Here is a 54,987-nt window from a genome sequence, read left to right as displayed (position 1 = left end):
CCTACAACGCGGGTGGCACGAAGAAGATTTGGGCGTGTGATGCGACGACCATTCGCGATGTCACCGCACCGGCTTCGCCGACTTCGCCGCCGGCCGCCGCCGTCTCGGGCCAGACTTCCGGCTACTATTCCTATGTCAATTTCACCACGTCCGGCGGCTCGTTCGTGGTCGCAGTCAACGGAACCGACTTCCTTCAGCTCTACAGCACCAGCTTCGACTGGTCGGCCGTCAACGGCTTGCCGACATATCGGCTGAACTTCGATACCCAGACCGTCAACTATGTGACTGGCCAGACGATCACGGGCGGCACCAGCGGCGCGACCGCGACTGTCGTCAAGTCGATCGACAACGGCGCCACCGGCTCGCTCCACATCCAGAGCATCACCGGGACGTTTCAGGACAACGAGACCGTCACCGGCTCGATTGCCGGCTCTGCAAAAGCAGACATTCCGGGCGGCGTGGTGCAGATCTCCGCCGCGATTACCGGAGTGGCGACTTCCGTCCTATCTCACGTCTGGCTCTATCGAAACCGGCTGTTTTTCATCGAGAACGGCACTATGCGCGCGCGATATCTGAACGTTGACAGCGTGACCGGCGCCCTGGGCTCTCTGAACCTGTCAGGCATTTTCCAGCGCGGCGGCTCGCTGCTGTTCGGCGCAACGTGGTCCCTCGATGCTGGCGACGGCATCGACGACAAATGCGTTTTTGTCACCACCGAAGGCGAGGCCGCCATCTTCGAAGGTTCGAACCCGGCTGGCACCACGCAAGCGGAATGGAACCTTGTCGGCCGCTACGACCTGACTGACCCGATGGGCAAGCGCGGCACGATGCGAGCCGGCGGCGATCTGATCGTTGCAACGAAGGAAGGCCTCGTTCCGATCTCTGCGGCAATCAACAAGGACGCGGCTGCACTGTCGCTTGCGGCCATCTCCAGGAACATCGAACCGGACTGGAAGCGTGAGGCTGCTCGCCGGCTTTCCCTGCCGTGGGAAATCATCAAGTGGCCAGACATGAACTATGCGATTGTCGCGTTGCCGGTGACGGCGGACGGACAGGAAGCGTGGTCGTTCGTCGTCAATCTCGAAACCGGGGCTTGGTGCAAGTTCGTCGGCTGGGCCACGCGCTGCATCGAACTGCATGACAGCCGCCTCTATTTCGGCACCAATGACGGCACGGTTTTCGAGGCAGAGATTGCGGGCAACGATAATGGCCTGCCGATCTACTACACCTATGTCGGCAACCCGGATCACATGAAGTCGCTGGGCGGCTTGAAGACCGTCCACCAGGCACGCCCGACCTTTCTCAGCGCCACGCCCTACAACCCGAAAATCTCTTTCTCGGTCAACTATTCCGTCAGTCTGCCGCCAGCCCCTCCGGCAGCGGATGGCGGCACGGCGGACCTGTGGGATTCGGGCCAGTGGGATGTCGCGAAGTGGGACCAGGCGCAGCCGGTGGCATCGGTCGGCGGCGGGCAATGGATTTCGATCGGCAAGACGGGATACGTGATGCAGCCGCAACTGCAAATCACCAGTTTCCTTAACCAGCGACCAGTCACCGAGTTCGTTCAGCTCGATGTCACCTTTGAAACGGGAGGCGTCGTTGTCTGACTACGCCATCAGCATCGAGAATTTCAACGAAGCATGGCCCGAGCTGGAGCCCATGTGCCGCACTCACTATGGCGAGATGCAGGCTCGCATGGCTGCTGAAGGGATGGCGATGGGCGAATTCAAGCCGCGCCTGAACGTCTACGGCTCCGCCGGGCATCTTCTCTGCTTTGTCGTCAGGGCCGGCGATGGCGAGGCCGTCGGGTACGCCTTCATCTGGATCACCCAAGACATGCACAATTCCGAGATGATCGCCCAGGAGGACACGATTTACATGCGGCCGGACCATCGCAACGGCATCGGCCGCCGGTTCACCAAGCATATTCTGACTGAACTGAAAGCGCGCGGCTGCGTCAGGGCGCACGTCACCATCGCCACCGATCTACGCGTTGCAAAAATGTGCGAGCGCGTGGGCTTCAAGCGGTCGGCAATCGCCATGACCTATTTCCTCTAGGAGACCCTGACCATGTGTGCCCCAGACGCTCCCGCACCGCCCGATCCGAAAGAGACTTCAGCAGCGTCGACCGCAACGAACGTCGGCACCGCGATTGCGAATGCTAACCTCGGCAACGTCAATCAGGTGACGCCCGATGGCTCGCTGAACTATTCGCAGACGGGAACCTACAAGTGGAATGATCCCTACACGGGAAAGTCCTATGACATCCCGACCTACACGGCCACGCAAACGTTGTCGGGAACCGGTCAGGCGATCAAGGACCAGACCGACCAGGCAAAGCTGAACCTGGGCGAACTGGCCGCCGGCCAATCGTCGTTTCTGAAGGATTGGCTCGCCAAGCCGGTCGACCTGTCCAACGACGCAACGGAAGGCCGGTTGATGGATCTCGGCATGAAGCGCCTTCAGCCGGCGCTCGATGCTCGCCGGCAGGCGAACGAAGCGGACTTGATCAATCGCGGCATTCGTCCAGGTTCGGATAACTACGCCCAAGCGCAGAACATCCAGGACCAGGGCGAAAACGACGCCTACAATTCGTTGCTGCTGTCCGGTCGCGGGCAGGCGGTGCAGGAGGCCTTGGCCCAGAATTCGGCCCCGATCAACAACCTGACGGCGCTGCTCTCGGGTTCACAGGTCAGCCAGCCGAACTTCGTCAACGCGAACATGCCGACCATTCCGACAACGGACACGGCAGGCCTGATCAACACCAACTACAATCAGCAGCTTCAGAAGTGGCAGCAGGACGCCAGCAGCAGCAGCGATTTGATGGGCGGCCTGTTCGGTCTGGGCGCGAACCTGATCAAGTTTTCGGACCGCCGGCTGAAGAAGAACATCCGCGCAATCGGCACCTTTGCGAACGGCCTGACGAAGTACGTGTTCGAATATCTCTGGGGCGGCGGTGAACAGGTCGGCGTCATGGCTGACGAGGTTCGCGCCTATCGGCCTTATGCGGTGACGACGGTCAACGGGTTCGATGCCGTCGACTACGGGAGGGCATTCGCATGACCGCACAGCCGGCTTTCATCTTCGGCGGAGACACGGGCGTCCAGACGCCGGAAGAACTCGCACGCCTTCGCGCCATCGCAGACGCCCTTCGCGGGCCGGTAGCACCCAAGACAGTCGGGCAGGGCCTTTCTGCCATTGGCGAGGCTCTTGGCTATCGTATGGCCAACGGCAGGGCTAACAGGGCGGAAGCCGACTGGCGTAAGAGCGGTGACAGCGTGTTTTCGGCGCTGTTCGGCTCCACTGGCGCCGGACCGACGCCCGCTGCTGCTGGTGGGGCTCCCTCGGCCGACAGCGGCAATGTTACGCCGGGACTGGGTGGGGCGGCCGGTCCGGCTCCTGATCTGTCGGGCAACGATATCTATTCCGGTTTCATGGACACCGTGAAAAGCAAAGTCACCAACCCCAATGGCCTCGCCGCTGTCGCTTCGACTGCCAACGCGGAAAGCCGGTTCAATCCGAAGAATGCCTTCGGTTCGTGGTCGGACCCGAGCGAAAGCGGTCAGGCCGGCACGGCAGGCGGCATCCTGTCGTGGCGCGGTCCGCGTTTCGAGGCGATGCGACAATTCGCGGCCAAGAACGGCGGCGATCCGAGCAACCCTTCGCCGCAGATCCAAGCGCAGTTCTTTCTTCAGGAAGACCCGACGCTGATCGATCGGCTGAATGCGGCGAAGTCGCCGACCGAAGCCCAGCAGATTATGAACAATGCCTGGAAGTTCGCGGGCTATGATCGACCGGGCGGCGAGGCCGGGCGGCGCATCGCACAGGCAAACTCGTTTGTATCGCGGTTCAGCGGTTCCACTTCGGACCCGGTGCAAGTGGCAAGCCTTGACCCAGCCTCGGGCATCGCACCCGCAGGCACCGCCGTCGCCAATGCGCTCGTTGCTCCTGCCGCCTCTGGACCGCAGGAGACGCCCGCGCAGGCCCTTTCTGCGGCTCCGCAACAAGCTGGCGTCCAGTCGCCGCGTGCGGCTGATAATGGCGGCATCCCCCAGACGGGTGCTGTGCTTGCCGGCGGTCCTGGTGCGGCGCCAGGCCCGCAGGGCGTGCAGTTCGCAGGCGGCGGTCCAACCGTTCAGCAGCTCATGCAGGCGGCGACAGATCCCCGACTGTCCGAACAACAGCGCGGCGTGGTTGGCATTCTGTTGAAACAGAAGATGGCCGAAGCCGATCCGGCCACGCAAATGGAGATGGAAAAGAACCGGCTCGATATGGAGAAAACCCGTATCGAAACGGAGCGGCTGCGCAATCCGCAGATGACGCCGGCCGAAAAGGCTCGGCTCGATCTCGACGAGCGCAAGATGCAAGTCGACCAGGACAAGCTCATTGAGGTTGGCGGCTCTCTAGTAGATCCGAAAACCCATCAGGCCGTCTATACGGGCCAGCAAACCGATTGGGAAAAGCTGGACGACGGCACGCTGTACAACAAGCGCACTGGCGAAACGAAAGCTGTCGCCGCATCGCCTGGCGGCGGCCAAGGCAACATGTTCAAGGGAAATGCAGTCGACGCCCAGGCGCTCAACTGGCTGGTGAATAACAAAAAGGTCACACAGGAGCAGGCGGCCCAGATCGCGGCCGGCAAGACCATCACGGGCCCCAATGGAGAAATGATGTTCCTGACGCCTTCCGGTATCGTCGCACAGATGCCGGGACAGGCACCCCAGCCCATCACGCCGCCTACCGCTGGTCCTGCTGCACCTGCGCAAGTGCCAGCCGCGCCTGCGCCTTCGCAAGCTCCTCCGGCCGCTTCCCCGGCTCCGATTGCACCGACGAGCCCGCGCGCGGAAAACCAGTCTCCGAACCAGAACGCGGGCATTGTCCCGTTGACCGGTCCGAAGTCGAAGCCGCCGAACGAGCAGCAGCAGCGAGACGCCAAGCTGTATTCCGTGGTCGCGCCCGAGCTGAAGATTGTCGAAGACAATTTCTCCGCCTTGTCCAACCTGTCGGATCAGGCGCTTTCAGCCGTGCCGCACGGTTCGGACTACGGGGCGGACTACCTGAAATCGTCGGACTATCAGCGCGCTTCGAACTCGCTGAAGACCATCATTGCGTCCTACCTCTACAGCGTATCTGGCGCCACGGCGGCACCGGCCGAAGTGGAAAATCAGGCTTCCATCCTGACGCCCAAGCCGGGCGAGGCGAAGGAATCGGTGAACGACAAGCTGGCGCGCGTCCGTGCGATGGTCGACGCCATCAGGAGCAGTCGCGGCGGCGGTGATGCTCCGGCTGCGGAGCCGACCGGCGCCGGCACGACGAGCAACGGCTTGAAATGGAGCATTGAACCCTGATGGCAACGCTCAACATCCAGGGCCAAAAGGTCAAGGTCGACGACGCCTTTCTGTCAATGACGCCCGAGCAACAGAACGCGGCGGTTGAAGAGATTGCGAAGTCTCTGCCGGCCGCCGCGCCACTGGACAGCGGAGCTGTTGGTGATGCCAACGCACGCGCGAAGGCTGGAATTGCCAAGGCGCAGCAGATCTTGGCAGGCGGCGGCCCCAAGCCGGAGCAAGGTCACGAGGCGCCTACGTTTGTTCCGAACCCAGATATGGGCGCCACGGGAACCTATCTCACCTCGACAGGCGAGGGCGTGCCGATCGCCGGTCCCTACATCGACAAGGGTCTTACAGCCGCGTCCGCTGGCATAGGCTCGCTACTCACTGACGAACCCTATTCCAAAGTCAATGCGGAGATGACCCGCATGAACGAGGCGAGCCGCGATGCCCACCCGGTCGCGCGGACGCTTGGCAACGTGACAGGTGCGGTTGCTGGCACGTTGCCTGCAATGATGGTGGCCCCGGAGGCTTTCGGCATCGGCGCGGCCTCTGTCCCTGCCCAGGCGCTGATCAGCGGTGGCACCGGCGGAATGATCAATGCGGCAGATAGCGCCGTCCGGTCTGGCGGCGATCCGCGCGAGACATTCAAGGGCGGTTTGATGGGCCTTGGCGCTGGGTTGGCGGCTCCTGTCGTCGGTCCGCTCATCGGCAAGGGCGTGAAGGCGGTTGCCGACAACCTGCATATTGGGGCCGTAGCTCGCGCCTTGGGGCTCGACAAGCGTGCCGTGTCTGTCTTGGTGGACGCTGCCCGGCAGGATGCCGTTGAGCCGGCAAAGCTGGCCCAGCTCGGCAACAATGGCATGCTGATGGATCTTGGCCCGAACATGCGGCACACGGCCGGCGCCATTGCTGCCACGCCTGGCGAGGGCAAGGCAATCGTTCGCAACGCCATCGGAGCGCGTGACGCTGACGCCAATTGGCGTATTCGGTCTGCGTTGAACCAGACCCTTGGCGAGGCCCCCACGCCGTCACGCATCATCGATCGCGCCAATACAAATCAACAGCGCCTAGCGCCGGAGTATCGAGAGGCGTTGCGCGATGCTGGCCCGGTCGACACGTTGCCGATTGCCCGCTATCTCGAAACAGAAGCCCAGACGTTGCGCGGCGAGCCGCAGCGCCTTGTGCAGCGTGTCCGCTCGATGCTGGACTATCAGCCAACGCCGGCCGACATTGCTCGAGCTCGGGCCAATGGCCAACCGCCTCCCGGCACGTCTCTAATTTCGGACGCGGGCGAATTGCTGAACACTCGGCACGCCATCGACGACATGCTGGAGACAACCCAGGGAACGAACGCCGTCAACGCCCTGACCACGGCGCGGCAGGCTGTTGATGACGAGCTTCGGGCATCGGTTCCGGGCATCAAGGAGGTTGACGCGAAATATTCCGAGCTGGCCCGGCAGAAGGAGGCGGTCCAGCGTGGTCAATCCGTGCTTTCAAGCGGCCGGGAAGCGCCCCGCCCCGATGAACTCGCCGCCGACGTCCGGCAGGGCGCATTGCCGCAAGGCCTGCAAGTCGGGCCGTCCGCTGTGCCCGTTCGACTTCGCGAGGGCGCTCGGGCCGAGATAGAGCGGATCGTCGGAACGAACGCAAACGACCGCGTTGCGCTTCAGCGGCTCATCAAGGGCGAAGGCGACTGGAATAGGGCTCGTCTGTCGACACTGTTCGGGTCCGACAAGGCCCGCTCCATCATCGATCTGCTCGACCGGGAAAAGCTGTTTGCCGACACGTCGAACATCGTCACGCGCAATTCCGAAAGCGCCGCTCGAATCGCCGCTCAGGATGCCATCACGGGTGAGACGAGCCGGGGATTTGGCGTTCCTGAAGGCTTTATTGCCGGCGGCGTTCGTGGTGCGGCTCGCGCGGCGGGGTTGCGCTCGGCCGAAAAAGTGGTCAACGCTCTCCGCAACGGTGGCAACGACAAAGCCATTTCTCAAATGGCCACCGCCTTGGCAAGCGGCCAGCGCAGCCCGGTTCTTGCCGCCTTGATGAAGGCAGGCCAAGGATCTCGGCTGCAACAGTCACAGGTCGATCGTATCGCGCGGGCGCTTTTGCTTTCCTCCTCTGAACGTAATTGACCCTTCCATCCAGAAGGCGACGGCGAACACGCTGAAGATGACGACCGACGCTGAAGCGGCGCCATAGATGAATTGCGTGGTCATCTGGTCCAGAATCCAGCCCAGGCCCTGGTGTATACCGGCGAGCACGGCAACAGCGACTGTGGCGGCAATGAACTGGAGAACGGTGTTTCTAGACATTAGCGGAACATAACGCTGATTTGCGGTGAGCGTAAGGAGCGAACGATGGCGAAATCAGAACTTTTTCCCGTCAGCGGTCGACGCTTCGCACTCTCCCCGCATGCCTACGACCCTGTTTGTTTTGTTTTTATACTCGCAATCTTGCCAGTTGAACGGTCGATGGCGGTGTACCATGTGTCAGTGTTTTCAAGCACGATTTCATCATTGTTAGCATCTGCCAACTTGATGTCCCTCACGAAGGACCATCCGGTACCATTGTCCTGGTATATGCGAACCGCCCGCGTATCCCACGTAATATTGTATCGCAACTTGTAAGAACGTTGTGTGCCGTCGTCCCGTGATCTTGTCACGGCACATTCCAACGTCAGGTCCGCCGCATAGGCCGCTGACATTCCGGTCACTAAGGACAAGCCCACTAAAAACGCACGCAACATGATAATCCCCCCGTTAAATTCAGACTAGAAAAGGTATTTACATTGATCAATCCTTTCTAGGTAGAGTTTATTGTAAAAATTAATCGAAGGATGCAACTCGACCGCTGCCCCAACTCGGCGAGGTTTTTGGAACCGCCAAGTCAGAGGCTAGGCCGGGGAGGCCCGTGCAGGCTGATCAACCGTATGAAGCACTTGCGCTGCGAGGGAAGACATGTGGCGTGCCTCCCTTCAGTGCTTTCGAGAAGAGACGACTAGCGCCCATCTCGAAAGGTCAAACACCTTTCAAGGACCGACCTGTCCCCACACTCGGCCTTGCACCAGATCTACAAAGCAGGGGGCTCCAAATTGCTGGAAAGGCCCAGGCCCAAATCGGCCGAAGCCATTAATATAGCAAAAGGCGCCCGCGTTTGGCTGCTGCGCGGGCACTAGTTGAGGCTGCTGCCATGTTCCAGCCTGTTGTTGCCCCGAAGATGCAGACTGTCTCCACTGCCAAAATCCGTTCCCCTTTTCGTAAGCCGGATCTTCTACGCCACGTGCATTTCGTGAATATTGTACAGCGAAGCTGTGCACGCCCCAATCGCGATATTGCTCGATGTGTTTTAGTTCATGGGCCCAAATCGAAGGGTCCGCCGCTTCACTGGGGCCTCGAAAGACGACAACGTCGATTAAGGTGACGGCAGATGCAAACCCCCCTTGCTCAAGAAGATGCGCGAGATTGACGAAGCCATTGTCTCCAACTTTGTAGCGAACCCTATTCATGGAATCCTCGTCAGCATAGCCAGTCAATTGCTGCCGAATCTGGGGGGGTATCGGCCCTGCACCATTAATCGCATCGTTGCGCGACGATATAATGGCTTGCTCTAGCGCTGGCCCGCTCAGAAGGCTCGCCTGAAGCTCGTTAAGAGCATTGGCCACGTCCTGTCCGGCTTTCTGCACCGTATTCGCTGCGTCCTGTCCAGCTTTCTCTGCCTGCCGCCCCAAATTTTCCGGGCTCAGCCCTCCGTTATTAAGGTTGCATTCGACATCGAAAATACCCCCGCATGCGGAGGCATCGGGAATAGGCATTAGCCCATATACCAGTGTGATCAGTGCAATTTGCATAGAGGCAATAGTTATCGCATGCCGTGGCATAGCCGCAGCCCTCCGCGCCCAAATTGAGATGAGCCTAATATTACAGTAAAAATATAAAGCCGAAAGTCACTTCTAGAAAAACAATTTTTTGGCGGCACTCAGATGCTAGAAATCAGTTTTGCCGACCCGCATGATTGCAGGCGCAATCGCTAGCGGCGCTTCCGCCCCGGCGTCTTCTTTCAGCCGCATGTTGTCGGCGGCAATGAGCCGTTTCAACGCATGCATATCTCGCCCCCTCCAGCACTTTCCCGCTTACACGCGCTAGGCCATCAGGCGTAGTTGTTGCAACGAACGTGTACCGGTAGCATCTGGAGCCTGGACATTAGGCCCACCCTCGTGTCCAGCTATGGTCGGCACGGTCGCTCAACCCGTTTTTGGTCTGCCTGATCGTGCCGACTACTGCCCCAGGCCCCCATGAGGCTGAAGCCAACCCCGCCGCTGCTCCGGCCGGCGGCTTTTTCTTTTTTGCTCGGATTAGTTCAGCCGCGGCGCTAGGTCGGCGAACGGGCGATCGGCAACACGGGTAAGGGGCGGGGTCGCCGATCGCCCAGTCTGGGTACGCTTGGAAATGTCGGAGGTGGGCCCCGACAGATCGACGCTACGCCTGCCGCCCGTGCCCGCAATTGCCTTCATTCGCCATGGTGAAGATGCCGTTACTATCCACAGCTAAGCTTTAATGCTGGGCGCCGGCGGAATCCTCGTCGAACTCAATGTCAGCTTGTCCACGGTCTTGACAATGGCGGTGGCCAACGCGGCCGCCTCATGCATGAGTTCCGGTCCATAAAGACCGTTCACCGCTTCCTCGCTCGGAAGAACGCCAGGCGGACAATGATCCTCGATCGTTCGCCGGATCAGGGATAGCGCCGCTCTGCACTCTTCTGTGTCTATCGTCGGCATGCACTGGAACATGCAGGATGGCTAAAATGTTCCGGAACCATTTTAGCGCGCGCTAATTGAATCGCACTATGCGAGTCAGCGCATGCCTCTGAAGTTCATCAAGCCCATGGAACCCGAGCTGGTCGACACGCCACCGCAAGGCGACGAATGGCTCCATGAAATCAAATTCGACGGGTATCGGACCCAAATCATCAAGGATGAAAACGGGATCCGGCTGTTCACCAAGAACGGTTACGACTGGACCGGCCGCTATATCGAACTTGCCGGAGAGGCGGAGGCGATCGAGGCGGAAAGTTTCATCATCGATGGCGAGACAATCACGGTCAACGAAGCCGGCCTGTCCGACTTCCACGCCCTGCAATCAGCCGTTACCCGCCGTAAGCCGTCGCGCGACCTGTATTTGGTGGCATTCGATCTCCTGCACCTGAACGGGCATGATCTGCGCAACATGCCGGTGGAAGACCGCCGCGAGATCCTGCAGGCATTGATACCAGCCGTCGGCCGCATTCAGGTCAGCAAAGCCATGCCCGGCACTGGCGATGCGGTTTATCACCTGGTCGACAGGGCGGGGCTGGAGGGCATGGTCTCAAAGCGCAAGGACAGCGTCTACCGCAGCGGGCCGACGATGAACTGGCGAAAGATCAAATGCTATGCCGAAAAGGAAATGGACATCATTGGCGTGCAGCGCGAGGCTGGGAAGCCGGCAATGGTGCTCATGGCCGACAAGGGTCGCTATGCTGGCGGCGCCTTCGTTGCCTTTAAAGCCGACAAGCGTCAGCGATTATGGGATCGCGTGCAAGGGAAGGTCGGGGGACCAGTGCCGATCGGTCTAAAGAAAGAAAAGGCCGAATGGCTCAAGCCTGGTCTGGTCGGTCGCGTGCGGTTCCTGAAGGGCGAGGAGAAGCTTCGCCATGCCAAGCTGCTCGATTTCCGGGATAAGCAATAGACAGCGCTTGCCAGCCCAAAGCAGATGAGGAATATAATCCTCCCGTTGCGGCGATCACCCTCTAACGGAGCTCGCTACCCATGGCTAGGTCAAAACCGTCAAAGCAATTATCACAGGCTGAAATAGATCGCTTTCTGGTGGCAGCGGAAGCGCTGCACCTGAGCATCGTCAAGCCATTCATATCGCCGTACTGCGACCACTACCGGCAGACGCGCGTCCTGCATGAGGTGCTCTTAAAGGCGGTGCGGGACGTCACCGGGAAAGAAGTCGAGTTCATCCAGTGGCACACCACTGGGCCGGTTCGATCGCCTACGGCTGGATAGTGCCCACTTCCGTTCGACATTCCAGCAGATCGGGGTCAACGCACGTGAAGAATTTGAGCGGGAAGACGCAGCCAACGAGTTTTTGACCGTAACTACACCTTGATGCTCGGTGCCGGCGGCTTGATGAGCTTCGGCAAGACTTCGGGTCTGTCTAGGGCACCCGCGATGTCACCCAGGACATGAAGCGTGAGCTTGAGGAGTTGAGGAGGAAGGCGCCGAGAGGCCCCTAAAAGCGCAAGCAAGGGCCCACTACCGATCCGAGACGGACGCCAACTCTTATGAAAGAGGAGAGCGGCCCATTGGCAAGTTCAATTGCAGTACGTATAGGTCGTCACCGGGTGAGGCGGGCGAGTCTTCTTGGGCAAATTCTTCAAAGCGGCTGGCGGACAACTTGTCACTGCGACGTGCGCAGTGCAGGCGTTCGCGTGGCTTTTCGGGTGGTTTGATGACCTCACCAAGGCGCTCACTGAACACCGAGATTTGACAATCATAGGGATTTGTTTGTATTTCGGCCTTTACTATATCACCTACGACGCGACCCTCCGTGCCCAGAAGCGCCGTTACACTGACCGCCTGAAAGGCGCGTCGTTGCGCAAAATTCCGGTGAACCAAAGGATGGGTACGAACGTTAGGCGACCAGGCAGAGCCAGAAAGGACGTGTTGTAATGTCGGCAATCGTCATGGCTGCGATAGTGGCAACATTTTGTTACCCCCTGATTAGTTCGCTCATTCTGAAAATGACCGAGCGCACAAGGGATGAGTTTGCGGATCTAGTGCGCAAACTCTTAGTTGATCCGTCTGTCAGCGAAGACAGGAAGGTTTTCATTAGCTCGATGGTGGATGATGTCTTTGACTGGCGGTTCATGGCAATGGCGTCGGTAGTGTTTCCGCTCGTTGTGCTGACTCATAGGGTGGAAAGGGACCTTACGGGAGAAGATCGAGCCTTTTTTGAGCGTGAAGACGCCAAACGGTTGATTGTCTTGCACATGAAATCTGTCATGGCAGCCTCACCGATTTTTACCATCGTATTTCTGATCACGTCTACCCTCGCTTTGCTTCTCAAGGTATTCTCGTTGGGTATGTCTATAAGGATTCTGGCTTGGGCCGACACCGTGAAGAATGTCTCGCCTGCCGCAGGCCGCCATCATTTCATGCGTTTAGCCAGCTGAGCGCAGGATACCGCGATAGAGCTTGGCGACAGCGTCTAGGCGAAAACATCTAAAACAGGTACGCGAACATAGCGTTTGCTGCGCCAATCGAATCTCAAGCCGGCCGGGGTCGAAACCTCGAGCCGGCTTTTTTGTGCCTTCATGGCGGGCCTGCTGGCGCTTTGCCTTCCTGATCCTCTGCAAGTCCTGGGTGTGGGTCTTCACCCCGCCGCAAGCGAAATGAGCCGGGCCGCAGTTGGTGTTCACGTCCGGAGCTAGAAGGGCGAGGGGCGCTTGTGTTCGACAGTCCACCGGTCGTTGTGACGGTGCACCGGCTCGCTGCAGTTGCAGCACGGCGCGATGTTATGGCCGGTGCAATTCTCGGTGAAGATAGCTTGTCGACGCTTGGCCGACATGCGGGCGCGGGGAGTGTTGGTGGTCACGGCTTCTGCATCCTTACCCCCGCTCCGCCGCCATTCTCTGGGATTAACTCCACTCCCGCCGCCTCAAATGCGCGCTGAAGTACTTCAAGCGTGGCATTTTGCGGTGTCGATCGGCCGGCTTCGAAGTTGCGGATTGTTGCGTTGCCAATCTTCGCCGCGTCGGCCGCATCCTGCTGGGACCAGTTGAGAAGGGCGCGGGCAGCGCGGCATTGAGCGGGCGTCATCATTCTTCTCCAGTAGCGCATACTAGCGATAAACGCTAGCCCTATCGAATAACGCTTGCATTTAGGTTAATAGCGTTTATGGTTATCCATAGCGAAAATCGCTAACATCTGATGGAGAGAAGACCATGCCGAACAGCTCTGTTCGGGCAGCCGCCGAAGGCATGCCCATTTTCCAGCCCTTTGGATTTACCGGAGAGAAACCATGATGAACGGCTCGCCAGGATTTCCCCAGCTCCGCCGTCTCTTCGGGTCGCTTCAGCGCCACGACTCGGTGACCATTGCTGAGCGGGCAACACCCCCCACAATCCAAGCAGGGACATCAATCATGAACCAGCATGTCAATCGCCGCGCCATTCTCTCGTCATCAGCAATCGCTACGGCTGCAATAGCTGTCGCCGGCCAAGAGGCGAGGGCGAGGGCAGGGGACGCATCTACCCCTAGCGTGTCTCGTGAGTTGGAAGGCCTCATCGAGGCGAAGCACGCTGCCTACGCCCGCTTCATCGCCGCGATCGATGTGGCAACCGACCTGGAAGAGGCGCATCTGCCGAAGACGGCCGAACTCTTCGTTCCCTTGTCCATTGGAGGGGGGCAGTCTCGTAGCCTCCGCTACAGCGAACTGGAGAGCATCGAAGCCGATCTGAGCGATGACATCAAGCGACGGTATGCCGAGCAGCAACAGAAGCTGGCGGCACTGGCCAAGGTGGCGCCAGATCTTGGCAAGCAGTCGAGCGCCGCGCTTCGCAAGGCCGAGCAGGCCGATCTGCGGACGTTGAAGAAACTGATCAAGGAAGAGCGGGCACGGCGTAGCGATGTCGGGCTTGAACAGGCGATCAACGAACGCAACGAGGCTTCCGACGCCGAACGCTACGCGCTGAACGCTGTGTGCACCTATCGCTGCACCACCATGGAGGAACATCGCGTTAGGGCCAAGTTCTTGATGGAGTTCGCCACTGGCAAATACGGCGACCTCCAGACTGAGGACATTGACGCGCTGCTCTGGTCATTCCTTCCGGAAGAAGCATTGGATGAAGCGGTCAGGGCCTCGGAAGGCGCAGCCTGAAACACTTGGCCCGCTGCCTCACGGAGGCGGGCCTTTTATTCTTTGTGCGGAACGATGTAGTTGTTGCTGATGGCTTTATTCCCAACGCCCCGCGTGACAACAACGGTGGTGTACCCGGCGGGCAGTGAACCGGTGACAGTCTCGTCGACAGGACGGCATCGTCCGACGATTTTCCCGTTTGGCGCACCTGCGAGCCTGTCCTTCAAAGATGCCAGACACACGTCAAGGGACGCATATGTGGTCGGCGCGGCATCAATGGGCTTGCAGACGGGAGCCTGACCTTGGCTGCAAGAGAGTAAAAGCAATACTGCAGCGGTCGCCGGATCCATTCTCGAGCCTCCATTGGGATCCGAGCTTCAACGCAGACCCACAGCCTTGGTTGCGGTCTGGCACGAACGGTGGCCGCTACATGTCAACAAACTCGGCAGAATTGACGGCCCAAGAGCCGCTGCGATGTGTTTTTCCGGAACTGTCTTCGCATACGGCGGAAAGTGTTGCCGACTCCATTCCCTGATCAGCCACCGCGCGCCCGATACTTTGATAGCTCATCCACAAATGAGCAGATTGGCCGTCGCTCAACGTTGCCGGCAATGGTGTGTCGACCATTCCTGGCATGTTGAGGATTGACGTCGAGAACATGCGTTTGCCTTTAGGCATCTCCAACCAAATAGACGCAACCGTGACCGCACGATGGCCGACGTTTGTCACCTTGAAATGGGCGAAGGCTCTGCCGGACATCGGCCCAACATTGGCCATGCCCGAGCCTAGATCGACCTTGATCAGACGCTGGTCGCGCCGACCTGTCTTCCACCAGTTAACGGTTGAGAGGGCGGCTCCCCACAGAGCCAGAGCAAACAGCACAACGTCTTTCAGTTCAGGAAACCACGTTGGTAGCGTCATTGGCTCTACCCTTTTCCCCGTCGCATAGCCGGGCCGATAGTCGCAGGAATTTGGCTGAAGTCGAGGCAGAACACTCGAAGAACGAGTTGCTACGATTTTTGCAACGCAACGCTACGGTACTAGCCGGGAAAGCATAGCAGGATAGGCACCCGCAAACCACTCAACACCATGACAGAGAAGGATTTGGTAGGATTGAAAGGGAGGGGCAGGGACGCCAATGAGCGAATTTCAAGACCGGTGCCTTAAACCGCTCGGCCATTCCTCCATCGTGGTTTTTCAACCATTTGGGCAGCGCGGGGCCAACTCGTTTGGCCTGTGGTACCGGATTGGCACCGAAGGCGCTCCCGGCTGGTTCACGCCTCATTCCTGTAAAGCGGCATTGAGGGCTGCGTCAACCACCACTGTGTCGGTTCCTGCCGTCCTGGCAGGCTCTGAGTTTGTCGCAATCGAGCACCGGAACTCGCTATCCCATTGGTGCATGATGAAGAAGGAGCCCGCCGACTGGCGATGTACAGGTTTGCGCGCGAACACAAGAAGCCTGACGCTGGAGGGCTTTCGTGCAGGCCCAACCGAGGGCGCGACCTACCGACCAAGCCATCCTCGGAATTGGGCGGAGGGAATCCCTACGGGTCAGCCTCTTGGGACAGCTGCGGTATCCCGCAGATTTAACTTTCGCCAAGGGAACAGCTACTGGTGAGGAAGGCCGAAGCTGCAAATCGGCTCCGGCCTGTACGGTCCTCAGTCTTTGCAATTTTCGTCCGCCTTTGCCGCCGCGGCCTTATCACCGTGCTGCTGCGCCTCGATGTCCTGCTGCGAGGTTGCAAGGTTTTTGTCGCCGCCGCCTTCAGCGCCCGCCAACGGCATCGTGGTGCCATCCTTGGCGGCTGGCTTGTTCGCGTTGCCCATGGCCTTCGGAGTCTCTAAAGGCGCGTGGGTTCCATCTTTCGAAATACCGGCGGTCTGTCCGGCATCGGTCCCGGTGTTCGAAGCTGACTTGTCCGGACATGCGGCGATCGCAGACCCGGCAGAAAGCGACATCGCGATCGCGACCATCAATGAAGTCATTTTCATCATGCTCGTCCTTCTGTTCGAGTGCCCTGCGGATGAAACTAGCGGCGCATTTCTTTGTTCCGGCGGTCGGTCCGCTGCCCGACAAAGCCCGGTCAATTGGCAGGCACGGCGGGCAGGAGCGAAGCCAGGCTTTCTGTGGCAGAGGGCATCACATCTCTCGCGTGGAAGCACGAAAACCGTTACTTTTCAGAGAGCTCTTACGGTGGAGACGCCACAATCTTGCCCGGTTGCGGCCACAATCGATTAATACCGTGATAAGCAATTCCTGCGCACAAAGGATCCGGGTTTTAAGCGTCGTTGGTATTGTCGGGTGAGTGTTTTGGCTCCTCTGGTGGTTGAACGCGACGCCTTGAGTTGAGACTGAAGGGGACATCAGGAAAATGCAGGCTGTGACGCCACCGCGTCTTCGTCGCGCTGCTACCGTCGCGTTGTTCGCCATGTCGGCCGCCTTGCTGGCTGCCTGCGCGTCGCAGCCTGAGCCGAAAGCGATGGTCAACAAGAAGACCCGCTCCAAGGAATATTTCGCCGAATCCGAATATGGCGTGAAGGCAAGCCCGCGTGTGATCTCCCGGAACGGGCGCATCCAACGTGGCGGCGGCAGGGATCAGCTTGGCAAACCCTATCAGGTCCGCGGCAAGTGGTATTACCCGAAGGAAGACAAGCGTTACGCCAAGGTCGGCTTGGCCTCCTGGTATGGCGATGCCTTCCACGGCCGGCTTACCGCCAATGGCGAAGTCTACGACATGACCCATCTGACGGCGGCGCACCCGACCATGCCGCTGCCAAGCTATGCCCGCGTCACCAATCTCAAGACCGGCAGTTCGGTCATCGTTCGCGTCAACGATCGCGGCCCATATCACGAAGGCCGCATCATCGACGTATCGGAGCGCGCTGCCCAGATGCTTGACTATGCCAACACCGGCACCGCTCAGGTAAAGGTCGAATATGTCGGCCGCGCGCCGCTCGACGGCGATGACGACCAGTATCTGATGGCCTCCTATCATCCCGGCAACAGGGCGCCAGACCCGTCGGATGGACTGCCGACCGGCGTCATGGTCGCCATGAACGGGCCGTCGCCAAGCCTGCCTGCCGGCACTGCTGCCGTGCCGTTTCCGGGCCAGTTGACCGATTCCGGTTCTGTCCAGCCGATCATGTCGACGCAGTCGTCGGCCTATGGCGATCTGGCGCTTCCGGATTTCGGCCCGATCGTGCCGGAGCGTCCGCAGATCAATCTGCCGCCGCAATCGCCGTTTGCCGTGGCCTCGCTGTCCTATGCCGACGAGCGGGTCGAACGCACCTCAAATGCCTTCGCCGCGATGGGTGGCGACGGCATGTCGCCGGCCGATGTGCTCCAATCATGGAAACGGCAGCCGCCAACGGCCGGTCCGTCCACTGACTACGTCGCGGCTGGTTCGTTCGAGGATGCAGCGGAGGCCAAGCGTGTTGCCGCTGAGCTTGCCGCATACGGCAAGATCGAGATCCAGCGTTCGGAACTCGATGGCGAGGATTGGTATTCGGTCAATCTCTATCCCGATGGCCACCGCAATCTCGATGATTTGCTGCAGGCTGCCTGGTCGCATGGCGCGCCCGATGCGCTGGCTGTGCGCAACTGAGCGCAAGCCTGATGGGATTTCCGCTGCGCGGTTGATCCGCCGCGCAAAAAGCCTGATACTTTTCACGGGCTTGCCGGCGGTGCCGGCCAACGGGTCGAACATCATGCAATTTCGCTTGCTCCCGCCTCTCGCCGGACTTCTGGTTTTTGGCTTGCTGCTGTTTTTCCAGGCTCCGGCCGGTGCACAGCTGTTCGAGACCAAGGCCGCGCAGGCCTTCATGATCGATGCCGAGACCGGGACGGTGCTGTTTTCCAAGGAGGCCGACAAGCCGATACCGCCGGCCTCGATGGCCAAGCTGATGACCATGGAAGTGGTTTTCAACGCCATCAAATCGGGCCGCCTGAAGCTCGACGATACGTTCGTGGTCAGCGAGAACGCCTGGCGCAAGGGTGGCGCGCCTTCGGGAACATCGACGATGTTCGCCAAGCTCAAGTCGTCGATCCGGCTCGAAGACCTGATTCAGGGCGTGACCGTGCAGGCGGCCAATGACGGCTGCATCGTCATCGCCGAAGGCATGTCGGGATCCGAAGACAATTTTGCCGTGCAGATGACCGAACGCGCCCGCCAGATCGGCCTCAAGACGTCGACTTTCGTCAATTCGACCGGCCTGCCGGCGGATGGCCAGCAGACGACCGTGCGCGAACTGGCGCAGCTCGCCCTGCACCTGTGGCGCGATTATCCGGATTTCTATCGCTATTTTGCCCAAAAGGATTTCACCTGGAACAAGATCTCACAGAGGAACCGCAATCCGCTGCTGGCGATGGACATCGGCGCCGACGGCCTGGCGGTCGGGGCGAGCGAGGCAGCCGGCTTCGGCATCGTCGGTTCGCTCAGCCACAATGGTACCCGGGTGATCGCGGCGATGAGCGGGCTGGCCTCGGACAAGGAGCGCGCCGAGGAAGCGCGAAAGCTGCTCGACTGGGGTGTCCGCTCCTTCGAGAAGACTGAAATTTTCGCCAGGGACGAGGTGGTTGGAGAAGCCCAGGTTTTCGGCGGCGCCAAATCCGGGGTGACGCTGAAGGCAAAGGGACCGATCGACATCTTCCTGCCGATCACCAACCGCGACAAGCTGACGGCCAGGATCGTCTATGACGGCCCGGTTGCAGCACCGGTGGAGGAGGGGCAGCCGGTGGGTGCGCTGCGCGTCTGGATCGGCGATACGCTGAGCCAGGAGACGCCGCTTTTCGCAGCCGAATCGATCGGCGTCGGCACGCTGCCGCAGCGCGCGCTCGATGCCGTCAAGGAACTGGCGGTCGGCTGGCTGCGCTAACGCATGTCGCTCAAAACCAGCCATGGTTTTGGGGAACGGCATGCATAAGGGCAAAAAATCGACGGCATGGACGTTTGACCCAACGCGGACTATCTAGAGCGCTACAATCCCATTCAGCCATGGACAAGAAGGCCTCTCGGTTGGCACGCGGTTTTTTCATCACCTTCGAAGGCGGCGAGGGGGCAGGCAAGTCGACGCAGATCGAGCGGCTGGCCAGGAAGATGCGCGCCAAGAAATACGATGTCCTGCTTACCCGCGAACCCGGCGGCTCGCCGGGCGCCGAAGCGGTCAGGCATGTGCTGCTGTCGGGCGCAGCCGAACCGTTCGGGCCGAAGATGGAAGCGCTGCTTTTCGCCGCCGCGCGGTCCGATCATGTCGAGCAGGTGATCCGGCCGGCGGTCGAGCGTGGCTCCATCGTGCTTTGCGACCGCTTCCTCGATTCCTCACGCGTCTATCAGGGCGTCACCGGCGGCATCGATCCGGCGTTCATGGATGCGCTGGAACAGGTCGCCATCAACGGCATGATGCCGGACATGACGCTGATCTTCGACATCGACCCAGCGGAAGGCCTGAGGCGCGCAACGCTGCGGCGCGGCGCCGAGGCAGTCGCCGACCGTTTCGAAAAGGAGACGCTGGCGATCCACCAGGCCCGCCGCGAGGCGTTTCTGGCGATCGCCAAGGCCGAGCCGGAGCGCTGCATCGTCGTCGACGCAGCCGCCGAGCCCGACGCGGTTGAGAACGTCGTCACCGCGGCAGTGTTCGCGGCACTGGCGGCGAGAACGCCGGCACGCGACAGGCAGGCGACGCCGGCATGATCTTCGAGCGCATCGCACCCGAGCAGCATGACACGCTCGACGGCGTGCCGGAGCCCTCCGAAACGCCCCTTCTGGTCGGGCACGGCCAGGCTGCAGGCGTGCTCACCGCCGCCTATCGCGCCGGCAAGCTGCCGCATGCGCTGATCTTTTCCGGGCCAGTCGGCATCGGCAAGGCGACGCTCGCCTTCCACCTTGCGCATCATCTGCTGAAGCACCCGGATTTCGCGCAGGCGCCGGAAAGCCTTGCCGCTCCCGATCCGGCGTCGTCGCTGTTTCGCCAGATCGCCACCGGGGCGCATCCTTCCGTGCTGCATCTGACCCGGCCGCTGAACGACAAGACCAAGAGTTTCAAGACGGTCGTCACCGTCGATGAGATCCGCAAGGTCAGCCGCTTCCTGTCGCTGACCTCGCATGACGGCAGCTACCGGGTCGTCATCGTCGACCCCGCCGACGACATGAACACCAATGCCGCCAATGCCTTGCTGAAAAATCTTGAAGAGCCGCCGGCACGAACGCTTTTCATCCTGATCGTCCATGCTCCGGGCAGCCTGCTGCCGACGATCCGGTCGCGCTGCCAGGTGGTGCGATTGACGCCGCTCGACGCCGACGACCTGATGGCGGTGCTGGAAACGACCGAGCCGGCGCCGCCTGAGGATCCGGCGGCGCGCGCGGCACTGGTCGAGCGGGCAGGGGGCAGCGCCCGCAACGCGATCCTCTTGACGCAGTATGGCGGGCTGGAGATCGCTTCGACGCTCGACGCTCTGGTCACCGGGAGAAAGAGCGATGTCGGCGGCGCGTTCCGCCTCGCCGAAGCCGTGGCCGGCCGCGATCAGGCGATCCAGTTCGATATCTTCAACCGCCGGGCGCTAGACCTGTTGTCGGACGCGGCAAGCCAGGCAGCACTGGCTGGCGATCTCGCACGAGCCAAAACGCTGTCGGACACTTGGCATGAGGCGCTGGACGCTATATCTGAGACCGATACTTACAATCTCGATAAGAAGCAGCACGCCTTGATCATGATCGACCGCCTGAATTCTGCAATGCGAATGTGACTGGGTTTCCTGGATCGGGATGGCAAATGCTGCCTCGATACGATATCCACCGCCACGCCTTTCCATTCAGACATTCATGACGGTTCATTCATGTCACGCGACAAATTCTACATCACCACCCCGATCTTTTATCCGAACGGCAAGCCGCATATCGGCCACGCCTATACGGTCATTGCAACCGACGCCCTGGCACGCTTCCAGCGCCTGGACGGCAAGGACGTCTTCTTCCTGACCGGCACCGACGAGCATGGCCTGAAGATGCAGCAAACGGCCGAGAAGGAAGGCATAACGCCACTGGCGCTGGCCGACCGCAATTCGGCGATTTTCCGCGCAATGACCGAGGCGATGGGCGGCTCGAATGACCAATACATTCGCACGACCGAACCGCGCCACTACGAATCCTGTCAGGCGATCTGGAAAGCGATGGCCGCCAATGGCGACATCTATCTCGACCGCTATAGCGGCTGGTATTCGGTGCGCCAGGAAGCCTATTTCGACGAGAGCGAGACGACGCTCGGCGACGACGGCGTGCGCCGCGAACCGCTTGGGTCGCCGGTCGAATGGAACGAGGAAGAAAGCTATTTCTTCCGGCTTTCCGCCTATCAGGACAAATTGCTGGCGCTTTATGAGAGCCAGCCCGACTTTGTCGGTCCGACCGAGCGCCGCAACGAGGTGCTCAGCTTCGTCAAGTCGGGGCTGAAGGATCTGTCGATCTCGCGCACGACCTTCAAATGGGGCGTGCCGGTGCCAGGCGACGACAAGCATGTGATGTATGTCTGGGTCGACGCCTTGACCAACTACATCACCGCCGCCGGCTATCCCGACACAAAGGCCGAGCAATGGCACTATTGGCCGGCCACGCACATCATCGGCAAGGACATTGTCCGCTTCCATGCGGTCTATTGGCCGGCATTTCTGATGTCGGCGGGCATCGAGTTGCCAAAGCGCGTCTTCGCGCATGGCTTCCTGTTCAACCGCGGCGAGAAGATGTCGAAATCTGTTGGCAACGTCGTCGATCCATTCGCGATGGTCGAGCACTACGGTCTCGACCAGGTGCGCTACTTCTTCCTGCGCGAGGTGCCGTTCGGTAACGATGGCAGCTACAGCCATGACGCGATCGTCAACCGCACCAATGCCGATCTTGCCAACGGCCTCGGCAACCTGGCGCAGCGCTCGCTGTCGATGATCGCCAAGAACTGCGGCGGCGTGGTGCCGCAGCGCGGCGAGCTGACGGATGCAGACAGAGCGATCCTGGATCAGGCCGCCGCCGCGCTCGACATCGCGCGCAAGGCGGTCGCCGAGCAGGGCATCCATCTGGCGCTGGCAGCGATCTTCGGCGTGGTGGCGGAAGCCGATCGCTACTTCGCCGGCGAGGCACCATGGGCGCTGAAGAAGACCAACCTGGCGCGCATGGAAACGGTGCTGTGGACAACCGCCGAAGTCGTGCGCCGCGTGGCGGTGCTGTGTCAGCCCTTCACTCCGGGCTCGGCCGCGAAACTGCTCGACCTGCTGGCGGTGCCGGCGGAGAGCCGCGATTTCGTGCATGTCCACGCGGATCACGCGCTTGTGCCCGGCACTGCGTTGCCGGTGCCGGAAGGCGTGTTTCCGCGTTACGTCGAACAGCCGGACGCGAACATCTGATGCTCGTCGACAGCCACTGCCATCTGGATTTTCCAGATTTCGCCGAGGAGCGGGCGGCCATCGTCGCCCGCGCTTCAGCCGCCGGAATTGGCCGTATGGTGACGATCTCGACACGCGTGAAGCGTTTTCCGCAAGTACTTGAGATCGCTGAAACTTTCGACGAAGTCTATTGCTCTGTCGGCACTCATCCGCACAATGCGGCCGAAGAACTGGATATCACGGTCGAGGAGCTTGTGCGGCTATCCGCGCACCCGAAAGTAGTGGCCATCGGCGAGGCCGGTCTCGACTATTTTTACGACAAGGCGCCACGCGATGCACAAGCGCAAGGCTTTCGCAATCACATCGCCGCCGCCCGTGAAACGGGGCTGCCGCTGGTCATCCATTCGCGCGATGCCGATGCCGACATGGCTGATATTCTCGAGGACGAAACAGGGAAGGGCGCCTTCCCCTTCATCCTGCATTGCTTTTCTTCCGGGCGCCGGCTTGCCGAGGTGGGCGTCGCTCTCGGTGGCTACGTGTCGTTCTCGGGCATCCTGACCTTCAAGAATTCAGCTGAGTTGCGTGCCATTGCCGCCGATGTCCCGCATGCCCGATTGCTGGTCGAAACCGATGCGCCCTATCTGGCGCCCGTGCCGTTTCGCGGCAAACGCAACGAGCCCGCCTATGTCGCCCATACCGCCAAAGTGCTGGCCGAAACGATCGGGGTAAGCGAAGCTGAAATCGCCGATCTGACCACAGATAATTTCTTCCGGCTGTTCGGCAAGATGCCGCGGCCTGCAGAGCAAAGTGCCTGAACGATGACTGACCGGCTGCGCCTCACCATTCTCGGCTGCGGCTCGTCCCCAGGTACGCCGCGCATCACCGGCGATTGGGGCAATTGCGACCCCGACAACCCCAGGAACCGGCGCACCCGTGCCGCCGCGCTCGTCGAGCGGATTGCGGCGAACGGCAGCCGAACGACTGTCGTCATCGACACGGGGCCGGATTTTCGGCAGCAGATGCTGCTGGCCGGCGTCAAACGTGTCGATGCGGTCGTCTATACCCACCCGCATGCCGACCATATCCATGGCATCGACGATCTGCGCGGTTTCGTCCTCGATCAGCGCCAGCTCATCGACGTCCATGCCGACAGGGCGACGATGCTTCGGCTGCGGGAAGCGTTCGGATACTGTTTCGAGACGCCGCAAGGCAGTTCCTATCCGCCGATCGTCAGGCCGCATCTCATCGACCACACCAGGCCGGTGGTCGTCGAAGGAGAGGGGGGTACCCTCACCCTCGAGCCGCTGCCGCAGATCCACGGCGACATCGTATCGCTCGGTTTCCGCATTGGCGGTCTCGCCTATTGCCCCGACATCAGCGACTTTCCGGAACCCACCGCCGAACGGCTGGGCGACCTCGACGTGCTGATCATCGACGCGCTGCAGTACCGGACGCATCCAAGTCATCTGTCACTTGGCGAAGCGCTTGAATGGATCCAGCGGCTGGCGCCGATACATGCGGTGCTGACACATATGCACGTGCCGCTCGACTACGTCTCGGTGATGGCCGAGACACCAGCCAATGTCGAACCCGCCTATGACGGCATGGTTATAGAAATCCCTTATGAATCAGCACGATGCGAATAGAGCTTCATGAGGGCTTTCGGCTCCTTGGTGCAAATATCAGCAGCGTTCCGATCCGCTCGTAGCCCATCCGGGGATAAAGCAGCGCCCCGGCATGGGTTGCTGCCAGCACCGAGTACCTTGACCCGCGCGCGCGATCGTCGTGCAACATTTTCGATATCAAAGCCTGACCAATGCCGCGACGCCGGTGCGACGGCTCGACATACATGCTCGAACACCAGGTGGCTCCCACGGCATCCAGGCTGCGAACGCGCCCAACGATGTCGGCGCCGTCGATTGCCACATACTGGCGGAACGGCGCGGTGTCGCCGAGCAAATCGTCTGGGATCGGCTGCCTGCGGATGATCTTTCCCAACTGTGCCGCCCGTTCGGCCGTCTGCACGCGTTCGACCGAAGCAACCGATGGCGGGTTCGGAATCCGGTGCAATCGGTGGACGAAAAAGCCTTCGGTCCGCAGCAGCCGGTAGCCGAGAGCTTTGTAGGCGGTTCGTGTCGGCCCGTCCGGATCGTCGTTCGCGATCACAACGGAAATGGCAAAGCCCGGCCGCGCATGCTGCCGCACGACGGCATCGGTCTCTTGAGCGGCGACGTCATGGACGACCCATTCTTCGCCGCGGTAATCGCGAGGATTCTTGCGTTCGGCATCGCGCATCAGCCACAATGGTCCAACGCGGCTGGCCTCGTAAGGAAAGGTGCGGCTCCTATCAGCGCTGAAGCCATGCACGAACACTTCGATTGCCGCTTCGATCTCGCTGTTTGCCATCTTCATTTCAACAGCCTAGCGTTGGCGATCCGCTCAAGGCAATACGCCACAATCGGCTCAAGCCTATGAGAATCAGCGGCAATTTACAGTTCTTGGCCCATGCGTTAGTTCCATAATCTATCTTATGCGACTTTTGGATTATTGCCGCAAAATAGAAATGTCTTGATTCCGCAAAGTAGGAATGTCGCCTTGCTCGTCCATGAGCGAGGGAGACGGCGGGTTGGGACTGATCTTAATGAGCGAGCGCGAGCTGCAACGCATCGAGGTGCTGTCGAAGGTTTTGGAGCAGCGCATGACGGTCGTCTCGGCGGCGCATGTGCTGGATATGACGACCCGCCAGGTCCAGCGTCTGCTGAAGGCGTTCCGCGTCGAAGGCGCCGCAGCACTTCGGCACAAGGCTCGAGGACGACCGTCAAACCATCGATATGTCGCCGGCATCGGCGAACTGGCGGTTCAGTTGGTTCGGGAACACTATCTCGACTTCGGGCCGACCTTGGCGGCCGAGAAGTTGGCGGCGAACCACGGCCTGGTCGTGTCACGAGAGACGTTGCGCAAATGGATGGCGGAAGCTGGAATCTGGCTGTCCCGAAAGCACCGCAGGACGTTCCATCAGCCCAGATTACGTCGGGAGTCGTATGGCGAGCTGGTGCAGATCGACGGCAGCGATCACCGTTGGTTTGAGGAGCGGGGCGACCCATGCACCCTGCTCGTCTTCATCGACGACGCAACCAGCGCGCTTCAACAACTTCGCTTTGTGAAGTCGGAGAGTACGTTCAGCTACTTCGAAGCGCTGGAGCTTTATCTGAAGACGCACGGTTGTCCGGTCGCATTCTATTCCGACAAGCACACGGTGTTTCGGGTGGCGAAGGCCGAGGCTCGCGCCGGCCGCGGCATGACGCAGTTCGGGCGTGCCTTGTCTGAGTTCAACATCGAGATCCTTTGTGCCAATTCCAGCCAGGCCAAGGGCCGGGTCGAACGGGTCAATCGGACGCTGCAGGACCGGCTTGTGAAGGAACTGCGGCTTGCCGGGATATCGGACATCGAGGCGGCCAATGCGTTCCTGCCGGCGTTCATGGTCGACTTCAACGAGAGGTTCGCCAAGGTCCCTGCCCGACCGGACAATCTGCATCGCGCATTGAATGTTGCGCCAGATCGGCTGCGTGACGTGCTGTGCAAGCGGGAGCAGCGTTATGTCGGCCAGCAATTGTCGTTCTCCTACGAACGCAGGCAGATCATGCTTGAGAAGAACGAACTTTCGTGCGGACTGGTCGGCAAATACGTCGATATCCATGAGTTCGCCGACGGTCGGCTGGATGTTCGATGGAGAGCGTGTTCCTTGCCCTACACCGTCTTCGACAAGGAGCAGCGCGTCACGCACACGGCGGTCACCGAGAACAAGCGGCTCGGCGAAGTGCTGACTTGGATCAAGGCTCAGCAGGATGAGGCGCGGCCTCCGCCGAAGATCAAGACCAACAGCGAGCAGAGTGCCTACAAGAAGCGCGGAACCAAGCCGGGCCGCAGGACGGACTTCATGAACGATCCTGCAGTCATCGCGCGGCGAGAACAGGCACTGGCAAGCTTGACCGCTGCCGAGTGAGGCGGGCTCTCAAAGTTAAAGTCAGAGAGCCAAGCTGGATCGCCCCCGATCGGGCTGCGCAGCCCCGGCCAGCTGACGCCCGATCGGACGCTCACGTCGGTGCCAAGAAGCGCCTCACTGTCGCATTTCTAACTTGCTGCGCCCTGCCCTTCGAACAGGCCCTGGCGACATTTCTACTTTGCAGAGCGAGCGACATTTCTACATCGCCGCCACATTGGATACGGCGAGCGGCATGGATGCGGCGGTCCCCGACTTCACTTTCCAGTTCCCTTGGAGGCTTCAGCCTGGAAACACGTGAGGCTTGGAAACATCCGCTCGATATTGTGAGCGCGCAGCCGTCGGCAGCGCGCTCGACTCTTTGTTCGAACGATCGGGTCAATCGGAGCGACTATTCCAGAATAACGGTGGCCTCCACCTCGAAAAGCATGGGATCGATTGCAAGCTTGGGAACGGGAACCAGAGTCTGCGCCGGCAGCGCCTCGCCGAACATGTCCTTGACGTTCCTGGTCAACACCTCGAGCTTGGACATGTCGTGGTCGACCACGAAGACCGTGAGCTTCGCCACCTGATCCGGCTTGGCGCCGATGCCCTCAAGCGCAGCATGCAAATTTGCGTAGGCCTGCTTCACCTGGACGGCGAAATCCGGTGACAAGGTTCCTGTGCTGTCTTGGCCGCCCTGCCCGGAGATGTAGGCGATCCGAGCTCCGAGCGGTGCGATTACGGCGGTGCTGTAGCCATTCGGCGACGGGTCGTAGAGTGCCTGTGGATTGACAATAGTCAGCTTGAACTCGTTCGCCGGCGACGCAGTGGGGACTGCAATGGTCATGATGATTAGCCCTCCGATAAGCAGATGCTTGATTGCGCGTGACATGGTTTTTCGCTTGGCTCCGCAGCCTGCGAGCAACCTACCCTGGCGCCTGCAGATTGAACTTTAACCTAATCGCTACGTGAATCGTGCGATGTACGAGTCATCGTATGGTACGTCGTACGAGTCAATCGCTCAAGATCGACATTTGTCGCGTTGCCGGTCAAAATCGATGTTCTGAAAAAGCGAGGACGACGGATGGTAGCCAAACGCAGCGGCGCCCGGAGCAAAGGGGATCAACGGATAAGCGTGTCGCTCCAGCCCGTGCAGCAAGCGAGCACCGAGCCGCCGCTGTCTCGAGAGCGTATCGTGGCGACCGCGGTGGAACTGCTGGACGCCCAGGGCATAGACGGATTGACAATGCGTCGGCTGGCCGATCGCCTCGGCTCGGGTGTGATGAGTCTATATTGGCACGTCGACAACAAGGAGGATGTCTTTGATCTAGCAGTCGATTCGGTGCTCGAACATCGCGGATCGCCTGAAACAGGTGAGTCTCCGGACTGGCGCGGAGACGTCGTTCATATGCTCGAAGACTGGCGCGCCAGAATGTTGCGCCATCCTTGGTCGGCATCGCTGTTGCCGCGCCGGGCGCTCGGTCGGAACATTCTCGGTCGCCTGGAAATGCTGAGCAAGACCTTGTCCAGAGCCGGTGTTGCGGACGCGGATCTGAACGCCGCGATATGGTCGCTCTGGAACTATGTGATGGGCGCTACCCTCACCCGGGCAAGCTTCGACCTCTCGGAAGAAGACAGGGCAGCCGCACAGCAGCGTCTTACACATCTCAGCGAACACTACCCGACAATCGAACGCTCTCGTCTGCTGTTGGACAACGATTGGGATGGCGCCTTCCGAAGAGGCCTCGACTTCCTGCTCGACGGCCTCTCGCCAAGATAGAATTCCGGCGCTCCGCCCGGAGCAGACCGGATGGCGCTGCTTTGCGCACGCCAGTTTGACGCAAGAGCTTCCCAGTCCACATCGTCACGTTTGGCTCGCCGCCAAGGCGGCGCAGGCAGCGGGCAAGCCCCGGGTGCTCGATCCCGTCGCGGCGGTGGCTGGTGCGGCTGCATTGCAGCTGAATTGTTGCAGTTGGCGATGTCGTCGCCACGCATTGCCAACCGCTGGTCGGAATCCTCTCTGCAGTCGATCTTTTGCGCAAACCTTTTTGGCCGACATGCGTTGTTTTCTCTCCAAGCCAAGGAGACGATCATGCAGATGAAGTCGGAAATAGCCGGTGAAGCGGCCAAGCAGCGCCATATCCAACGTGGCATCGATGCCAAGGACAAATCGAAAGGCGATGGGAAGCTGCAAGGCGCCATGCAGGCTGGCGCCCGCGAATATCCCGAGCCCCCCTTCCCTGAGCAACATCAGCCCAAACCGGGACATGAATGGGCCATAGAGCCGGCGCCGCTGTACGATGCGCCTTACTATCTCGGATCGAAAAAACTCAACCAAAAGGTAGCGCTCATCACGGGCGGCGATTCGGGCATCGGCCGCTCGGTGGCGGTGTTGTTCGCCCGCGAGGGCGCCGACGTCGCGATCGTCTATCTGGCCGAGGACAAGGACGCTGAAGAGACCAAATCCGCGGTGGAAAAGGAGGGACGACGCTGCCTCCTGGTCAAGGCCGATGTCAGCGAACGCAGCCACTGCCACAAGGCGGTCATGGAGACCGTTGAAAAATTCGGCCGCATCGACGTGCTGGTCAACAATGCTGCGTTCCAGATCCATTCCAGCGACTTCGGCGAGCTCACCGAAGAACATTTCGACACGACGTTGAAGACCAATCTTTACGGCTATTTTCATATGGCGCAGGAAGCGGTGCCGCACATGAAACCCGGTTCGGCGATCATCAACACCGGTTCGGTAACCGGTATCGACGGTTCAAAACAGCTGGTCGACTATTCGATGACCAAGGGCGGCATCCATGCTTTCACGCGGGCCCTGTCGGGCAATCTCATCGGCAGGGGCATAAGGGTGAATGCGGTAGCACCGGGTCCGGTGTGGACGCCGCTCAATCCGTCGGACAAGGAAGCTGACGACGTCTCGAAATTCGGCGCGGACACGCCAATGAAACGACCAGCGCAACCGGAAGAGCTCGCGCCGGCCTATGTGTTCCTCGCTTCGCCGCATTGCTCGAGCTACATCACCGGCGAGATCTTGCCCGTCGTCGGAGGGTACTGAGGATGGCCGAAACGAAATCCGCAACGAAGGAGTAGGATGGATGGGCCGTCTGCTTTTCATGGTGGCGTTCGCTTGTGTAGCGTATCGCATCTACACGGAAACCGCAGGGTCTGCTCGGCATGTGCCGCAGGATGACGGTGAGGCGCTGCGCAAGCAATCAGCGGCACTGGGCGTCGACCCGTCTCGCTGACGGGATGGAACCTACCGGCAATCCGGCCGGCCGAGTTACCAGCCGGCCGGATTGCAGCCTTATTCGGCTGCCTGCAGGTTGATCTTGCTTTCCGCCATTTCGGTGAGCTTGCGATCTGTCGCCTGTTCTTCCTTGAGATTCTTGGCCAGCACATTGGCGCAGTCGGTGCGGCCAAGCTGCTTGGCCCAGGCGATGAGCGTGCCGTAGCGCGTCATCTCGTAGTGTTCGACGGCCTGCGCCGAAGCAATCAGCGCCGCGTCGAGAACCTCCTTGTCATCGACGTCACCGCTCACATCGTCGGCCTCCTCGAGAATGCCGTCGATTGCCGGACAGTTGACCTCCTTGGCCTTGACGCCATGCAACTCAAACACCTGTTCGACGCGCTCGACATGGCCTCTCGTCTGATCGAGGTGTTTTTCAAATCCGGCTTTCAATTGCGGGTCGGTTGCCTTGTCGATCATCTTCGGCAGCGCTTTCTCGATCTGCTTTTCGGCGTAATAGATGTCGCGCAGCGTGTGCACGAAGAGATCGTCGAGTGTCTTGATGTCCTTCGAAAAGAAGCCCATGGCCTTACCTTTCATTGCGCTTGGTGTGGATTTCGGCGACGGGGTTTGCGCCGCCAACAAAGACCGGGACGGTTCCCGGCTTGTCTGGTCAACGTGCCGGCACCGAAGGAGTTCCTGATTTCCGAGGGCGGACCCGTTCCCCCTTCTCCAAGACCTGCGATCCGGTCGGTGGGGAGCCTTTGTCTCGATCACACGTTCTAGTCGCAGAGCAATCGGAACCGAGAAGGGTTGGCGGAATGTATTTCATTGCATTGGCGACTGACTATGACGGCACGCTGGCTCATGATGGGGTCGTCGCCAAGAAAACGCTCACTGCGCTTGAGCGGTTCAAGAAAAGCGGCCGCAAGCTGGTTCTCGTCACCGGGCGTGAACTGCCCGATCTCAAGGGCGTCTTTCCCGAGCTTAGCCTCTTCGACAAGGTCGTCGCTGAGAATGGCGCGATGATCTACACGCCGGCCAGCGAGGAAGAGCGGGTGATCGCCCCGCCGCCCGAGCCCAAATTCGTCGCCAGGTTGAAGAGGCAGGGCGTCAAGCCGCTTTCGGTCGGACGATCGATCGTCGCGACCTGGGAACCGCATCAAGCGACCGTGCTTGAGGTCATCAAGAAGATGGGGCTCGAACTGGAAATCATCTTCAACAAGGGCGCGGTGATGATCCTGCCGAGCGGCATCAACAAAGCCACCGGGCTCGCCGCGGCCCTTCAGGACCTTCGACTTTCGCCGCACAACGTCGTCGGCGTCGGCGACGCCGAGAACGATCATGCGTTCCTGCAAGCCTGTGGCTGCAGCGTCGCCGTCGACAATGCAATTCCGGCGGTCAAGGATACAGCCAACCTGGTCATGCGTGGCGCCCGAGGCAAAGGCGTGGAGCAACTGATCGCAAAGCTGATAAAGCGTGATCACGCGATAGTGCCGAAGCGCCATGACGGCATCGTTCTTGGATCATCTGGCGGCGACGATACCTACCTGTCGCCGAGCGACACGATCCTCATTGCCGGGAGTTCCGGTATCGGTAAATCCACCTTGGCCACCGCGCTGACCGAGCGCTTCGTCGAAAGCGGCTTTCAGTTTTGTGTCTTCGATCCCGAAGGCGACTATGATGGCCTCGAAGGCGCCGTTCGCCTGGGAGACGGCTCAAGCGCGCCGACAAAGGCGCAAGTGCTGGATCTGATCGCCAAGGCCGACAGCAATATAGTCGTCAATGGACTGGCCCTGCGGGTCGACGAGAGGCCGGATTTCTTTGCCGACCTGCTGCCTGGCCTCAGCAGTTTCCGCCGGCGCACCGCGAGACCGCACTGGCTCGTGATCGATGAAGCGCATCATCTTCTGCCCAAGCGGCGCGACGATACGCGGGCGGTTCTGTCATTGGAATTGCCTGGCACAATCCTGATCACCGTTCACCCCGAGGCGATCTCGACAGACGCCTTGCGCCTGGTGACAGCCATCATTGCGCTTGGCCCCAAGGCAAAGGACGTCGTGAAGGTCTTCTGCCGTGAAACCGGCATTGAGCCGCCGAAAGTCATCCCCAGCCCGAAAGGTGCGCGCGTGCTGTTCTGGCGGCCGCAGGCAGGCAAAAAAGTCAAGACGGTCAAAGTGGTCGAACCACGTCAGTCACTCAAGCGGCACAGCCGGAAATATGCCGAAGGCCAGCTCGACGAAGCCGGCAGCTTCTATTTCCATGGCCCTGAGAATGCGATGAATCTCAGGGCTCACAATCTGATGATCTTCGCTCAGATCGCCGAGGGCATAGATGACAAGACCTGGGAGTTTCATTTGCGCACCGGCGACTATTCCAAATGGTTTCGACATCAGATCAGGGACAAGGACCTGGCGCGCGAAACCGCCCAGGCGGAAGAGGACAAGACCCTGTCGGCGGAGGAGAGCCGCAAGCGGGTGCTTGATGCCGTGCGCCGCCGTTACACGGCTCCCGCCACAGCCCCGGAGTGACACGCGAGAGCCAAGTCAATCAAGCCAGCGCTGCATGCGAAATTCTTCAGTCAGGCAACGCCGCCACCGCAACAATTTCAACGACGATGTCGGCTTGCGCAAGCGCTGCAACTCCGATCACCTCCGAAGGCGGCGGGTTGTTATAGCTGCAGTGCTTCGGGCAATGCTCGGCAAAGAACTCGTCCAGTACGTCGAGACGAAAATTGGGTGAACTCAGAACGCCGCCATCGGGAAATGGCCCCTTGATGAAGAAGGTCAGCCGGATGAGATAGTCGAGCGCGCTGCCGAGTTCTTCCAGATCTGATTTGATGTTCGCCAGAATTGCACGCCACTGTGCCGCCGCATCGCCAGTGAATCCCCCTCCTCTCTTTCCGGTCGGATCATAATTTTCGGCGGTTGCCGTATTTCCGCAAAGGTAGACAAATCCCCTTGCTCCGGAGACGACCGTGCCTTTTCCCCACGGCATCAACCTGCCGTTTTTGAATTTCTTATGGGTTACGAGTTCCATGCTTGGTCCAGAACTCTTGATCGTCAGCCTATCAAATCGTCTATTCTGATCGGCAGATCGCGAATGCGCTTGCCGGTGGCATGATAGACGGCACTCGCCACGGCAGCAGCCGTTCCGACATTGCCGAGTTCGCCCAAACCCTTGACGCCGGCAGGGTTGACCTGATGGTCGATTTCGGGGACCAGGATAACGTCGACCTGTTTGATGTCGGCGTTGACCGGCACGAGATAGTCCTGCAGGTCGCGGTTGACGTAGCGCGCGTGTCGCTGATCGATTTCCGTCGCCTCGTGCAACGCCTGGCCGATACCCCAGATCATGCCACCCATCAGCTGGCTGCGCGCGGTGCGCGTGTTCATGATGCGCCCGGCGGCGAAGGCCCCGACGATGCGCGGGACCCGGATTTCGCGTGTATAGCTGTTGATGCGCACTTCGACGAACTCGGCGCCAAAGGCATATTTGACCGAATCTTCGTCGTTCTCTCCCCCATGAAATTCCGACTGTCCGGCATAGAGTTTGCTGAGGGCTTCAGGCGAAGAACCCTTCGGCGCAAACTCGGCATATTCCTCGATGGCGCCGACTTGCATAGCCTTGAAGACATCAGCCAGCTTTGCGGATTTGCCGGTCTCGGTGACGACCTCTTCGTCCTTCAAGTCCAGCTTCGCATTGCCCGAACCGGCCAGCGGAGCCCCCCTGCCCGCAGCGGCGGCGAACAGCTTTCCGCGTATCGCGTCGCAGGCTTTCATGACCGCCGAGCAGACACTGGCGGTCGAGATCGATCCGCCCGACACGGGAGCCGGCGGCAAGGCACTGTCGCCCATCTCGACGCTGATCTTGTCCATGCCGATGCCCAGTCTTTCGGCCGCCATCTGGCCGGCGATGGTGCGAACGCCGGTGCCGATTTCATGCGAGCCGCACTGGACTCGAACCTCGCCGTCGGCGGTGAGACGAACCCGGGCCGCGCAGGGCGCGGCGGCAGTCGGATAGATCGCCGTCGCACAGCCCATCCCGACCAGCCAGTCGCCGTCGCGCATCGAGCCGACCTTGGGATCGCGCTTCGACCAGCCAAAGGCCTCCGACGCCTGGTCGTAGCACTTGATGAGTGAGCGGCTGGAAAATGGCTTGCCTCCGATGGGCTCCTTCTCCGGTTCATTGATGCGACGAAACTCGACAGGATCCATGCCGAGGGCCACGGCCATTTCATCCATGGCGTTTTCCAGCGCGTAGACATAAGGCGTCTCCGGCGGCGATCGCATGTAGCCAGGCGTGTTGCGGTCGGCGTGAACCAGCGAAACATGCGTCAGAACGGCGCCGTAATTGTACATGCGCGCGGTGGCGGACGTGCCGCCGACGACATAAGGGTCAGGGCGTGACGTCACCTCCCAGGCCTCATGTCCGAACGCCGTGATGCGGCCGTCCTTGCCGGCGCCCATGCGGATCCTATGCCGCGTTTCGGCGCGATAGGTCTGCGTACCGAAGGCTTGCATGCGATTGACGACGCAACGAACCGGGCGGCCAATGCGTCGCGCCGCGACGGCAACGATAGCGGTGCGTGCCGTCATCGGCCCCTTGGAGCCGAAGGCGCCGCCGATATAGGGACTGACGATCCGCACATTGGCCGGATCGAGCTTCAGCTGGCGTGCCAGTTCCACCTTCCAGCCGGTAACGTTCTGGCTGGGCTCGTGTATGGTCAACTGGTCGCCTTGCCATATTGCGGTGGTCGAAAACAGTTCGATCGGATTGTGATGCTGGGTCGGCGTCGAATATTTTTCGTCGATCTTTACCGTCGCATCCGCCCAGGCGGCATCGAAATCACCGGCCTTCGCATCCTCCTTGAACATTGGGTTTTTGCCGGCAGCCGGCTCCATCTTCACGCCCTTGGAATCAAAGCTGGCGGCGGGCCGTTCGTCCTCATAGTCGGCGCGGATCAACATTGCGGCTTCCTCCGCCGCCTCGAAGGTCTCGGCAACCACCAGAGCGATGATCTGACCGTCGTGAAAAACCGTCTTGTCGTGCAAAGGCCCGATCGAACTTGCGCCGGTGTTGCCGAATTTCGGCGTGTCGGTCTTGTCCATATCGTCATAGGTGACGATGTCCAGCACACCGGGTACGGCCCGGGCGTCTTTCGTGTGAAGTCCCGAAACCTTGCCCCGGGCAATGCTGCTGGTGGCAAGGGCACCGTAGGCGACGTTGGCCGTGACGATGTCGGCGGGATAGCCGGCCTGTCCGGTAACTTTTAGCCGGGCGTCAATGCGGACAACCGGATCGCCCTGGTTTTCCCTGGGGGCGGGTGCAGCTTGGTTCATGGCTCAGCCCTTCATATCCCGGGTTTCGAGCAGCGCCCGCACCAGCGTGCGCTTGCCGAGCGGTATCTTGAATGCGTTATGCTCGCGCGGTCTGGCATCGGCGAAGGCAGCCTCGGCAGCCTCTTGCGCCGCGGCTTCGTCAAGCACTTTGCCCTGTAGCGCGTCCTCTGCTTCGCGCGCCCGCCACGGCACCGTCGCCACACCACCAAGCGCAATGCGCGCACTCCTTACCGTCTCGCCATCCATGTCGAGCGCAACAGCCGCGGACGCCAACGCAAACGCGTAGGATTCGCGATCGCGAATCTTCAGATAGCGCGACCGGCTGCTCCACCGTTCGAGCCGCACTTCGATGGCGGTTATGAGCTCGTCGGCGGCGAGATCCGTCTCGATGTCGGGCGTGTCGCCCGGCCGTTTGTGCAGCTTGGCAAATGCAAGCGTGCGCCTTCCCCGCGGACCTTCGATCTCGACGGTGGCATCGAGCGCAACCAGCGCCTGCGCGAAATCGCCGTGATACGTGGCGATGCAGGCATCGCTCGTACCCAGCACGGCGTGCTGGCGATTGGACCCTTCCATCGCAGCGCAGCCGGAGCCGGGTTCGCGCTTGTTGCACGGCCAGGAAATCTCTCGAAAATACTCGCAGCGCGTACGTTGCAGCACATTGCCGCCCAGGCTCGCCATGTTGCGAAGCTGACCGCTGGCGGCGAATTTCAGGCTGTCGGCAAGGGCGGGGCAACGCCGCCGGACGTCAACGTTGTCGGCTGCTTCACCCATGCGGACCAGTGCACCAAACCGGATCGTGTCATCGTTTATCCTGATCTGCCGCAAGGCCGGCTCGGCAAGAGTGTTGAGGTCAAGCAGTCGGTCCGGCTGCGCGACACCGAGCTTCATGTAGTCGGCCAGATTGGTGCCGCCGGCGATGAATTGCGTGTCGGCGCCGGTTGGCGGAACGCGCACGGCATCGACACGGGATGCCATGGCGATTGCAGCGGAGACGCTGGTTGGTCTTTCATAAACGAAGGGGCGCATCCTAGGCCCTCCTGATCTCGTCGCGCGCCTGGACGATCGCCGCAACGATGTTGGGATAGGCCGCACAGCGACACAGATTGCCGCTCATATATTCGCGAATGTCATCTTCCGACCCCGCATGGCCTTCGTTGATGCAACCGATGGCGGACATGATCTGACCCGGTGTGCAATAGCCGCATTGAAAGGCATCGTGGTCGACGAAGGCCTGCTGGACCGGATGCAGTTCCCCGTCCGTCGAGGCCAGGCCTTCCACCGTTGTGATCTCCCGCCCCTGGTTCATGACGGCAAAGCTCAAGCAGGACAGTACCCGCTTTCCATCGATCAGAACCGTGCAGGCGCCGCACTGACCGTGATCGCAACCTTTCTTGGTGCCGGTCAGGCCGACGTGGTCGCGCAGAGCGTCAAGCAGGCTGGTTCGATTGTCGAGCGCGAGATTGTAGGTCTGTTTATTGATACGCATTGAAACCGCCGACAAGTCGCGCGGTTCGGCTGGCTTTGCGGACGCTGGCTGGGCAGCTCTCGTCGGGGAATTCACAAGCGGCATCGCCGCCGCCGCCGAAACAGAGGCCGTCATGAACATGCGTCTGCTCAGGCCACTGGACATCTTGGCATCGGGCATGGCTGGCTCCGGGCTGGCTGGGTCTCAAGCGGCCCAAACCAGTCGCGGAGGACAAAGTTCCCTCCTCACGAGCCTGTGATCCTTTTTCTGCTGGCGGGATCGATATAACCGGAACCTCGCCTGTCGAGCGATGGTTGTGTGCCAAGAGCCGGTGTGTGCCAAGGGCCGGAAGGAGGCGATCATGAGCGATGGTCGGCATGACAAGGACGGTGACAATGGACCTGTGTTCTCTGCGGAGCAGGCGAGACAGGGCGAGATCATCCTGCGAACGCGCACGCGTCGGGTTATCTTCATAGCCGGCTTGGTCGGTATTGTGATCCTGGCCATCGCGGTCAGATTGGCAATCGGCTGAACCAATTCCGCCAGGCGCGAAACCGTGCCCGGTCGCCAGGAACCTTTTACGACCAGTTGTCGTTGACTGGCCACGTCAAAACTCCTGGGAGTTCTCCCGTGGACGCGAAAACCCAAACCGAAGAACCTGAACCGGCGACACGCACGCCGCGCCACGCAGGGCCACCTCAGAGGCGTCGCCAAAACACCGGAAAGACGCCGGTCAGGCCGACGGTCAGGAGCACAAGCAGGACAAGCAGGCCGGAGAACCAAAGCCCAGCCTGCTGAGCTTCCCTCGGCGGCACCCTTACATATCCATCGCCATCCTGCTCGCAGTGCTGCTGATTGCCGTAGGGCTGGTCTTGTGGTGGCTGGACGCGCGTCAGTATGAATCGACCGACGATGCTTTCATCGACGCCCGCACGGTGACGATCGGTGCCGAGATATCGGGTCGTATCACCGATGTCGCGGTCACCGACAACCAGTCTGTGAAAGCCGGCGACGTGCTCTTGCGCATCGACGACAGCGACTATCAGGCAAGCCTGGCGGAAGCCGACGCCGGTGTGGCCTCGGCGCAGGCCGAGATCGTCGATGTCGGCGCACAGATCGAAGCACAAAACGCCAAGATCGATGCGGCACAGAAGCAGGTGGCGCAGGCCCAGGCCGCGCTCGAGTTTGCCAAAGCGGAGGACAAGCGCAACCGTGAGCTGCTGGCCAAGGGAACCTCCACCCAACAGCAGGCGGAACAGGCCGCTTCTACCCTGCGCCAGGACCAGGCCGCCCTCGACAGCGCCGGAGCAAACGTCGCTGCCGCGAAAAGCCAGGTCACTGTTCTGCAGGCACAGACCAAGAGCGCGGAAGCAAAGCTCAATCAAGCCAAGGCCAGCCAGGAGCAGGCCCGCACCATGCTGTCGCGCACCATCATAACCGCGCCTGTCACCGGTCGCGCCACCAGTATCACGGCCGCCAAGGGCACCTACGCCCAGCCTGGTCAGGTGCTGATGATGTTCGTTCCCGACGAGGTCTGGGTGAAGGCTAATTTCAAGGAGACCCAGCTTGATCTGATGCGGCCGGGACAGCCCGTCGACATCGATATCGACGCCTATCCCGAAAAGAACTTCCACGGCCGCGTCGACAGCATCCAGGCGGGCAGTGGCACCGCCTTCAGCCTGCTGCCGGCCGAGAATGCCACCGGCAACTTCGTCAAGGTGGTGCAGCGCGTGCCCGTGAAGATCGTCTTCGACCGACCGCCGGGCGTGCTGCTGGGTCCAGGCCTGTCGGTGGTGCCGACAGTCAAGGTGAGATGAGCGCCGTCGAAATGGCTGGTGAACGGAGCGAAAGCCGGTCCGCCGCCGGCGGGCGCAATCCGTGGCTGATCGCAGTCGTCGTCTCGATCGCCACCTTCATGCTGGTGCTCGACACCTCGATCGCCAACGTGGCGCTGCGCAACATCGCCGGCAGCCTCGCGGCCGGGATGGACGAAAGCACCTGGGTGATCACCACCTATCTGGTCGCGAATTCCGTGATCATCCCAGTTAGCGGCTGGTTGGCCAGCGTCATCGGCCGCAAGCGTTACTACATGCTTTGCGTGGCGATCTTCACCATAGCGTCGCTGCTGTGCGGCCTGGCGCCCAATCTGGAAATGCTCATCGTCTTCAGGATCCTGCAAGGCCTCGGCGGCGGCGGCATGGCACCCAGCGAACAATCCATTCTCGCCGACACCTTTCCACCCGAAAAACGCTCCCAGGCATTTGCTCTTTACGGCATTGCCGTCATCGTCGCACCGACAGTCGGGCCGACCATCGGCGGTTGGCTGACCGACCATTTCTCCTGGCACTGGATATTCTTCATCAATGTCCCGTTCGGCATCATGTCGCTTGCCTTGGTGCAGTGGCTGGTGGTCGAGCCTGACGTGCTCGAGCGCGAACGGCAGGAACGGTTGAAGGGCGGCCTCAGAATAGACTGGGTCGGTTTCATCCTGGTCGCCACGGCACTTGGCTGCCTGGAGATCTTTCTCGATGAGGGCCAGCGCAACGACTGGTTCGCATCAGGTTTCATCGTGACCTTCGCGGCGATTTCGGCGGTCTCATTCCTGCTGCTGATCCCGTGGGAATTCAGTCACCGCGATCCGATCGTCGACGTCCGCCTGCTGTTCAGCCGCCAGTTCGGCACATCGTTCCTGGTGATGATGGCGGTGGGCGCCGTGCTGTTCAGCACCACCCAGTTGATGCCGCAACTGCAGCAGACCGCCTTCAACTATACGGCGACCCTGTCGGGCCTGTCGATGATGCCGGGTGGCATCGCAATGTTGATGCTTATGCCGGTTTCCGGATTTGCCGGCGCCATCGTCCAGCCCAAATACCTGATCATGGCAGGCATGTCCGTCGTCGCTGTCGCGCTCTGGCATATGACATCGCTCACCCCGGACGTCAGTTTCGGCTTCTTTGCCTTCGCGCGCATCTTCCTGATGATCGGTCTGCCGTTCCTGTTCATCCCCATCTCGACGGCGGCTTACGTCGGTCTTGCTCCGCAGCAGACGAACCAGGCGTCGGCACTCATCAACGTTGCCCGCAACATCGGCGGAAGCATCGGCGTGTCGCTGTCCAACACAGTGATAGCCCAGAACGCGCAAATCCATCAGGCAAACCTCGTCGGCCACACGGCACAGTCGTCACCGGCCTACCAGCAGGTTCTGCGTCAGGCGACCGAGCACTTCGTGGCTCAAGGCTCGCCGATGATCGACGCAAAACAGCAGGCGGTCGGCTGGATAGGACAGTTGATAGCGCGGCAGGCCTCATTGCTCGCCTATATCGATGTCTTTCGGTATTGCGCGGTAGCGACCGCACTGCTCGTTCCCCTCGCCTTGCTGCTGCGCTCTCCCCGGCCCGAAAAGCGTTAGCTCGCGCCGCGGCGGTGTATGGCGCTGCCCCGCCATGCGGCCTCGGCTTCGCGAACTTCCGTTGGAACCAGCGCGTCGAGTCGACGTTCAGCCCTTGTTCAACAGGAGGAGCTGGCCATGCCACGAGGCGACAAATCGAAGTACACTGACAAGCAGGAGCGTAAAGCCGACCACATTGCCGAAGGTTATGAGAAGCGCGGGGTTTCCGACAAGGAGGCAGAGCGGCGCGCATGGGCAACCGTCAACAAGGACGATGGCGGTGGCAAGAAGGAAGGCGGTTCCGGCCGCGGCAAACACACGGGCCATCCGGCGGCGCACAAAGGCGGCAAAAGCGGCGGCAAGGCATCGGCATCACGGTCTGCCGCAAGCCGATCGGAATCGGCAAAGAAAGCTGCAGCGACTCGCAAGCGCAATGCGGAACACCGCGCCCATTGATCTGACGGCGGCGCTCAATGGGGCCGAACGATGGAAGCACAGGGATGAAATCGCAGCTCGTCAATGAGATCGGCGGACAAAGGACGTTTGTCCTGGTGCTCGACCCAGGCGAAGAAGCGTTCGCGGCACTGACCGCCTTCGCGGTCGACCAGAAGATCGGCAGCGCGTCCCTGACCGCCATAGGGGCTTTCGAAAAAGCCACCGTGGGCTGGTTTGATCCGGACGCGAAGACCTACCGCAAAATCCCTATCGACGAACAGTGCGAGGTTCTGAGCGCGATCGGCGATGTCGCACTGGGTGATGACGATAAGCCCAGCCTGCACGTCCATGCGGTGCTGGGATTGAGCGATGGCACCACCCGGGGTGGACATCTGCTTGAAGGCATCGTTCGGCCAACGCTCGAAATCACCCTGGTGGAAGCGCCCGGCCATCTGCGCCGCAGCAAGCGCCCGGATCTCGGTGTCGCGCTCATCGATCTGGACGATTGATCTACAGCCGCTCTAGCTCGTTCTCAGGCCTTCTTGCTCCGCTCAGCAGGTGCTGTGTCCGGGGCCGCTTCCCACCCGAACACGCTGCGCCCGCCAAGCAGATGCGACTGGTCGAATTCTCCCGCGACAATTTCCTTCAGGCTGGGGCCGGTTGCGTATCGTTCGACTTGCCGCGACTGATCGTCGAGCCGCCTCAAGGCACCGATTTCCTCATCGCGACCGAGCTTTGCCTTTTGCACGGCCGACTTCAGAACCCCGATCGTCTCATCATAGACCTTCAGCGGCACTGGAAATGGATGCCTGTCCTTGCCGCCATGCGCCAGCGAGAAGCGGCCGGGATCGGAAAAGCGGCAAGGCGCGCCATGCACCACCTCGGCAACGAGGGCCAGCGCGCGCACCGTGCGCGCGCCGACGCCGGGGACCAGAAGGAGCTCGGCGAAATCGGTGGGACCGCGGTCCGCGGCGGCGGCGATATTGCCGTGAAGACGATGCATGACGACATCGCTTTCGCGAACGTCATGATGGGCCGGCATGACCAAATGCGGCAGCAGCGGCTGCTCCGGTTCCTGCCGGCGCCTCGGCTCCGCGCAACGCTCCAATGCCGCAAGCTCGCCCAGGATGCGATCGGGTCCGAGCTCCTGCAAAAGGTTCAGTTGCCCTTGGCGCGACGCGTCGGCGCGCCTGTCGGTCAGGTTGACGATCTCGCCTTGATTGATGCCCTCGATGGCGGCATGCGGCTGGTCGACAAAACTCTTGAGCCCCTCGGAGAGCCAATGGTAGCGGCGCGCCACCTTGCTGTCACCGTTCATGCCTTGCTGCACCACGACCCAGCGACCGTCATCGGTGACGATGAAACCATGCAGGTAAAGATCGAAACCGTCCTGGACTGCGGCGCTGTCGACCTTGGCGACAAGACGGCTGACGGTGGCCAGGCCCGCTCCGTCAAAGCCGACGCGTTGGCCGATGGCTTCGAGTTCATGCGGGGTTTTTCGCGAATGCGCGCCGCGACCACCGCAGACATGAATGCCGAGCTCGCCGGAAAGCGGCGTGAGGCCACGCTTCAAAGCGCCCACGACGCTGGTCGTGATCCCCGACGAGTGCCAATCCATGCCCATGACAGCACCAAAGGACTGAAACCAGAACGGATGTGCCAGCCGCCGCAGCAGTTCGTCTCGACCATAGTGATGAATGATCGCTTCGCACATCACGGCGCCAAGACGCGTCATGCGGTCGCCGAGCCATTTTGGCACGCGCCCGCCATGGAGTGGAAGATCAGCACTTCCCGATCGTTGCGTCACGTCTGCTACCCGTTCTGGTGTCCGTTATTCTCTTAACAGATAGGCAGCCAAACCGCGCAAGGAAGCATGGACACTTTCCGCCGAGCCGAGTTAGCGAACGTCAAGTCCAGTTCGAGAGAACCGTTTCCATCTCAACCGTCTCGACCTGCTGCGCGAAACGTTGGTGGTAAACGGTCAGCAGTGCGTCGTGGGTTGCATCGGAAGAACTGCATAGCGCGTCCGTGACGAGAACCACGCGATAGCCGAAATCGATGGCTCCGAGCACCGTGGCCAGAACGCAAACATCCGTTTCGCCACCGGTGATGACGAGCGTATCGATGCCGCGCTCCACCAGGAAGGCTCTGAGGCGCCCTTCGAACCAGGGCGAGTAGATGTGCTTGTCGATGATCGCCGCTGGCGGGCAGTAGCCGGCTAAAGACGGCAACAGCTCGGTCATTTCAGGCCCGATCGTCTCGATCGTCTGTGAAGCCCAGCGCTCATAATAGCGCTTCCAGGTGCCGACGCCCTGCCCCGGCTTCTTGGCTGGCAGGAAGCGTGTAAAGACCGTCTGCGGCGCGCGTCTTTCGACCAGCGTCTCGATCTGCGGGAGAACCCGGGTGATCCAGGGTGTTGCCCATTGAGACGGCTCGGCAAACAGCCGCTGCATGTCCACGCAGACATGCATGCATCGATCGCCCAGGGGACCGTATGCCAGCCCCGGCATCGACATCAGTGCGTCTCCGACCGGCCAAGCATTCCCTGACTCCTCACTTGCCAGCAAAGACACGCAACGCCGCGCGCAAGCACTGGTTCCTGAGATAGCCAACAGGAACCGACGCAAATGACCGGCGTTTTCGCTGTGATGAATGGAGGTGCTCGCATGAGACCGCGCGAGAGGCGTTGGAGCCGCAAGTCAACCGGGGCGCCAAAATGGAACTGAGCGGAGGATGTCTCTGCGGCACGATCCGCTTCCGCGCTGGAAGCGAACCGAGAGTGCATTACTGCCATTGTGATATGTGCCGGCGAGCGACCGGCAGTGCGTTCGCGGTTCTGGCCTGGGTACCTTCCCAAAGCGTGACCTGGACCGATGCGACGCCGACCTATCGCAGGTCTTCGCCGATTGCCTGCAGGGGGTTCTGCTCCGCCTGCGGATCGCCGCTCAGCCTCGCCTATGACGCATCGCCGGGAGAGATCGCGCTTCATGTCGGAACGTTCGACGATCCGGCTCGCCTGGAGCCGCGCTACAATTATGGATCGAGGCAGCGACTTGGCTGGGTTTGCTGCGGAATGGACCTGCCGCACCACGACACCGAGGAGCGATGGTGAAACCATGCCTGAAGGGGAAGCCTGATGAGCATGTTTTACCGGGCGGCCAAGATTGCCGAAGAGGTCCACGCGGCACAGCGCGACAAGACCGGGCGACCTTATATCGAGCACTGTCGCCGTGTCGTTGACGCGGTCGAAACCAAGGATCAGAAGGTCGTCGCCTATCTCCATGACGTCCTGGAAAAGGGCGAAGGCTGGGACCGGACCAGATTGGAAGAGGCCGGTTTTGGCCCGACGATCGCGTCGGCCGTCGACGCCATGTCGCGCAGGGACGGCGAGGATTACTTCGCGTTCGTGCGACGAGCGGCATCGAATCCATTGGCGCTGCCGGTGAAGCGCGCGGATCTGGCGGACAATATCTGGCAGGCACGACAGGCCGGGGCATCAACCGTCAGATACGAGGAGGCACTACGCATCCTTGATGAAGAGTTTCCACGCGGTTAGCACCAGCCTTGAATTTCAGCTCGCGCCGGTGAGAACGGGCAATCTACTCCGTGACGTGGGGCGTATGCCTTCTGTCCTCCGCGGGCTCGACATCGATGCGCGCCTTTTCCGGATCGAATGCACCATGACGTGCAATGGCCCGCGCCGCGGTTTCAGGCGTCTCGTATGCCCACATGAAATCGTCAGCCGAGCTGCCCACGGCATGGACGCGCCAGTAGCTCGCGGTACCTTTCAAAGGGGAGCGGCTGGTGGTGTTCGTTTTTTCGAAAAGGTCAAAATAGATGTCTTCGAAAGGAATATAGAACACGGGCTCATGTCCTTCTTCCTGAAGCACTTTCGCCCGTTCCGTGGCAGCGACTATGGCGTCGGAAAATCGTACCGTCACCGTGCCCGCAAACGGTTCTATGGCCAACTGGCCAGCATGGTGTCTTGAGATTGCGCCTGAAGCTTGCATCCAAATTCTCCCTGGCTGCCGATTGATTGCGAGACCGCATTTCGGTTCGTCATGCATGGAGACGAAATGCGCGGCGATGCGTCAGGTTCCGGTCTTTACTATGGGGTCGATGGCGCCCCTCCGTCAGCGCTTGCCATGGCTATCGAGAAATGCAGCCAACGTTCGCGAAACCTGATCAGAAGCCTCACGCGTCGGGAAGTGTCCGATGCCATCCAGCACCACCCGCCTGTAGAACGCGGTGAAATGCCCTTCGAGCCCCTCTGAAGACTGGGCAAACACAACGCGGTCGTCACCACCGTGAAGCGTCAGGATCGGCACGGTGATGATCTTGACCGTTGCTTGCCGGCGGGCGAGTTCGGCATAACGCGGATCGGGCTCGGCCTCTTCCCACCGGACCCGATAGGAATGCAACGTCACATCCGCCCAGTCAGGATTTTCGAACGAGCTCGCAACGCCATCGAAAATGGCGTCGTCGAACCAGCCTGATGGACCCCAGCTGTCCCACTGATACCTGGCGAATTCCTTGCCGTTCTTTCGTACGAACTCGGCGCCCCGTGCGGTCGCCATGAACCATTGATACCAAAATGCTTTCGCCTGTTCGGGCGCCGGCGTTGCTGGTTTGCCTGGTTGCCAGCCGAGGGACAGCGCAGCGCAGCACTTGATGCGGTCCGGAAAAACCGACGCGAGCAGATAGGATATCCGAGCGCCCCAATCATGTCCGACAACTGCAAAGCGGCTGATGCCAAGCGCATCTGCAAAATCCAGCACATCCTGCGCCATCGCGGCAATCTCGCCCGAGCGCATGGTTTCTTTCGACAGGAACGATGTCGGCCCAAAGCCTCGCAACCAAGGGGAAAACGTCCGGAAGCCAGCTTCATGAAGCATCGGCGAAATACGAGCGTATGTCGTCGCGTCGTCGGGCCAGCCATGCAGCAGGATAACCGGGGCGCCGTCCTGCGGTCCACCATCGAGATAGGCGACGCGCAGCAGAGGTGTGTCGCAATGTGAGACGGAGTTCATTTGCTCTGAGGCACCGTAGCTGGCTGGTCGCCGCCAGTCGTGGGGCCTGGTCTGGCGGCCTGATCAACCTGTGGGTTCTTGTTGCTGGTGGCTTTCATCGGCTCGGTGTTGTTGTCGCAGGCGCCGAGCGCAAGGGCAGCGGCCAAGACCAGGAATGAAAAGAACCTCTTCATCGAAACCTCCTCTGGTTGATGCCCGGCAAACGAGGTTCCGCCAATTTGGTTGCCCGACCGGGGTCCTCAAGACGCCATGGGATTGCCGATCAACGCTTCGAGCTATTGGAATCGGCCGCAACTGTCGGGTCAGGCAGAACCGGGCCACGTTCAGTCTCCGAACCCTCAGCTTCGATCTCCTGCACGGCCCGATCCCAGTGCTCCTGCTCGCGGCCTACCGGCCGGCCCTCTTGTTCCCAGATTTCATAGGCCCGTCGTTTGATCTTTTCTTCCCTGCTGTCCATGGCTAGATCCTCCAATTCGTCAGTCTCAATTCCGGGCCATATTTTTTGTTCCTCCTCTGTCGGCAACAGCCGCTGCCGGATTTCGGGAAGGCCCTTGTGGATTGCATGGGATGACCGGCTTGGTAAATTTCGTACCGATATTTTTTCGTGACACACCTATGCTCGCAGTTTTATGAATCAGGATATCGGCCAGCGCCGAGCACGTCCCTCTCCGATCCCACTGCCCGGCGCTCAAAGCCGGATCGCCCGTCGCATCGACATGGCGGGCTGTTGCTTCGATTGGAGGTGACGCTCATGCGGGAATTGCCGAAAGACATCGACGCCGATGTGGTCATCGAAATCAGCAAGCTGCTGGACGACAGCCCGCTTTTCGTCCCGGTGCGGGTTCATGAACTTGCGGCCAGGGTGAGGCAGAGGGTGAAGACCGGCCTGCCAGACCTTTCGATTGAAGAACTGATCGTGGAGATGGCCTCCGTACGTCAGCTGGCCATGGCCTTTGATCTGCCTGGATCGGAGAATGTCGTGCAAATCCCGGTGCGGTATCGCCGCTAGCACTGCGACATCAAACGCTCCATCCGGAGGTCAGAACAAGCGACGCCTCAAACATCTGCGCACCGATCTCATCGCGTACCTTGACGGTTATCTTGACGAAATCGCAGTCGGGCATTTCGTCTTGGGCGACATCCTGCAAAATACGAATTGCTTCCGCTCTGGCTTGTTCCCGGGATTCGAACAGCTGCCCGTCATCGTCGGGTACCGTGCCGTCACCGTTTTGAAGATCAAAATAGTACCGTTTCATTTTTCCTGCCGCGCTGGAACATCTGGCGTTTCAATGATTCCGCTTCATGGTGGTTCCTGCCCGCTGGCCGTGCTGGTGACGACGTGGTCGTTCAACGCACCGCAGGGCGAAGCGCCGATATGAAAAGCACCAGCAACGCCAAGGCGTTGAGGCCTGCGGCGATGGCATGCGAATACTCCCATTGGCGCCGCAGCAGCTCCCAGTTTTCAGGGAGGACAGTCCAGTTCCGGGTCGCCTGATTGATTGGATAGGTCAGCGTCCAGAAGGCAAACTGCGTGGCGCCGATGCTTAGAAAGGCGACAACAACCAAGCCGAAAGATGCGCTCGCTCGATAGAGCAGGATCGCCAGGGCGGCCGTGGAGAGCAATGCTCCCAGCACCACGATGCCGAACAGGCTCCATCCATCATAGGCGCGCTGCGCAGCCAGATAGTTTGGCCCGTCGAGCTTCATCTTGTTGAACATAGCGAAGAAATGCGCGGCGGCCGGAGCGAAAGCCAGGGCAACGAAAATGAAGCTGACCACTCTCAGACTATAGATTGCCATGTCGGTCTCCTCTCCGGAGACAGCTAGGGCAATCGCCAAGGTTGAAAAGGTCGCTTTAACGGCGGCTTCCGCCCGCGATCGTATGATCTCAGGCGGGGTCGTTTTTTAGCACTCACGCATCTATCTCGGAACATTTTTTTTGGGTGCTGGTTCTACCCAGTGAAGGGACGAACCTTACCCAGGGAGATTTCCCATGAAACGTGTTCTCATTACCAGCATGCTGGCCATCGGGCTCGGCTGTGGAACGGCGGCGGCTCAGACACAACAGACCGAAAGCCAATCTGGCGCAGACGCCAACTGCGCTTCCGGGCAGGCTGACTGCCAGAACGGCTCCAAGATGGGCGAGCAGGCCCAGGGCAAAGCCAAGCTGAAGACCGACGAGCAGGCTCAGGGCAAGGCCGGCACCACCACCGACCAGCAGGCCCAGGGCAAGGCCAAGCTGAAGACCGATGAGCAGGCTCAGGGCAAGGCCAGCACCACCACCGACCAGCAGGCCCAGGGCAAAGCCAAGCTGAAGACTGACGAGCAGGCTCAGGGCAAGGCCGGCACCACCACCGACCAGCAGGCCCAGGGCAAAGCCAAGCTGAAGACTGACGAGCAGGCTCAGGGCAAGGCCGGCACCACCACCGACCAGCAGGCCCAGGGCAAGACCAAGATGCAGACCGACGAGCAGGCTCAGGGCAAGGCCGGCACCACCACCGACCAGCAGGCCCAGGGCAAGACCAAGATGCAGACCGACGAGCAGGCTCAGGGCAAGGCCGGCACCACCACCGACCAGCAGGCCCAGGGCAAGGCCTCGACACAGGATACGACGTCGACCGGTTCCATCAACAACGTGACGGTGGAGCAGAAAACCCAAGTCACTCAGATTATCCGGGAGACGAAGGTCGAGCCTGTGTCCAATGTCAATTTTGACATCAGCGTCGGCGTCGAAGTTCCGCGGCACAAGGTCAGGCTGCATCGGCTGCCGGCTCGTATCGTCAAGATCGTTCCCGCTTACGAAAGCTACGAGTATTTCGTGCTTGCGGACGGTCGGATCGTCATCGTTGATCCGGATACGTTCAAGATCGTGCTGATTTTGACCTGATATGTCCGACGAGTGGTCCGCCCTCCAGAGGGCGGACCGTCATTGCCGGACTGCTATGGATTCAAAGCAACTCCGAAGAGAACCGCAAGCGGCAGGTGATACAATCTGCCACCGCATGGCGGACTCGGCTAGAGACGCCCGAGCACGACCAGGATTATGACTATAAGCAGCAGAAGACCGAGGCCGCCGCCCCCGTAATAGCCGGTGCCGTAGAATGGCCCGCCGCCAAGTCCACTAAAGCCGCCAAGCAATGCGATAATCAGAATGATGATAAGAATTGTGCCGAGACCCATGACTTGCTCTCCTGTTTGCGGCTTCGCGCCGTGTAGACGGAGCGGCGGTCGCCGGCTGATGAGAATATGAACTCGCTACAAGCCTTCCTGTTCCCGATTGAGACCTCATCGACGCTGCAAGGTCTGGCCGCTCAAAGTTGTTTAGGCGAACAAAGGTCATCCCGAGACGCCCGAATAGCCCTGGTCTTTCAGCAATCCAGCGAGATGGGCGGCGTTTGAGGCTGCCATTTCGATCGCACCCGAGACTTTTTCCGGAGTTGCCGGCAGGTCGACATAGTTGACGTCCTCCATCGCCTCGCCAACCCAGTAGACCCCGCCATTGGCCGGGATGGTGAAGCCGACATCGTTCAATGCCTGAAAGCATTCCGCGTGGCAGTGATGCGCACCGTCCTCATTGCCGACGATGGCCACCAGGGCCACCTTTCCTGCTGCCGGCATTCGCCCTCTGTCATCCGTCTCCTCGAGAAAGGCATCCATCCGCTCCAGGACGCGCTTGGCCACACTCGAGGGCTGGCCAAGCCAGATCGGAAGCCCGAGCACGAAGATGTCGGCCGCCAGTATCTTCTTTCTGAGTTTCGGCCAATCGTCGCCCTCGCCCATGTCGGAGAGCACGCCGGGCTTGATATCGTGGCTGAGCGCACGCACGATCTCGCCCTTCACATCGTATTGCATCAACGCCGCCAGGACATCGGCGAGCAACCGATCGGTGGAGGATTTTTCCCTGTCGTTCGAAGCTTTGAGCGAGCAATTGAGTGCGAAGGCCGTAAGCGGCATGTGAATCTCCCTGCATTGTCCTAATTGCAAACCGCCGCGACGACTTCGCGACTGCCCATTCGCCCGTTGCGGGATCGCCCGGCATTCTAACGCCAGGGTTAAATGCTTGTTCCGCAGGCGGACCAACAGGGCCGATGGATGGCCCCCTCCTCCCACTTGGTGACGGTCGAGCCGGCTCAGAAAGCGGGCTGGGTCCTTGAGCACAGACGTTGGAGAACGGACAGCGGCGAGCGACGCAGACCGAACTGGTGGAGCAACCTATTCGTTCGCTCTTCGTTTTCTTCTGAGTTCCCGAAAATGGATAGACGATGCTCGTCCAGACCCTCGAAGCAGGCGATATGCAGCTGGCGGTATCCACGGCCGGCGATCCGCGCCGACCGGCCTTGATCCTTCTGCACGGCTGGCCCCATTCCCGGAAAATCTATGATGGCGTGATCGATGAACTCGGCACACGGTACTTTACGCTGGCTTTCGATCTTCCGGAGATCGGTGAATCGCGTGGCACTCCGCCGTCGGCGGAAAAGAAGGTTCTTGCCGGTATTGTGATTTCAGCCGCCGAGGCGCTTGGGGCCAAATCCATCGTCGTCGCAGGCTTCGATGTGGGCGGCATGATTGCCTTCGCTGCTGCTCGCCATCATGGCGGTCGCATCGTCGGCGCGGTGCCGATGAATACGGTTATCCCCGGCCTTCATCCATGGACGAAGGTAGTCGCAAACCCGGGCATCTGGCACTTTGCGTTTCATGCGGTGCCTGAGTTACCGGAGTTGCTGGTGACGGGCCATCAACGCGCCTACTTCGATTTTTTCTTCGATCTGCTCGCCGGCCGTCCCGAAGCATTGACCAATGAAATGCGGGAGACGTTGACGCAGGCCTATGCGAGGCCGGAGGCACTTAAGGCCGGCTTTGATTGGTATCGCGCGTTCAAGCAGGATGCCGAGGCCAATGCCCCGGCGCGCATCGAAGTTCCGATCCTCTATATCCGCGGCGACGCGGATTTTGGATCGATTGACGATTACCTCGAAGGTCTGAGGATGTCTGGCGCAAAGAACCTGCAAGGTCACATGATCGCCAACTGCGGCGAATTCCTGCCGATCGAGGCACCGGCAGAATTCGTCAAGGCGCTGGTGGAATTCGCACCGAGATAGTGAAGCGATCAGCGTTATGCAGGTGCCTACTGGCTCGTGGAAGTTACGCGCCAGACCGTGTTCCCGACATCGTCGGCGATCAGCAGCGCGCCGGATTTGTCGACGGCAACGCCGACGGGCCGCCCGTGCGCCTTGTTGTCCTTGCCGAGGAAACCGGTGACGACGTCCTGCGGCTTGCCATCTGGATGACCGTCTTTAAACGGCACGAAAACGACCTTGTAGCCGTTGAAGCTCTTGCGGTTCCAGCTACCATGCTCGCCAACAAAGGCGCCGTTGCGATAGAGCTCCGGCAGGTTGGTTCCAGTGTAGAACGTCAAGCCCAGAGGTGCGACGTGGGAACTCAAGGCATAGTCGGGAGGGATCGCCTTGGCGACGAGGTCCGGCCGCTGCGGCATCACGCGCGGGTCGACATGCTGACCATAGTAGCTGTACGGCCAACCATAGAACGCGCCGTCCTTGACCGAGGTCATGTAGTCGGGAACCAGGTTAGGACCGAGCTCGTCGCGCTCGTTGATCACAGCCCACAGCGCGCCGCTCTGCGGCTCCCAACTCAGCCCGTTGGGATTGCGCAGGCCGCTCGCGAAAATACGATAGCGGCCAGTGGCCCTGTCGACTTCCCAGATGGCGGCCCGGTCCTTTTCCGCCTGGATGCCGTTCTCGGTGATGTTGCTGTTGGATCCGATGCCGACATACAGCCGAGACCCGTCGGGGCTGGCCACGAGAGACTTTGTCCAGTGGTGATCGATAGGTCCGCCGGGCAATGGCGTCAGCACGGCGCCCGGCGCGGTGATCTTGGTGTCGCCCGACGTGTAGGGATAACGCACGATGGCGTCGGTGTTGGCGACGTAGAGATCGTTGCCGACCAGGGCCACGCCAAAGGGCGAATTGAGATGATCGAGGAAGACCTCCTGGACATCGGGCAGACCATCGCCGTTCGTATCCCGCAGCAGGGTGATACGGTTGCTTCCTTCGGTGCCGCCGCCCGAGGTCGCCATCGACTCGATCCAGCCCATGATCAGGTCTTTCGGCCGCTTGATCGCGGCACCGGGCGGCGCCACGGATTCGACCACCAGAACGTCACCATTCGGCAATGTGTAAAGCGAGCGCGGATGCCTCAAGCCCTTGGCAAAGGCCTGGATTTGCAAACCCTTGGCGACGGTCGGCTTCTCGTCTTGTTTCCAACCGACGACCGACGCGACATGCATGGGCGGCACCAGATACTGAATAGGTTCAGGCAGCGTCGGGTTTGCTCCGACCTGATCGGTGGGATCCGGTTCGTTATCGCTGCATGCGGGCAGCGCCAAAATCGATCCGAACAGCAGACCGAGGCTCGCGATACGCCGGATATGTCTGGCGGAGACATTCATTCGACCACCTCCACTTGAGTGTGGCCGGAACTCCATCCCAGCAGTCCCAGCAAGAGGATAACGATCACGGCGACGGCGGACAGGATGAGCCCCGTCGGCACGACCGAGGTCCAGGCATCACGGCTGTGCACCAGTGCGTTGAAGAGCGATATGACGAGCACGACGAGGCTGCCAAGGAGATATGGCCATGCAGGCCCGGCTTGACGGGCAAGTCGGCCGGTAGACAAATCGACAAGTGCTGCAAGGACCGCGAGCACGCCTACAACCAGGCCGGCAAGGAGCAGCCAGGCGGAAAAATCTGCCCACATTATTTCAGCGCTTCGCCAATAGGCAACGTCGGTCAGCAATGTGCCGACGAAACATGCGTTTGCGACCGCCATCGGCGTTTTATGGAACGGACGCCTGGCTGCCACCAACACGGATCGGGCACGGGCCATGGACATTCTCCACCTTTGAAGCTGTACCTGTCCTCCAAACCAACTTGTGGTTGGGAGGTTCCCGGAACCGTTTTGCGTTCAAGAACTCGTGATGGCGCTGGCAATGCCTCAGAACGGCTCGGCGCGCGATGCTCATGCGGAGTTGGCGCGCAATGTCCTCAAGGTGATCGAGTAGCGGTGCAGGTCAACCGCCGGAATGCTGTGCTCCCATTCCATGCGCGATGGTCCGGTCATGAGATACGCCGACCTTGGTTCGACGACGATGGTCCGGCGGTCCCATTTGGTGCCATTCTTCCGCCGGAGCCGGAAGCTGCAAGGCGCCAGCAACGAAACACCCGCAACGTCTTCGAAATGAGGCTTGTCTCGATGCCAGCCGATGCCGGCGCCGGGCCGGTATTCGTTGATCAACACTTGCGCGAAGGCGTTGGCGGGCCGGCCTGCCAACGCTGCGATCTTGTCGCGCAGGGACAGCAGGAAGTCAGGGATCGGCGGCGCCTCGACGACCTGGCGTCTGTCGTAGTCGTAACGCAGGCCAAAACCGACGACGCGCCGGTTTGCCAGATGGCCATGGAAATCGAACGCCTCGAACGGAAGGCCTTCCAGATGCCGGGCGAGTTCCGTTTCTTCTTGCGCCGTGATCAACTCGGGCTGATAGAAGAAACCTTCCGGCAGGTCGTCGGCAGCACCAAAGAGATCGTGCTGAAGCCCGGATGAGCCGGAGTCGAGTGTTTTCGATTTGGGTGTCGCCATCCCAGCTAAGATGGTGAAGGCCAGCCCGCCTGGCAATATCGGAACCTGGCCAGCCAATCTGCACCCACCCTGCGGACGTCACCCCAACGACGGACAGGGCCTGCCAATTCGGACTTTATCGAGGGACTGTATTCAACTCAGGATTTCGCGAGCATGCCTTGAACGCGACCGAGGGAGTTGCGTGCATGTACGTACGGTTCTTACCAAACCGTGAGCCTTCGTTGCCAGTTGCTTGTCGGCAACTAGATTGGCAACGCGGCATCCCCAAAACATGCCGCAGTGGCCGGCGCGGGTTTAGGCAACGGTGTCTCACCGGCATCATCGCGCCGGCCACTCGAAATGTCCTGTTGTCGGCTCAGTGGCGGAGAAGCCTCCGTTGGCCCGGCGCGCTCAAACGAGAGGCCGCTCCTGCCTCGCGGGATGCTTCGAGCCCAAATCTCCGACCAGCCGGCGGTACTGGGTTTCGGGTGGACCGTAAGAATCTCGCGCCAACGTCATGAGACCGTCTCGATCGCGGATCGTAATCTCTCCGCGGCGCGCTCGGATATAACCATAACTTTCGATCATCTGGAGGCCGACGGTAACCCCCGGACGCCTCACACCAAGCATGATGGACAGAAATTCATGGGTTATCATAAGCCTGTCGCCGACAGTGCGGTCGCTGCACATCAAAAGCCATCTTGCCAGTCGAACTTCCAGGCTCTGCCGCGCGTTGATCGATGCCGTATAGCTTGTCTGAACATGGAAATATTGGACATAGCGCAACAGGAACGACCGCAATGTAGGGCTGTCCTCCAGGGCTTCGACGAAGGGGGCAGCCTCTATCCGGAGAGCCTCGCATGTCGACTGGACGTAACAATCAAAGTTGGCCTGGTCGTCCCCCATGACCAGGGCCGAACCGGTCATTCCTTCGAACCCGATGATTCCGACTTCGGCTTCGGTCGCAGGCGAAGTCCTCGCCACTACCGAGGCCAGCCCGCTTTCCAGAAAATAGACGGCTTCGATCTTCTGCCCCGCGGTCTCCAGCGGCGCGCGCAACTCAAGAAAAACACTCGCCAGATGCGGACGTAGCCGCGCGAAATCGTCCGCGCTCATCCGGCGAAGCAATTCGCTCTTGGCTTGCAGTGTCTGGTAATCCACGAGACTCTTTTCCCTTGGGCAAGAGCACTGGGATCTCTTAGCCGGCCGCGCCCGTCGAACGAGCGGACGGTAACGAACCATAGACTTCGTCTCGCGCAGCACTAGACGGGCGGGCGCGTTGGTATGAAACCGACAGTTACTGCTGAAGACTCGAAGGCCTTGTTGGCTGACTATCTTTCGCCAGCAAACGAGCCTCCCGCAGGATAGAGGCGCGATCGAACCCGAGGAGCGATATGATTTCGCGTATCTGTTGTTCAGTGGCGCCTGTATCCCGCGCCAGCGCGGTCATCGCGCCCACTGGCAGACCGGGGTGCTCGGGCTCCTTCGCCGTGCAACACCATGCCTCGTGATGGGCAAGAGCGATGGTCACTCCCAAGCGTCAGCGCCCCAACTGTGCTGCTGACGATTTCCTTTTGTACGCTTCCGTACGGAGCTTTGCGAGTCAATTCGGACGGAGGCTGAGTTGAGGCTTCTAGCGTCCTTGCGTCGTCCGTCCGTCGCCCCCGGAATTGTTCGGAACGATTGCTCGGCTGAGAGGTTCAAATAATTCCACCCAACAGGAGTCTCGAAAGATGGATCACACCAACCACGTACGCCTCACAAGCACCGAACTGACACCAGACATTCTCGAAGACGCCACGATTTACGACGCAGACGACAACAAAGTCGGCAGCGTTTCGCATGTGCACGGCTCAGGAGCCGCCAGTCAGGTCGTCATCGAT

The 54,987-nt window shown here is 60.6% G+C and carries 58 protein-coding genes (2 of these 58 only partly in view); 32 read left to right on the top strand and 26 right to left on the bottom strand.

Annotated elements, in window-relative coordinates:
- The 5 genes in view from MESCI_RS19155 to MESCI_RS19135 are tightly spaced (at most 12 nt apart) and all read left to right on the top strand, a layout consistent with a single transcriptional unit that may run on beyond the window.
- Positions 1-1,607 carry the 3' portion of a hypothetical protein gene (locus tag MESCI_RS19155; RefSeq protein ID WP_164919937.1) on the top strand. It extends 127 nt beyond the left edge of the window, so only the last 1,607 of its 1,734 coding nucleotides appear in the window; the start codon falls outside the window, past its left edge; the stop codon is at positions 1,605-1,607.
- On the top strand, positions 1,582-2,058 hold the full coding sequence (locus MESCI_RS19150; RefSeq protein WP_164919936.1) for a GNAT family N-acetyltransferase: 477 nt from the start codon (positions 1,582-1,584) through the stop codon (positions 2,056-2,058). Before MESCI_RS19155 ends, MESCI_RS19150 begins: the two co-directional genes overlap by 26 nt.
- Before the next feature lie 12 nt (positions 2,059-2,070).
- Positions 2,071-3,063: a tail fiber domain-containing protein gene (locus tag MESCI_RS19145; protein ID WP_013531595.1), complete on the top strand. Its 993-nt coding sequence runs from the start codon at positions 2,071-2,073 to the stop codon at positions 3,061-3,063.
- Positions 3,060-5,348: a phage tail tip lysozyme gene (locus tag MESCI_RS19140; protein WP_013531594.1), complete on the top strand. Its 2,289-nt coding sequence runs from the start codon at positions 3,060-3,062 to the stop codon at positions 5,346-5,348. The genes MESCI_RS19145 and MESCI_RS19140 overlap by 4 nt, the downstream gene beginning before the upstream one ends.
- On the top strand, positions 5,348-7,468 hold the full coding sequence (locus MESCI_RS19135; RefSeq protein WP_013531593.1) for a hypothetical protein: 2,121 nt from the start codon (positions 5,348-5,350) through the stop codon (positions 7,466-7,468). Before MESCI_RS19140 ends, MESCI_RS19135 begins: the two co-directional genes overlap by 1 nt.
- Positions 7,469-8,364: 896 nt before the next feature.
- Here the strand turns inward: MESCI_RS19135 and MESCI_RS19130 are convergent.
- On the bottom strand, positions 8,365-9,147 hold the full coding sequence (locus MESCI_RS19130) for an eCIS core domain-containing protein (protein ID WP_245268548.1): 783 nt from the start codon (positions 9,145-9,147) through the stop codon (positions 8,365-8,367).
- 1,045 nt (positions 9,148-10,192) lie between these two features.
- Here MESCI_RS19130 and MESCI_RS19125 point away from each other — a divergent pair.
- From MESCI_RS19125 to MESCI_RS19115, 3 genes are all read left to right on the top strand, one after another.
- Positions 10,193-11,056 carry an ATP-dependent DNA ligase gene (locus MESCI_RS19125; protein ID WP_013531587.1) on the top strand — a complete coding sequence of 288 codons (864 nt, stop codon included), beginning with the start codon at positions 10,193-10,195 and terminating at the stop codon, positions 11,054-11,056.
- Positions 11,057-11,136: 80 nt separating this feature from the next.
- The gene (locus MESCI_RS33165; protein ID WP_013531586.1) at positions 11,137-11,379 is read left to right on the top strand and encodes a hypothetical protein; all 243 of its coding nucleotides are present in this window, start codon (positions 11,137-11,139) and stop codon (positions 11,377-11,379) included.
- A gap of 665 nt (positions 11,380-12,044) precedes the next feature.
- Positions 12,045-12,548 carry a hypothetical protein gene (locus MESCI_RS19115; protein WP_013531585.1) on the top strand — a complete coding sequence of 168 codons (504 nt, stop codon included), beginning with the start codon at positions 12,045-12,047 and terminating at the stop codon, positions 12,546-12,548.
- Positions 12,549-12,966: 418 nt separating this feature from the next.
- Here the strand turns inward: MESCI_RS19115 and MESCI_RS19110 are convergent, their stop codons facing one another.
- Positions 12,967-13,197 (bottom strand): helix-turn-helix domain-containing protein, encoded by a 231-nt coding sequence (locus tag MESCI_RS19110; protein WP_164919934.1) that lies wholly within the window; start codon positions 13,195-13,197, stop codon positions 12,967-12,969.
- Positions 13,198-13,396: 199 nt separating this feature from the next.
- Here MESCI_RS19110 and MESCI_RS19105 point away from each other — a divergent pair, with 199 nt between their 5' ends.
- Positions 13,397-14,254, top strand: a complete 858-nt coding sequence (locus tag MESCI_RS19105; protein WP_164919933.1) for a hypothetical protein — start codon at positions 13,397-13,399, stop codon at positions 14,252-14,254.
- A gap of 35 nt (positions 14,255-14,289) precedes the next feature.
- Here the strand turns inward: MESCI_RS19105 and MESCI_RS19100 are convergent, their stop codons facing one another.
- From MESCI_RS19100 to MESCI_RS19090, 3 genes are all read right to left on the bottom strand, one after another.
- On the bottom strand, positions 14,290-14,583 hold the full coding sequence (locus MESCI_RS19100; RefSeq protein ID WP_013531582.1) for a hypothetical protein: 294 nt from the start codon (positions 14,581-14,583) through the stop codon (positions 14,290-14,292).
- A 76-nt stretch (positions 14,584-14,659) separates the two neighbouring features.
- Positions 14,660-15,154, bottom strand: a complete 495-nt coding sequence (locus MESCI_RS19095) for a hypothetical protein (RefSeq protein ID WP_013531581.1) — start codon at positions 15,152-15,154, stop codon at positions 14,660-14,662.
- Positions 15,155-15,892: 738 nt separating this feature from the next.
- Complete coding sequence (locus MESCI_RS19090) at positions 15,893-16,228, bottom strand: hypothetical protein (protein ID WP_013531580.1); 336 nt, start codon at positions 16,226-16,228, stop codon at positions 15,893-15,895.
- A 377-nt stretch (positions 16,229-16,605) separates the two neighbouring features.
- Here MESCI_RS19090 and MESCI_RS19085 point away from each other — a divergent pair, with 377 nt between their 5' ends.
- The 7 genes from MESCI_RS19085 (at position 16,606) to MESCI_RS19055 (ending at position 24,241) form a co-directional block, all read left to right on the top strand.
- The gene (locus tag MESCI_RS19085) at positions 16,606-17,838 is read left to right on the top strand and encodes a septal ring lytic transglycosylase RlpA family protein (protein WP_013531579.1); all 1,233 of its coding nucleotides are present in this window, start codon (positions 16,606-16,608) and stop codon (positions 17,836-17,838) included.
- A 103-nt stretch (positions 17,839-17,941) separates the two neighbouring features.
- Positions 17,942-19,108, top strand: coding sequence for a D-alanyl-D-alanine carboxypeptidase family protein (locus tag MESCI_RS19080; RefSeq protein ID WP_164919932.1), 1,167 nt, complete (start codon positions 17,942-17,944; stop codon positions 19,106-19,108).
- 140 nt (positions 19,109-19,248) lie between these two features.
- Complete coding sequence (tmk, locus tag MESCI_RS19075; RefSeq protein WP_027161641.1) at positions 19,249-19,923, top strand: dTMP kinase; 675 nt, start codon at positions 19,249-19,251, stop codon at positions 19,921-19,923.
- A complete protein-coding gene (locus tag MESCI_RS19070; RefSeq protein ID WP_013531576.1) occupies positions 19,920-20,975 on the top strand; it encodes a DNA polymerase III subunit delta' in 1,056 nt (351 codons plus the stop codon). Before tmk ends, MESCI_RS19070 begins: the two co-directional genes overlap by 4 nt.
- Positions 20,976-21,065: 90 nt before the next feature.
- Entirely contained in the window at positions 21,066-22,616 is a 1,551-nt protein-coding gene (gene metG, locus MESCI_RS19065) for a methionine--tRNA ligase (protein ID WP_013531575.1), read from the top strand.
- The gene (locus MESCI_RS19060; protein ID WP_013531574.1) at positions 22,616-23,410 is read left to right on the top strand and encodes a TatD family hydrolase; all 795 of its coding nucleotides are present in this window, start codon (positions 22,616-22,618) and stop codon (positions 23,408-23,410) included. Before metG ends, MESCI_RS19060 begins: the two co-directional genes overlap by 1 nt.
- A gap of 3 nt (positions 23,411-23,413) precedes the next feature.
- Positions 23,414-24,241, top strand: a complete 828-nt coding sequence (locus MESCI_RS19055; RefSeq protein WP_013531573.1) for an MBL fold metallo-hydrolase — start codon at positions 23,414-23,416, stop codon at positions 24,239-24,241.
- 4 nt (positions 24,242-24,245) lie between these two features.
- Here the strand turns inward: MESCI_RS19055 and MESCI_RS19050 are convergent, their stop codons facing one another.
- Complete coding sequence (locus MESCI_RS19050) at positions 24,246-24,890, bottom strand: GNAT family N-acetyltransferase (protein ID WP_224620913.1); 645 nt, start codon at positions 24,888-24,890, stop codon at positions 24,246-24,248.
- Between the two features lie 331 nt (positions 24,891-25,221).
- Here MESCI_RS19050 and MESCI_RS19045 point away from each other — a divergent pair, with 331 nt between their 5' ends.
- Entirely contained in the window at positions 25,222-26,598 is a 1,377-nt protein-coding gene (locus tag MESCI_RS19045; RefSeq protein WP_164919931.1) for an ISNCY family transposase, read from the top strand.
- Between the two features lie 388 nt (positions 26,599-26,986).
- On the opposite strand, the gene MESCI_RS19040 is transcribed toward MESCI_RS19045, so the two are convergent.
- The gene (locus MESCI_RS19040) at positions 26,987-27,469 is read right to left on the bottom strand and encodes a RidA family protein (protein WP_027161647.1); all 483 of its coding nucleotides are present in this window, start codon (positions 27,467-27,469) and stop codon (positions 26,987-26,989) included.
- Between the two features lie 192 nt (positions 27,470-27,661).
- Between MESCI_RS19040 and MESCI_RS19035 the strand changes: the two genes are divergently transcribed.
- The 3 genes from MESCI_RS19035 to MESCI_RS32295 all read left to right on the top strand — a co-directional run bounded on the left by MESCI_RS19035 (position 27,662) and on the right by MESCI_RS32295 (position 29,831).
- On the top strand, positions 27,662-28,357 hold the full coding sequence (locus tag MESCI_RS19035; RefSeq protein WP_013531570.1) for a TetR/AcrR family transcriptional regulator C-terminal domain-containing protein: 696 nt from the start codon (positions 27,662-27,664) through the stop codon (positions 28,355-28,357).
- 312 nt (positions 28,358-28,669) lie between these two features.
- Positions 28,670-29,641, top strand: coding sequence for an SDR family oxidoreductase (locus MESCI_RS19030; protein WP_013531569.1), 972 nt, complete (start codon positions 28,670-28,672; stop codon positions 29,639-29,641).
- A 40-nt stretch (positions 29,642-29,681) separates the two neighbouring features.
- Positions 29,682-29,831 (top strand): hypothetical protein, encoded by a 150-nt coding sequence (locus MESCI_RS32295; protein ID WP_013531568.1) that lies wholly within the window; start codon positions 29,682-29,684, stop codon positions 29,829-29,831.
- 59 nt (positions 29,832-29,890) lie between these two features.
- On the opposite strand, the gene MESCI_RS19025 is transcribed toward MESCI_RS32295, so the two are convergent.
- On the bottom strand, positions 29,891-30,397 hold the full coding sequence (locus MESCI_RS19025; protein ID WP_013531567.1) for a YciE/YciF ferroxidase family protein: 507 nt from the start codon (positions 30,395-30,397) through the stop codon (positions 29,891-29,893).
- Between the two features lie 236 nt (positions 30,398-30,633).
- On the opposite strand from MESCI_RS19025, the gene MESCI_RS19020 reads away from it, so the two are divergent.
- Positions 30,634-32,343: an HAD family hydrolase gene (locus tag MESCI_RS19020; protein ID WP_013531566.1), complete on the top strand. Its 1,710-nt coding sequence runs from the start codon at positions 30,634-30,636 to the stop codon at positions 32,341-32,343.
- A gap of 46 nt (positions 32,344-32,389) precedes the next feature.
- On the opposite strand, the gene MESCI_RS19015 is transcribed toward MESCI_RS19020, so the two are convergent.
- From MESCI_RS19015 to MESCI_RS19000, 4 genes are read right to left on the bottom strand one after another with little or no spacing between them, the layout of a single operon-like run.
- Positions 32,390-32,851: a RidA family protein gene (locus tag MESCI_RS19015; RefSeq protein ID WP_013531565.1), complete on the bottom strand. Its 462-nt coding sequence runs from the start codon at positions 32,849-32,851 to the stop codon at positions 32,390-32,392.
- 23 nt (positions 32,852-32,874) lie between these two features.
- On the bottom strand, positions 32,875-35,154 hold the full coding sequence (locus MESCI_RS19010; RefSeq protein ID WP_013531564.1) for a xanthine dehydrogenase family protein molybdopterin-binding subunit: 2,280 nt from the start codon (positions 35,152-35,154) through the stop codon (positions 32,875-32,877).
- A 3-nt stretch (positions 35,155-35,157) separates the two neighbouring features.
- Positions 35,158-36,180 (bottom strand): FAD binding domain-containing protein, encoded by a 1,023-nt coding sequence (locus MESCI_RS19005; protein WP_013531563.1) that lies wholly within the window; start codon positions 36,178-36,180, stop codon positions 35,158-35,160.
- Between the two features lies 1 nt (position 36,181).
- A complete protein-coding gene (locus MESCI_RS19000; RefSeq protein WP_013531562.1) occupies positions 36,182-36,799 on the bottom strand; it encodes a (2Fe-2S)-binding protein in 618 nt (205 codons plus the stop codon).
- Positions 36,800-36,980: 181 nt separating this feature from the next.
- Here MESCI_RS19000 and MESCI_RS32290 point away from each other — a divergent pair, with 181 nt between their 5' ends.
- From MESCI_RS32290 to MESCI_RS18980, 5 genes are all read left to right on the top strand, one after another.
- Positions 36,981-37,151, top strand: coding sequence for a hypothetical protein (locus MESCI_RS32290; protein WP_013531561.1), 171 nt, complete (start codon positions 36,981-36,983; stop codon positions 37,149-37,151).
- Positions 37,152-37,491: 340 nt separating this feature from the next.
- Positions 37,492-38,436, top strand: coding sequence for an HlyD family secretion protein (locus MESCI_RS18995; protein ID WP_245268547.1), 945 nt, complete (start codon positions 37,492-37,494; stop codon positions 38,434-38,436).
- Positions 38,433-40,028: a DHA2 family efflux MFS transporter permease subunit gene (locus MESCI_RS18990; RefSeq protein WP_165447102.1), complete on the top strand. Its 1,596-nt coding sequence runs from the start codon at positions 38,433-38,435 to the stop codon at positions 40,026-40,028. The genes MESCI_RS18995 and MESCI_RS18990 overlap by 4 nt, the downstream gene beginning before the upstream one ends.
- Before the next feature lie 117 nt (positions 40,029-40,145).
- Positions 40,146-40,463, top strand: coding sequence for a hypothetical protein (locus MESCI_RS18985; RefSeq protein WP_013531559.1), 318 nt, complete (start codon positions 40,146-40,148; stop codon positions 40,461-40,463).
- A gap of 44 nt (positions 40,464-40,507) precedes the next feature.
- Positions 40,508-40,951 carry a PPC domain-containing DNA-binding protein gene (locus MESCI_RS18980; RefSeq protein ID WP_013531558.1) on the top strand — a complete coding sequence of 148 codons (444 nt, stop codon included), beginning with the start codon at positions 40,508-40,510 and terminating at the stop codon, positions 40,949-40,951.
- Positions 40,952-40,974: 23 nt separating this feature from the next.
- Here MESCI_RS18980 and MESCI_RS18975 read toward each other — a convergent pair whose 3' ends face one another.
- The gene (locus MESCI_RS18975; protein ID WP_013531557.1) at positions 40,975-42,249 is read right to left on the bottom strand and encodes a DUF763 domain-containing protein; all 1,275 of its coding nucleotides are present in this window, start codon (positions 42,247-42,249) and stop codon (positions 40,975-40,977) included.
- Between the two features lie 100 nt (positions 42,250-42,349).
- A complete protein-coding gene (locus tag MESCI_RS18970) occupies positions 42,350-42,958 on the bottom strand; it encodes a cysteine hydrolase family protein (RefSeq protein ID WP_013531556.1) in 609 nt (202 codons plus the stop codon).
- Positions 42,959-43,158: 200 nt separating this feature from the next.
- Here MESCI_RS18970 and MESCI_RS18965 point away from each other — a divergent pair, with 200 nt between their 5' ends.
- Positions 43,159-43,554, top strand: coding sequence for a GFA family protein (locus MESCI_RS18965; protein WP_164919930.1), 396 nt, complete (start codon positions 43,159-43,161; stop codon positions 43,552-43,554).
- Positions 43,555-43,578: 24 nt separating this feature from the next.
- Positions 43,579-43,998: an HD domain-containing protein gene (locus MESCI_RS18960; protein WP_013531555.1), complete on the top strand. Its 420-nt coding sequence runs from the start codon at positions 43,579-43,581 to the stop codon at positions 43,996-43,998.
- Between the two features lie 43 nt (positions 43,999-44,041).
- Here the strand turns inward: MESCI_RS18960 and MESCI_RS18955 are convergent, their stop codons facing one another.
- From MESCI_RS18955 to MESCI_RS18945, 4 genes are all read right to left on the bottom strand, one after another.
- The gene (locus MESCI_RS18955) at positions 44,042-44,452 is read right to left on the bottom strand and encodes a DUF427 domain-containing protein (RefSeq protein WP_013531554.1); all 411 of its coding nucleotides are present in this window, start codon (positions 44,450-44,452) and stop codon (positions 44,042-44,044) included.
- A 123-nt stretch (positions 44,453-44,575) separates the two neighbouring features.
- Positions 44,576-45,472: an alpha/beta fold hydrolase gene (locus MESCI_RS18950; protein ID WP_013531553.1), complete on the bottom strand. Its 897-nt coding sequence runs from the start codon at positions 45,470-45,472 to the stop codon at positions 44,576-44,578.
- A complete protein-coding gene (locus MESCI_RS32285; protein ID WP_013531552.1) occupies positions 45,469-45,645 on the bottom strand; it encodes a hypothetical protein in 177 nt (58 codons plus the stop codon). Before MESCI_RS32285 ends, MESCI_RS18950 begins: the two co-directional genes overlap by 4 nt.
- A gap of 89 nt (positions 45,646-45,734) precedes the next feature.
- On the bottom strand, positions 45,735-45,929 hold the full coding sequence (locus MESCI_RS18945; protein ID WP_013531551.1) for a DUF2934 domain-containing protein: 195 nt from the start codon (positions 45,927-45,929) through the stop codon (positions 45,735-45,737).
- A gap of 294 nt (positions 45,930-46,223) precedes the next feature.
- On the opposite strand from MESCI_RS18945, the gene MESCI_RS18940 reads away from it, so the two are divergent.
- On the top strand, positions 46,224-46,481 hold the full coding sequence (locus tag MESCI_RS18940; RefSeq protein WP_013531550.1) for a hypothetical protein: 258 nt from the start codon (positions 46,224-46,226) through the stop codon (positions 46,479-46,481).
- Positions 46,482-46,491: 10 nt separating this feature from the next.
- Here MESCI_RS18940 and MESCI_RS18935 read toward each other — a convergent pair whose 3' ends face one another.
- Entirely contained in the window at positions 46,492-46,728 is a 237-nt protein-coding gene (locus MESCI_RS18935; protein ID WP_013531549.1) for a DUF6894 family protein, read from the bottom strand.
- 91 nt (positions 46,729-46,819) lie between these two features.
- Entirely contained in the window at positions 46,820-47,311 is a 492-nt protein-coding gene (locus MESCI_RS18930; protein ID WP_224674205.1) for a hypothetical protein, read from the bottom strand.
- Positions 47,312-47,465: 154 nt separating this feature from the next.
- On the opposite strand from MESCI_RS18930, the gene MESCI_RS18925 reads away from it, so the two are divergent.
- Positions 47,466-48,359 (top strand): DUF1236 domain-containing protein, encoded by an 894-nt coding sequence (locus MESCI_RS18925; RefSeq protein ID WP_013531547.1) that lies wholly within the window; start codon positions 47,466-47,468, stop codon positions 48,357-48,359.
- A gap of 128 nt (positions 48,360-48,487) precedes the next feature.
- Here MESCI_RS18925 and MESCI_RS18920 read toward each other — a convergent pair whose 3' ends face one another.
- Together MESCI_RS18920 and MESCI_RS18915 are read right to left on the bottom strand one after the other, a co-directional pair.
- Positions 48,488-48,652 (bottom strand): DUF3309 family protein, encoded by a 165-nt coding sequence (locus MESCI_RS18920; protein ID WP_013531546.1) that lies wholly within the window; start codon positions 48,650-48,652, stop codon positions 48,488-48,490.
- Between the two features lie 156 nt (positions 48,653-48,808).
- Positions 48,809-49,426 carry a flavodoxin family protein gene (locus MESCI_RS18915; protein ID WP_013531545.1) on the bottom strand — a complete coding sequence of 206 codons (618 nt, stop codon included), beginning with the start codon at positions 49,424-49,426 and terminating at the stop codon, positions 48,809-48,811.
- 308 nt (positions 49,427-49,734) lie between these two features.
- Here MESCI_RS18915 and MESCI_RS18910 point away from each other — a divergent pair, with 308 nt between their 5' ends.
- Positions 49,735-50,571 carry an alpha/beta fold hydrolase gene (locus tag MESCI_RS18910; RefSeq protein WP_013531544.1) on the top strand — a complete coding sequence of 279 codons (837 nt, stop codon included), beginning with the start codon at positions 49,735-49,737 and terminating at the stop codon, positions 50,569-50,571.
- Between the two features lie 26 nt (positions 50,572-50,597).
- Here the strand turns inward: MESCI_RS18910 and MESCI_RS18905 are convergent, their stop codons facing one another.
- The 4 genes from MESCI_RS18905 to MESCI_RS18890 form a co-directional block, all read right to left on the bottom strand.
- Complete coding sequence (locus tag MESCI_RS18905; RefSeq protein ID WP_013531543.1) at positions 50,598-51,938, bottom strand: PQQ-dependent sugar dehydrogenase; 1,341 nt, start codon at positions 51,936-51,938, stop codon at positions 50,598-50,600.
- Positions 51,935-52,375 (bottom strand): DUF2231 domain-containing protein, encoded by a 441-nt coding sequence (locus tag MESCI_RS18900; RefSeq protein WP_013531542.1) that lies wholly within the window; start codon positions 52,373-52,375, stop codon positions 51,935-51,937. The genes MESCI_RS18905 and MESCI_RS18900 overlap by 4 nt, the downstream gene beginning before the upstream one ends.
- A gap of 132 nt (positions 52,376-52,507) precedes the next feature.
- Positions 52,508-53,125: an alpha-ketoglutarate-dependent dioxygenase AlkB gene (locus tag MESCI_RS18895; RefSeq protein WP_032809461.1), complete on the bottom strand. Its 618-nt coding sequence runs from the start codon at positions 53,123-53,125 to the stop codon at positions 52,508-52,510.
- 390 nt (positions 53,126-53,515) lie between these two features.
- Entirely contained in the window at positions 53,516-54,265 is a 750-nt protein-coding gene (locus MESCI_RS18890) for a Crp/Fnr family transcriptional regulator (RefSeq protein WP_013531540.1), read from the bottom strand.
- 572 nt (positions 54,266-54,837) lie between these two features.
- Here MESCI_RS18890 and MESCI_RS18885 point away from each other — a divergent pair.
- Positions 54,838-54,987, top strand: partial view of a PRC-barrel domain-containing protein gene (locus MESCI_RS18885; RefSeq protein ID WP_013531539.1) — the start only. It continues 150 nt past the right edge of the window; only the first 150 of its 300 coding nucleotides appear in the window; its start codon is at positions 54,838-54,840; its stop codon lies off the right edge, out of view.

The sequence above is a fragment of the Mesorhizobium ciceri biovar biserrulae WSM1271 genome (assembly GCF_000185905.1).
Taxonomy (GTDB): Bacteria; Pseudomonadota; Alphaproteobacteria; order Rhizobiales; family Rhizobiaceae; genus Mesorhizobium; species Mesorhizobium ciceri.
The sequence above is the reverse complement of the archived record's forward strand: the minus strand, read 5'-3'. Positions and strand labels throughout refer to the sequence as shown.

What these genes read in the sequence shown, in the direction of transcription:
- MESCI_RS19100 (WP_013531582.1), bottom strand. Translation starts at nt 14,583, where the DNA reads ATGGATCCGGCGACCGCTGCAGTATTGCTTTTACTCTCTTGCAGCCAA.
- MESCI_RS19105 (WP_164919933.1), top strand. Translation starts at nt 13,397, where the DNA reads ATGATGAACGGCTCGCCAGGATTTCCCCAGCTCCGCCGTCTCTTCGGG.
- MESCI_RS19025 (WP_013531567.1), bottom strand. Translation starts at nt 30,397, where the DNA reads ATGGGCTTCTTTTCGAAGGACATCAAGACACTCGACGATCTCTTCGTG.
- MESCI_RS19080 (WP_164919932.1), top strand. Translation starts at nt 17,942, where the DNA reads ATGCAATTTCGCTTGCTCCCGCCTCTCGCCGGACTTCTGGTTTTTGGC.
- MESCI_RS18940 (WP_013531550.1), top strand. Translation starts at nt 46,224, where the DNA reads ATGCGGGAATTGCCGAAAGACATCGACGCCGATGTGGTCATCGAAATC.
- MESCI_RS19145 (WP_013531595.1), top strand. Translation starts at nt 2,071, where the DNA reads ATGTGTGCCCCAGACGCTCCCGCACCGCCCGATCCGAAAGAGACTTCA.
- MESCI_RS32285 (WP_013531552.1), bottom strand. Translation starts at nt 45,645, where the DNA reads ATGAAGAGGTTCTTTTCATTCCTGGTCTTGGCCGCTGCCCTTGCGCTC.
- MESCI_RS19095 (WP_013531581.1), bottom strand. Translation starts at nt 15,154, where the DNA reads ATGACGCTACCAACGTGGTTTCCTGAACTGAAAGACGTTGTGCTGTTT.
- MESCI_RS18955 (WP_013531554.1), bottom strand. Translation starts at nt 44,452, where the DNA reads ATGCAAGCTTCAGGCGCAATCTCAAGACACCATGCTGGCCAGTTGGCC.
- MESCI_RS19005 (WP_013531563.1), bottom strand. Translation starts at nt 36,180, where the DNA reads ATGCGCCCCTTCGTTTATGAAAGACCAACCAGCGTCTCCGCTGCAATC.
- MESCI_RS18895 (WP_032809461.1), bottom strand. Translation starts at nt 53,125, where the DNA reads ATGGCGACACCCAAATCGAAAACACTCGACTCCGGCTCATCCGGGCTT.
- MESCI_RS19060 (WP_013531574.1), top strand. Translation starts at nt 22,616, where the DNA reads ATGCTCGTCGACAGCCACTGCCATCTGGATTTTCCAGATTTCGCCGAG.
- MESCI_RS18965 (WP_164919930.1), top strand. Translation starts at nt 43,159, where the DNA reads ATGGAACTGAGCGGAGGATGTCTCTGCGGCACGATCCGCTTCCGCGCT.
- MESCI_RS19030 (WP_013531569.1), top strand. Translation starts at nt 28,670, where the DNA reads ATGCAGATGAAGTCGGAAATAGCCGGTGAAGCGGCCAAGCAGCGCCAT.
- MESCI_RS19010 (WP_013531564.1), bottom strand. Translation starts at nt 35,154, where the DNA reads ATGAACCAAGCTGCACCCGCCCCCAGGGAAAACCAGGGCGATCCGGTT.
- MESCI_RS18935 (WP_013531549.1), bottom strand. Translation starts at nt 46,728, where the DNA reads ATGAAACGGTACTATTTTGATCTTCAAAACGGTGACGGCACGGTACCC.
- MESCI_RS19110 (WP_164919934.1), bottom strand. Translation starts at nt 13,197, where the DNA reads ATGATGACGCCCGCTCAATGCCGCGCTGCCCGCGCCCTTCTCAACTGG.
- metG (WP_013531575.1), top strand. Translation starts at nt 21,066, where the DNA reads ATGTCACGCGACAAATTCTACATCACCACCCCGATCTTTTATCCGAAC.
- MESCI_RS19015 (WP_013531565.1), bottom strand. Translation starts at nt 32,851, where the DNA reads ATGGAACTCGTAACCCATAAGAAATTCAAAAACGGCAGGTTGATGCCG.
- MESCI_RS33165 (WP_013531586.1), top strand. Translation starts at nt 11,137, where the DNA reads ATGGCTAGGTCAAAACCGTCAAAGCAATTATCACAGGCTGAAATAGAT.
- MESCI_RS19140 (WP_013531594.1), top strand. Translation starts at nt 3,060, where the DNA reads ATGACCGCACAGCCGGCTTTCATCTTCGGCGGAGACACGGGCGTCCAG.
- MESCI_RS19055 (WP_013531573.1), top strand. Translation starts at nt 23,414, where the DNA reads ATGACTGACCGGCTGCGCCTCACCATTCTCGGCTGCGGCTCGTCCCCA.
- MESCI_RS19135 (WP_013531593.1), top strand. Translation starts at nt 5,348, where the DNA reads ATGGCAACGCTCAACATCCAGGGCCAAAAGGTCAAGGTCGACGACGCC.
- MESCI_RS19130 (WP_245268548.1), bottom strand. Translation starts at nt 9,147, where the DNA reads ATGCCTATTCCCGATGCCTCCGCATGCGGGGGTATTTTCGATGTCGAA.
- MESCI_RS19115 (WP_013531585.1), top strand. Translation starts at nt 12,045, where the DNA reads ATGTCGGCAATCGTCATGGCTGCGATAGTGGCAACATTTTGTTACCCC.
- MESCI_RS19035 (WP_013531570.1), top strand. Translation starts at nt 27,662, where the DNA reads ATGGTAGCCAAACGCAGCGGCGCCCGGAGCAAAGGGGATCAACGGATA.
- MESCI_RS18945 (WP_013531551.1), bottom strand. Translation starts at nt 45,929, where the DNA reads ATGGACAGCAGGGAAGAAAAGATCAAACGACGGGCCTATGAAATCTGG.
- MESCI_RS18915 (WP_013531545.1), bottom strand. Translation starts at nt 49,426, where the DNA reads ATGCCGCTTACGGCCTTCGCACTCAATTGCTCGCTCAAAGCTTCGAAC.
- MESCI_RS18970 (WP_013531556.1), bottom strand. Translation starts at nt 42,958, where the DNA reads ATGTCGATGCCGGGGCTGGCATACGGTCCCCTGGGCGATCGATGCATG.
- MESCI_RS18900 (WP_013531542.1), bottom strand. Translation starts at nt 52,375, where the DNA reads ATGGCCCGTGCCCGATCCGTGTTGGTGGCAGCCAGGCGTCCGTTCCAT.
- MESCI_RS18950 (WP_013531553.1), bottom strand. Translation starts at nt 45,472, where the DNA reads ATGAACTCCGTCTCACATTGCGACACACCTCTGCTGCGCGTCGCCTAT.
- MESCI_RS18990 (WP_165447102.1), top strand. Translation starts at nt 38,433, where the DNA reads ATGAGCGCCGTCGAAATGGCTGGTGAACGGAGCGAAAGCCGGTCCGCC.
- MESCI_RS18980 (WP_013531558.1), top strand. Translation starts at nt 40,508, where the DNA reads ATGAAATCGCAGCTCGTCAATGAGATCGGCGGACAAAGGACGTTTGTC.
- MESCI_RS18985 (WP_013531559.1), top strand. Translation starts at nt 40,146, where the DNA reads ATGCCACGAGGCGACAAATCGAAGTACACTGACAAGCAGGAGCGTAAA.
- MESCI_RS18905 (WP_013531543.1), bottom strand. Translation starts at nt 51,938, where the DNA reads ATGAATGTCTCCGCCAGACATATCCGGCGTATCGCGAGCCTCGGTCTG.
- MESCI_RS19070 (WP_013531576.1), top strand. Translation starts at nt 19,920, where the DNA reads ATGATCTTCGAGCGCATCGCACCCGAGCAGCATGACACGCTCGACGGC.
- MESCI_RS19050 (WP_224620913.1), bottom strand. Translation starts at nt 24,890, where the DNA reads ATGCGCGATGCCGAACGCAAGAATCCTCGCGATTACCGCGGCGAAGAA.
- MESCI_RS18910 (WP_013531544.1), top strand. Translation starts at nt 49,735, where the DNA reads ATGCTCGTCCAGACCCTCGAAGCAGGCGATATGCAGCTGGCGGTATCC.
- MESCI_RS32295 (WP_013531568.1), top strand. Translation starts at nt 29,682, where the DNA reads ATGGGCCGTCTGCTTTTCATGGTGGCGTTCGCTTGTGTAGCGTATCGC.
- MESCI_RS19020 (WP_013531566.1), top strand. Translation starts at nt 30,634, where the DNA reads ATGTATTTCATTGCATTGGCGACTGACTATGACGGCACGCTGGCTCAT.
- MESCI_RS19085 (WP_013531579.1), top strand. Translation starts at nt 16,606, where the DNA reads ATGCAGGCTGTGACGCCACCGCGTCTTCGTCGCGCTGCTACCGTCGCG.
- MESCI_RS18925 (WP_013531547.1), top strand. Translation starts at nt 47,466, where the DNA reads ATGAAACGTGTTCTCATTACCAGCATGCTGGCCATCGGGCTCGGCTGT.
- MESCI_RS19000 (WP_013531562.1), bottom strand. Translation starts at nt 36,799, where the DNA reads ATGCCCGATGCCAAGATGTCCAGTGGCCTGAGCAGACGCATGTTCATG.
- MESCI_RS19090 (WP_013531580.1), bottom strand. Translation starts at nt 16,228, where the DNA reads ATGATGAAAATGACTTCATTGATGGTCGCGATCGCGATGTCGCTTTCT.
- MESCI_RS19125 (WP_013531587.1), top strand. Translation starts at nt 10,193, where the DNA reads ATGCCTCTGAAGTTCATCAAGCCCATGGAACCCGAGCTGGTCGACACG.
- MESCI_RS32290 (WP_013531561.1), top strand. Translation starts at nt 36,981, where the DNA reads ATGAGCGATGGTCGGCATGACAAGGACGGTGACAATGGACCTGTGTTC.
- MESCI_RS18960 (WP_013531555.1), top strand. Translation starts at nt 43,579, where the DNA reads ATGAGCATGTTTTACCGGGCGGCCAAGATTGCCGAAGAGGTCCACGCG.
- MESCI_RS19040 (WP_027161647.1), bottom strand. Translation starts at nt 27,469, where the DNA reads ATGTCACGCGCAATCAAGCATCTGCTTATCGGAGGGCTAATCATCATG.
- MESCI_RS18920 (WP_013531546.1), bottom strand. Translation starts at nt 48,652, where the DNA reads ATGGGTCTCGGCACAATTCTTATCATCATTCTGATTATCGCATTGCTT.